This is a genomic window from Sphingomonas sp. GCM10030256, from assembly GCF_042666415.1.
Taxonomy (GTDB): Bacteria; Pseudomonadota; Alphaproteobacteria; order Sphingomonadales; family Sphingomonadaceae; genus Sphingomicrobium.
Map to the genome: position 1 here is coordinate 110,383 of NZ_JBHTDI010000003.1, position 54,639 is coordinate 165,021.

Annotated in this window: 56 protein-coding genes, 1 tRNA gene and 1 pseudogene (2 of these 58 cut by a window edge); 28 read left to right on the top strand and 30 right to left on the bottom strand. The window is 66.6% G+C overall.

All coding sequences use genetic code 11. The features are described 5' to 3' along the window. Positions 1-168, bottom strand: partial view of a hydrogen peroxide-inducible genes activator gene (locus ACFQPG_RS11625; protein ID WP_380813435.1) — the 5' portion only. 756 nt of this gene lie to the left of the window's left edge; only the first 168 of its 924 coding nucleotides appear in the window; the start codon lies at positions 166-168; the stop codon falls past the left edge of the window. 119 nt (positions 169-287) lie between these two features. Here ACFQPG_RS11625 and ACFQPG_RS11630 point away from each other — a divergent pair, with 119 nt between their 5' ends. After that, on the top strand, positions 288-830 hold the full coding sequence (locus ACFQPG_RS11630; RefSeq protein ID WP_380813775.1) for a peroxiredoxin: 543 nt from the start codon (positions 288-290) through the stop codon (positions 828-830). A gap of 198 nt (positions 831-1,028) precedes the next feature. Continuing rightward, positions 1,029-1,547, top strand: a complete 519-nt coding sequence (locus tag ACFQPG_RS11635) for a carboxymuconolactone decarboxylase family protein (protein WP_380813437.1) — start codon at positions 1,029-1,031, stop codon at positions 1,545-1,547. Between the two features lie 19 nt (positions 1,548-1,566). Here ACFQPG_RS11635 and ACFQPG_RS11640 read toward each other — a convergent pair whose 3' ends face one another. Further along, complete coding sequence (locus ACFQPG_RS11640; RefSeq protein WP_380813440.1) at positions 1,567-2,130, bottom strand: TetR family transcriptional regulator; 564 nt, start codon at positions 2,128-2,130, stop codon at positions 1,567-1,569. A gap of 80 nt (positions 2,131-2,210) precedes the next feature. Between ACFQPG_RS11640 and ACFQPG_RS11645 the strand changes: the two genes are divergently transcribed. Continuing rightward, on the top strand, positions 2,211-3,098 hold the full coding sequence (locus ACFQPG_RS11645) for a metal-dependent hydrolase (protein WP_380813443.1): 888 nt from the start codon (positions 2,211-2,213) through the stop codon (positions 3,096-3,098). A 66-nt stretch (positions 3,099-3,164) separates the two neighbouring features. On the opposite strand, the gene ACFQPG_RS11650 is transcribed toward ACFQPG_RS11645, so the two are convergent. From ACFQPG_RS11650 to hspQ, 4 genes and pseudogenes are all read right to left on the bottom strand, one after another. Next, entirely contained in the window at positions 3,165-3,704 is a 540-nt protein-coding gene (locus ACFQPG_RS11650; protein WP_380813446.1) for a GNAT family N-acetyltransferase, read from the bottom strand. Positions 3,705-3,889: 185 nt separating this feature from the next. After that, positions 3,890-4,168, bottom strand: coding sequence for a 50S ribosomal protein L27 (rpmA, locus tag ACFQPG_RS11655; protein ID WP_380813449.1), 279 nt, complete (start codon positions 4,166-4,168; stop codon positions 3,890-3,892). 156 nt (positions 4,169-4,324) lie between these two features. After that, positions 4,325-4,693: pseudogene (rplU, locus tag ACFQPG_RS11660) on the bottom strand (50S ribosomal protein L21); the annotation flags it as partial. Between the two features lie 123 nt (positions 4,694-4,816). After that, positions 4,817-5,191 (bottom strand): heat shock protein HspQ, encoded by a 375-nt coding sequence (hspQ, locus tag ACFQPG_RS11665; RefSeq protein ID WP_380813452.1) that lies wholly within the window; start codon positions 5,189-5,191, stop codon positions 4,817-4,819. Between the two features lie 141 nt (positions 5,192-5,332). Between hspQ and ACFQPG_RS11670 the strand changes: the two genes are divergently transcribed. Together ACFQPG_RS11670 and ACFQPG_RS11675 are read left to right on the top strand one after the other, a co-directional pair. After that, positions 5,333-5,422, top strand: a tRNA-Ser gene (locus tag ACFQPG_RS11670). Positions 5,423-5,648: 226 nt separating this feature from the next. Then, a complete protein-coding gene (locus ACFQPG_RS11675) occupies positions 5,649-8,072 on the top strand; it encodes a metallophosphoesterase (protein ID WP_380813454.1) in 2,424 nt (807 codons plus the stop codon). A gap of 69 nt (positions 8,073-8,141) precedes the next feature. On the opposite strand, the gene ACFQPG_RS11680 is transcribed toward ACFQPG_RS11675, so the two are convergent. Continuing rightward, positions 8,142-11,486, bottom strand: coding sequence for an amidohydrolase family protein (locus tag ACFQPG_RS11680; protein ID WP_380813457.1), 3,345 nt, complete (start codon positions 11,484-11,486; stop codon positions 8,142-8,144). A 165-nt stretch (positions 11,487-11,651) separates the two neighbouring features. Here ACFQPG_RS11680 and ACFQPG_RS11685 point away from each other — a divergent pair, with 165 nt between their 5' ends. The 5 genes from ACFQPG_RS11685 to ACFQPG_RS11705 all read left to right on the top strand — a co-directional run bounded on the left by ACFQPG_RS11685 (position 11,652) and on the right by ACFQPG_RS11705 (position 16,139). Next, a complete protein-coding gene (locus tag ACFQPG_RS11685; protein WP_380813459.1) occupies positions 11,652-12,029 on the top strand; it encodes a BlaI/MecI/CopY family transcriptional regulator in 378 nt (125 codons plus the stop codon). Between the two features lies 1 nt (position 12,030). After that, positions 12,031-13,794: a M56 family metallopeptidase gene (locus ACFQPG_RS11690; RefSeq protein WP_380813462.1), complete on the top strand. Its 1,764-nt coding sequence runs from the start codon at positions 12,031-12,033 to the stop codon at positions 13,792-13,794. Positions 13,795-13,886: 92 nt separating this feature from the next. Beyond that, positions 13,887-14,090: a hypothetical protein gene (locus ACFQPG_RS11695; RefSeq protein WP_380813465.1), complete on the top strand. Its 204-nt coding sequence runs from the start codon at positions 13,887-13,889 to the stop codon at positions 14,088-14,090. An 82-nt stretch (positions 14,091-14,172) separates the two neighbouring features. Continuing rightward, a complete protein-coding gene (locus ACFQPG_RS11700; RefSeq protein WP_380813468.1) occupies positions 14,173-15,153 on the top strand; it encodes a zinc-binding dehydrogenase in 981 nt (326 codons plus the stop codon). Further along, on the top strand, positions 15,150-16,139 hold the full coding sequence (locus tag ACFQPG_RS11705; protein WP_380813470.1) for a Gfo/Idh/MocA family protein: 990 nt from the start codon (positions 15,150-15,152) through the stop codon (positions 16,137-16,139). Before ACFQPG_RS11700 ends, ACFQPG_RS11705 begins: the two co-directional genes overlap by 4 nt. Here ACFQPG_RS11705 and ACFQPG_RS11710 read toward each other — a convergent pair. Genes ACFQPG_RS11710 through ACFQPG_RS11745 form a run of 8 tightly spaced genes read right to left on the bottom strand, consistent with a single transcriptional unit; the run spans position 16,107 to position 25,399 of the window. Further along, positions 16,107-17,777 carry a hypothetical protein gene (locus tag ACFQPG_RS11710; RefSeq protein ID WP_380813473.1) on the bottom strand — a complete coding sequence of 557 codons (1,671 nt, stop codon included), beginning with the start codon at positions 17,775-17,777 and terminating at the stop codon, positions 16,107-16,109. The genes ACFQPG_RS11705 and ACFQPG_RS11710 overlap by 33 nt on opposite strands. 12 nt (positions 17,778-17,789) lie before the next feature. Next, entirely contained in the window at positions 17,790-18,803 is a 1,014-nt protein-coding gene (locus ACFQPG_RS11715; protein WP_380813476.1) for a UDP-glucuronic acid decarboxylase family protein, read from the bottom strand. Positions 18,804-18,816: 13 nt separating this feature from the next. Then, positions 18,817-19,911 carry a glycosyltransferase gene (locus tag ACFQPG_RS11720; protein ID WP_380813479.1) on the bottom strand — a complete coding sequence of 365 codons (1,095 nt, stop codon included), beginning with the start codon at positions 19,909-19,911 and terminating at the stop codon, positions 18,817-18,819. Further along, positions 19,908-21,002: a glycosyltransferase gene (locus ACFQPG_RS11725; protein ID WP_380813482.1), complete on the bottom strand. Its 1,095-nt coding sequence runs from the start codon at positions 21,000-21,002 to the stop codon at positions 19,908-19,910. Before ACFQPG_RS11725 ends, ACFQPG_RS11720 begins: the two co-directional genes overlap by 4 nt. After that, entirely contained in the window at positions 20,999-22,120 is a 1,122-nt protein-coding gene (locus ACFQPG_RS11730) for a glycosyltransferase (protein WP_380813484.1), read from the bottom strand. Before ACFQPG_RS11730 ends, ACFQPG_RS11725 begins: the two co-directional genes overlap by 4 nt. Then, on the bottom strand, positions 22,117-23,199 hold the full coding sequence (locus ACFQPG_RS11735; protein WP_380813486.1) for a glycosyltransferase family 4 protein: 1,083 nt from the start codon (positions 23,197-23,199) through the stop codon (positions 22,117-22,119). Before ACFQPG_RS11735 ends, ACFQPG_RS11730 begins: the two co-directional genes overlap by 4 nt. Beyond that, positions 23,196-24,287: an SDR family NAD(P)-dependent oxidoreductase gene (locus ACFQPG_RS11740; RefSeq protein ID WP_380813489.1), complete on the bottom strand. Its 1,092-nt coding sequence runs from the start codon at positions 24,285-24,287 to the stop codon at positions 23,196-23,198. The genes ACFQPG_RS11735 and ACFQPG_RS11740 overlap by 4 nt, the downstream gene beginning before the upstream one ends. Next, positions 24,284-25,399, bottom strand: coding sequence for an SDR family NAD(P)-dependent oxidoreductase (locus tag ACFQPG_RS11745; RefSeq protein ID WP_380813492.1), 1,116 nt, complete (start codon positions 25,397-25,399; stop codon positions 24,284-24,286). Before ACFQPG_RS11745 ends, ACFQPG_RS11740 begins: the two co-directional genes overlap by 4 nt. A 215-nt stretch (positions 25,400-25,614) precedes the next feature. On the opposite strand from ACFQPG_RS11745, the gene ACFQPG_RS11750 reads away from it, so the two are divergent. The 5 genes from ACFQPG_RS11750 (at position 25,615) to ACFQPG_RS11770 (ending at position 30,225) form a co-directional block, all read left to right on the top strand. After that, positions 25,615-26,454 (top strand): TIGR04290 family methyltransferase, encoded by an 840-nt coding sequence (locus ACFQPG_RS11750; protein WP_380813495.1) that lies wholly within the window; start codon positions 25,615-25,617, stop codon positions 26,452-26,454. Further along, positions 26,451-27,380: a beta-xylosidase gene (locus ACFQPG_RS11755; RefSeq protein WP_380813498.1), complete on the top strand. Its 930-nt coding sequence runs from the start codon at positions 26,451-26,453 to the stop codon at positions 27,378-27,380. Before ACFQPG_RS11750 ends, ACFQPG_RS11755 begins: the two co-directional genes overlap by 4 nt. Positions 27,381-27,394: 14 nt before the next feature. Then, positions 27,395-28,510, top strand: coding sequence for an inositol-3-phosphate synthase (locus ACFQPG_RS11760; protein WP_380813501.1), 1,116 nt, complete (start codon positions 27,395-27,397; stop codon positions 28,508-28,510). Further along, on the top strand, positions 28,485-29,069 hold the full coding sequence (locus ACFQPG_RS11765) for a DUF1003 domain-containing protein (protein ID WP_380813504.1): 585 nt from the start codon (positions 28,485-28,487) through the stop codon (positions 29,067-29,069). The genes ACFQPG_RS11760 and ACFQPG_RS11765 overlap by 26 nt, the downstream gene beginning before the upstream one ends. Positions 29,070-29,181: 112 nt before the next feature. After that, on the top strand, positions 29,182-30,225 hold the full coding sequence (locus tag ACFQPG_RS11770) for a glycoside hydrolase family 43 protein (RefSeq protein ID WP_380813507.1): 1,044 nt from the start codon (positions 29,182-29,184) through the stop codon (positions 30,223-30,225). On the opposite strand, the gene ACFQPG_RS11775 is transcribed toward ACFQPG_RS11770, so the two are convergent. The 3 genes from ACFQPG_RS11775 to ACFQPG_RS11785 are packed head-to-tail and all read right to left on the bottom strand — an operon-like array spanning position 30,215 to position 32,669. Beyond that, entirely contained in the window at positions 30,215-31,144 is a 930-nt protein-coding gene (locus tag ACFQPG_RS11775; RefSeq protein WP_380813510.1) for a Gfo/Idh/MocA family protein, read from the bottom strand. The two genes, ACFQPG_RS11770 and ACFQPG_RS11775, sit on opposite strands and share 11 nt — an antisense overlap. Then, the gene (locus ACFQPG_RS11780) at positions 31,141-31,773 is read right to left on the bottom strand and encodes a 2-dehydro-3-deoxy-6-phosphogalactonate aldolase (protein ID WP_380813513.1); all 633 of its coding nucleotides are present in this window, start codon (positions 31,771-31,773) and stop codon (positions 31,141-31,143) included. The genes ACFQPG_RS11775 and ACFQPG_RS11780 overlap by 4 nt, the downstream gene beginning before the upstream one ends. Then, positions 31,770-32,669 carry a 2-dehydro-3-deoxygalactonokinase gene (locus ACFQPG_RS11785; protein WP_380813516.1) on the bottom strand — a complete coding sequence of 300 codons (900 nt, stop codon included), beginning with the start codon at positions 32,667-32,669 and terminating at the stop codon, positions 31,770-31,772. Before ACFQPG_RS11785 ends, ACFQPG_RS11780 begins: the two co-directional genes overlap by 4 nt. Positions 32,670-32,740: 71 nt before the next feature. Here ACFQPG_RS11785 and ACFQPG_RS11790 point away from each other — a divergent pair, with 71 nt between their 5' ends. The 3 genes from ACFQPG_RS11790 to dgoD are packed head-to-tail and all read left to right on the top strand — an operon-like array spanning position 32,741 to position 36,113. Beyond that, positions 32,741-33,613, top strand: coding sequence for an SMP-30/gluconolactonase/LRE family protein (locus tag ACFQPG_RS11790; protein ID WP_380813519.1), 873 nt, complete (start codon positions 32,741-32,743; stop codon positions 33,611-33,613). A gap of 56 nt (positions 33,614-33,669) precedes the next feature. Next, entirely contained in the window at positions 33,670-34,962 is a 1,293-nt protein-coding gene (locus tag ACFQPG_RS11795; protein WP_380813522.1) for a family 1 glycosylhydrolase, read from the top strand. 11 nt (positions 34,963-34,973) lie between these two features. After that, entirely contained in the window at positions 34,974-36,113 is a 1,140-nt protein-coding gene (dgoD, locus tag ACFQPG_RS11800; protein ID WP_380813778.1) for a galactonate dehydratase, read from the top strand. Positions 36,114-36,117: 4 nt separating this feature from the next. Here the strand turns inward: dgoD and ACFQPG_RS11805 are convergent, their stop codons facing one another. Beyond that, complete coding sequence (locus tag ACFQPG_RS11805) at positions 36,118-36,411, bottom strand: hypothetical protein (protein WP_380813525.1); 294 nt, start codon at positions 36,409-36,411, stop codon at positions 36,118-36,120. A gap of 134 nt (positions 36,412-36,545) precedes the next feature. On the opposite strand from ACFQPG_RS11805, the gene ACFQPG_RS11810 reads away from it, so the two are divergent. Together ACFQPG_RS11810 and ACFQPG_RS11815 are read left to right on the top strand one after the other, a co-directional pair. Beyond that, positions 36,546-37,433 (top strand): aldose 1-epimerase, encoded by an 888-nt coding sequence (locus tag ACFQPG_RS11810; RefSeq protein ID WP_380813528.1) that lies wholly within the window; start codon positions 36,546-36,548, stop codon positions 37,431-37,433. A gap of 38 nt (positions 37,434-37,471) precedes the next feature. Further along, positions 37,472-38,218: an energy transducer TonB gene (locus tag ACFQPG_RS11815; RefSeq protein ID WP_380813531.1), complete on the top strand. Its 747-nt coding sequence runs from the start codon at positions 37,472-37,474 to the stop codon at positions 38,216-38,218. Here ACFQPG_RS11815 and ACFQPG_RS11820 read toward each other — a convergent pair. From ACFQPG_RS11820 to ACFQPG_RS11845, 6 genes are all read right to left on the bottom strand, one after another. Next, positions 38,215-38,712: a DUF3833 family protein gene (locus ACFQPG_RS11820; protein ID WP_380813534.1), complete on the bottom strand. Its 498-nt coding sequence runs from the start codon at positions 38,710-38,712 to the stop codon at positions 38,215-38,217. The genes ACFQPG_RS11815 and ACFQPG_RS11820 overlap by 4 nt on opposite strands. A gap of 18 nt (positions 38,713-38,730) precedes the next feature. Next, a complete protein-coding gene (acs, locus tag ACFQPG_RS11825) occupies positions 38,731-40,662 on the bottom strand; it encodes an acetate--CoA ligase (RefSeq protein WP_380813537.1) in 1,932 nt (643 codons plus the stop codon). Continuing rightward, entirely contained in the window at positions 40,659-41,762 is a 1,104-nt protein-coding gene (locus ACFQPG_RS11830; RefSeq protein ID WP_380813540.1) for an NAD(P)-dependent alcohol dehydrogenase, read from the bottom strand. The genes acs and ACFQPG_RS11830 overlap by 4 nt, the downstream gene beginning before the upstream one ends. 9 nt (positions 41,763-41,771) lie before the next feature. Then, positions 41,772-42,602: an HpcH/HpaI aldolase/citrate lyase family protein gene (locus ACFQPG_RS11835; protein ID WP_380813543.1), complete on the bottom strand. Its 831-nt coding sequence runs from the start codon at positions 42,600-42,602 to the stop codon at positions 41,772-41,774. 2 nt (positions 42,603-42,604) lie between these two features. After that, positions 42,605-43,051 carry a MaoC family dehydratase gene (locus ACFQPG_RS11840; RefSeq protein ID WP_380813546.1) on the bottom strand — a complete coding sequence of 149 codons (447 nt, stop codon included), beginning with the start codon at positions 43,049-43,051 and terminating at the stop codon, positions 42,605-42,607. Positions 43,052-43,139: 88 nt separating this feature from the next. Next, a complete protein-coding gene (locus ACFQPG_RS11845) occupies positions 43,140-45,455 on the bottom strand; it encodes a transketolase (RefSeq protein WP_380813548.1) in 2,316 nt (771 codons plus the stop codon). 111 nt (positions 45,456-45,566) lie between these two features. Between ACFQPG_RS11845 and ACFQPG_RS11850 the strand changes: the two genes are divergently transcribed. Further along, positions 45,567-46,175, top strand: coding sequence for a DUF4142 domain-containing protein (locus ACFQPG_RS11850; protein ID WP_380813551.1), 609 nt, complete (start codon positions 45,567-45,569; stop codon positions 46,173-46,175). 27 nt (positions 46,176-46,202) lie between these two features. Here the strand turns inward: ACFQPG_RS11850 and ACFQPG_RS11855 are convergent, their stop codons facing one another. Further along, positions 46,203-46,607, bottom strand: coding sequence for a winged helix-turn-helix transcriptional regulator (locus ACFQPG_RS11855; protein WP_380813554.1), 405 nt, complete (start codon positions 46,605-46,607; stop codon positions 46,203-46,205). Between the two features lie 80 nt (positions 46,608-46,687). On the opposite strand from ACFQPG_RS11855, the gene ACFQPG_RS11860 reads away from it, so the two are divergent. After that, positions 46,688-47,230: an FMN-dependent NADH-azoreductase gene (locus tag ACFQPG_RS11860; RefSeq protein WP_380813557.1), complete on the top strand. Its 543-nt coding sequence runs from the start codon at positions 46,688-46,690 to the stop codon at positions 47,228-47,230. 79 nt (positions 47,231-47,309) lie between these two features. Here ACFQPG_RS11860 and ACFQPG_RS11865 read toward each other — a convergent pair whose 3' ends face one another. Genes ACFQPG_RS11865 through ACFQPG_RS11875 form a run of 3 tightly spaced genes read right to left on the bottom strand, consistent with a single transcriptional unit; the run spans position 47,310 to position 50,904 of the window. Then, entirely contained in the window at positions 47,310-48,626 is a 1,317-nt protein-coding gene (locus tag ACFQPG_RS11865) for a dihydrolipoamide acetyltransferase family protein (protein WP_380813560.1), read from the bottom strand. After that, positions 48,626-49,630, bottom strand: coding sequence for an alpha-ketoacid dehydrogenase subunit beta (locus tag ACFQPG_RS11870; RefSeq protein ID WP_380813781.1), 1,005 nt, complete (start codon positions 49,628-49,630; stop codon positions 48,626-48,628). The genes ACFQPG_RS11865 and ACFQPG_RS11870 overlap by 1 nt, the downstream gene beginning before the upstream one ends. Positions 49,631-49,638: 8 nt before the next feature. After that, entirely contained in the window at positions 49,639-50,904 is a 1,266-nt protein-coding gene (locus ACFQPG_RS11875) for a 3-methyl-2-oxobutanoate dehydrogenase (2-methylpropanoyl-transferring) subunit alpha (RefSeq protein ID WP_380813563.1), read from the bottom strand. Between the two features lie 84 nt (positions 50,905-50,988). Between ACFQPG_RS11875 and ACFQPG_RS11880 the strand changes: the two genes are divergently transcribed. Beyond that, complete coding sequence (locus ACFQPG_RS11880; protein ID WP_380813566.1) at positions 50,989-51,285, top strand: DUF3297 family protein; 297 nt, start codon at positions 50,989-50,991, stop codon at positions 51,283-51,285. A gap of 30 nt (positions 51,286-51,315) precedes the next feature. Here the strand turns inward: ACFQPG_RS11880 and ACFQPG_RS11885 are convergent, their stop codons facing one another. Continuing rightward, positions 51,316-51,567, bottom strand: a complete 252-nt coding sequence (locus tag ACFQPG_RS11885; protein ID WP_380813569.1) for a hypothetical protein — start codon at positions 51,565-51,567, stop codon at positions 51,316-51,318. A 227-nt stretch (positions 51,568-51,794) separates the two neighbouring features. Between ACFQPG_RS11885 and ACFQPG_RS11890 the strand changes: the two genes are divergently transcribed. The 5 genes from ACFQPG_RS11890 to ACFQPG_RS11910 all read left to right on the top strand — a co-directional run. Next, a complete protein-coding gene (locus ACFQPG_RS11890) occupies positions 51,795-51,917 on the top strand; it encodes a hypothetical protein (RefSeq protein WP_380813572.1) in 123 nt (40 codons plus the stop codon). Next, entirely contained in the window at positions 51,910-52,695 is a 786-nt protein-coding gene (locus ACFQPG_RS11895; RefSeq protein WP_380813575.1) for a PspA/IM30 family protein, read from the top strand. The genes ACFQPG_RS11890 and ACFQPG_RS11895 overlap by 8 nt, the downstream gene beginning before the upstream one ends. A gap of 14 nt (positions 52,696-52,709) precedes the next feature. Then, positions 52,710-53,117 (top strand): PspC domain-containing protein, encoded by a 408-nt coding sequence (locus ACFQPG_RS11900; protein ID WP_380813578.1) that lies wholly within the window; start codon positions 52,710-52,712, stop codon positions 53,115-53,117. Next, positions 53,117-53,356 carry a hypothetical protein gene (locus tag ACFQPG_RS11905; protein WP_380813581.1) on the top strand — a complete coding sequence of 80 codons (240 nt, stop codon included), beginning with the start codon at positions 53,117-53,119 and terminating at the stop codon, positions 53,354-53,356. The genes ACFQPG_RS11900 and ACFQPG_RS11905 overlap by 1 nt, the downstream gene beginning before the upstream one ends. Before the next feature lie 135 nt (positions 53,357-53,491). Continuing rightward, positions 53,492-54,639 carry the 5' portion of a TonB-dependent receptor gene (locus tag ACFQPG_RS11910; protein ID WP_380813583.1) on the top strand. It continues 1,012 nt past the right edge of the window, so the window shows 1,148 of its 2,160 coding nt (coding positions 1-1,148); its start codon is at positions 53,492-53,494; its stop codon lies beyond the right edge, outside the window.

A 54,639-nucleotide genomic window follows, 5' to 3' on the forward strand; every position in this document is an offset into this window, starting at 1 on the left:
CGTCCGCTCGACCAGCGTGCTGCCGAGCAGCGCCTCCAACTCGCGCAGGGAGGCGGACAGCGTGGACTGGGTGATGAAGCAGCTCTCGGCAGCGCGGCCGAAATGGCCGTGATCGTGAAGGGCCACGAGATATTGCAGCTGCTTCAGGGTCGGCAGGTACACAGTCATCGACAAATCCAATCAACGAAAGTGGATTTAAGCGACTTGAACGCTGAGCGCCAGACCCTAGATGCTGCATCGCACAAGCCGGGGATTCGCCCGCGCACCGCTGCTCAACAGGAGACATGATGCTTACCATTGGTGACAAGATTCCTTCGCTCGTCCTCCCCGTCCAGCAGGGCACCGCAGCGCTGCCCGCCGGTGAGACGATCGATCTCGGCGAGACCGAGGGCAAGTGGAAGGTGCTGTTCTACTGGCCGAAGGATTTCACCTTCGTCTGCCCGACGGAGATCGTCGGCTACGGTGAGTTGAAGAGCGACTTCGAGGACCGTGACGCGGTGCTGATCGGCGCGTCGACAGACACTGCGCACGTCCACTTCGCCTGGCGCAAGTCGGACGAGCAGCTGGGCACCGCGGACTTCCCGTGGATCGCCGACAACGGCATGCAGCTGGCGCAGGCGCTGGGCATCCTCGATCCGGAGGAGCATGTCGCCTATCGCGCGACCTTCATCATCGATCCGGACAATGTGATCCAGCACGTCACGGTCAACGGGCTGAACGTCGGACGCAATCCGCAGGAAACGCTGCGGGTGCTCGACGCCCTTCAGACCGACGAGCTGTGCCCGTGCAACTGGACGGCCGGCGAAGAGGTGCTCCGCCCGGCTGCATGAAAGCCAAAGCGTTAGCCGCTCCTCCTTTCCCCTGTTGGAGGGCGGCGAAATGCCCGGACGAGACGCGCGGCATGCCCCCGCCGCGTTGGCCGTCCGGGACGTGAGGGCGGCCCGTTTCCCTTGCGGGCCGCCTTCCAGTCTCCTCCCCGGCATCCCCTTGCCGGGGAGGAATGACCTCCTGTTCATCCGAGGACCTTCATGTCGCTCAAGGAATTCGCCGACACTTTGCCCGCCTATGCCAAGGATCTGCGGCTGAACCTCGGCTCCTTGCTCAACGACCAGTTGCTAGGCGATCAGCGCAAGTATGGCCTGCTGCTCGCTTGCGCCCATGGCAGCGGCTACCGGCCGCTCGTGGCCGCGGCCGAGGCCGAGTGCGTGCCCAAGTTGTCCCCTGAAGCGGCCGAAGCGGCACGCGCAGCGGCTGCGGTGATGGCGATGAACAATGTCTATTATCGCTTCGTGCACCTCGCCTCGAACCCGGTGTACGGAACGCTGCCGGCGAAGCTCCGGATGAACGTGATCGGCTCGCCGGGGATCGAAAAGGACGATTTCGAGCTGTTCAGCCTGGCGGTCAGTGCGATGAACGGCTGCGGCATGTGCATCGACAGCCATGAGCGGGTGCTCCAGCAGCACAACGTCAAGGCGGAGACGATCCAGGCGGCGGCGCGGATCGCCGCCGTGATGCAGGCGGTCGCGACGGTTCACGCGACCTTGTGATCTCCCGGCGGAAGGTCGCTCACTCCCGCAGCGCTTCTCCAGCCTGCGCCTCGATTTGCGTCACCGCCACCTCGCGCACCGTTTCGCGCGGCAGGGCGCAGGCGCGGGCGATCTCCTCGCCGACCAGGCTGTCGCCGATCGCCAGCAAGGTTAGCCCCAATGTCATCCGGTCCACAGGGCGAGTGTCGCCCAACACCCGCATCTGGCGGATGATCGCCGCAATGGTGGTGATCACCGGCTCGAGCGCCTCGCGCTGGCGGGTCAGCGCGATCCAGCCGATCAGTTCGCCGGCGCCTTCACGGCGGAACGCCTCGAACATGGCATCGACCACATGCCGCTCGGTCGCCTCACCGCGGCGGCGCTGCTCGATCGCGCCGGTGATCGAGGCGGAGACCGTCCGGGCGATCTCTTCGGCGATGGCCCGCTGCAGTCCGGCGGCCGAGCCAAAATGATGGAGCAGGTTGGCGTGGGTGCGGCCGATCTTGCGCGCGACCGCCTTCAGCGTCACGGCCGCTGCGCCTTCATCCATCAGCAGCTCGCGGGCCGCCACCACGGCTGCCGCCCGGCTTTCGTCCGGCGACATCCGCCGGCGTGAGTGCAAACTTATTGACATCACTGTAAGCAGACCCAATCTGGAGGCACAGCCTTGGTTGGAGGACGCACATGGGTGTTGCAAGTCTCGAGCGTGGTTCGGTGACTCCGACCGACCTGACGATCACGCCGCGCGATCGTCGCTTCGGGCGCGAAGACCGGACGCCGCGCTGGTGGCACGGCGGCAATCCCTATCGCAGCGCGCTCTACAACTGCCTGTCGGCGACCTTTCCGAAGGGCGAGGCCTTTTTCGTTGAGAGCGTCCGCCAGTTCCGTGAGGCGGCGGACGAGCGGCTGGCGGGGGAAATCCGGGCGTTCACCACGCAGGAAGTGATCCACAGCCGCGAGCATCTCGCCTTCAATGACCGTGCCGCCGATGCCGGGTACGATCTCGCCCCGCTCGAGAACAGGGTGGAGGAGCGGCTGGCATTGACCCGCTCCAAGCCGCCGATCGTCTCGCTGGCCGCGACCATGGCACTGGAGCATTTCACCGCCATCCTGGCCCATGAGTTGCTCAAGGAACCCAGGCATCTCGCTGGTGCGGACAAGGAGAGCGCCGACCTGTGGCGCTGGCATGCGGTCGAGGAGATCGAGCACAAGGGCGTGGCGTACGACACCTGGCTGGCGGCTACGCGGGACATGCCGCGGGCAAAGCGCTGGAAGATCAAGGCGCTTGTGATGCTCTACGTGACCCGCAACTTCGTGGTGGACCGCACGGCCGGCGCGCTGGAACTGCTGCGGCAGGACGGGATCACCGGGGTGCGCGCCTGGGCGCCGCTGCTGTGGGAGATGTGGGGCTCGCCCGGCGTGTTCCGCAAGATTTTCGGCGCGTGGGTCAGCTTCTTCCTGCCGCGGTTCCATCCATGGAACGAGGATGACCGTGCGCTGATCGCCGGCTGGGACAGCGAGTATGACTATCGCCAGGAGCCACCGGCCAGGCGGGTGCGGGCTGCGGGGTAGGGAAGCTCCTCCCCCAGAGTGGCGGAGCCGCCGCGGGGCCCACTTCGTGCCCGGGGGAGCAGCGGCTCACGCCGCCAGTACCTCGGGCTTTTCAGCCTTCAGCTGCAGCCGGAACAGCCGGGCGGGCACCTCCTCGCCGCGGGCGCAGCTGTGGCGCGGAGCGGTGAGGCCGGTGGGCTTGAAGCCGAGCTTTTCCAGCACTCGGCCGGACGCCGGGTTGTCGACGAAATGCGACGCCTCCAGCTGGGCGAGGCCGAGCGTGTCGGCGATCTCGATCAGCTGGCGGACGGCCTCGGTAGCATAGCCGCGGCCCCAATGGCCGCGGGCGATCCAGTAGCCGAGCTCGACCGCACCGGAGGGGAGCCGCGCGAGGCCGCAGGCGCCGACCAGCTCCGGCGCCGAGCCCGTGCGGGCGAAGATCAGGAAGGTCGGGAGGACCGGATCGGACGGCATCGCCAGGAAGGTCTGGGCGTCCGACAGTTGGTAGGGCCACGGCGCCTTGGCCAGGTTGCGGACGATCTGCTCGTCGGCGATCCCCTTCGCCAGTGCGGCCGCATCCTCGGCCCAGCCAGGCCGCAGCAGCAGTCGTTCGGTCCGTGCGAACATTGGCTCAACTCCCCTTCGCTCCCGACGCAGCGCCTACCGCCGGTCGGTTACAGTTTCGGGAGAAGACTTGGGCCCTTCCAAAACGACGAAAGGGAGAAGAGGGGGCTTCCCTCTTCTCCCTTTCAGACCTTGTGAGACCTGTCCTGGGCTGCCCCCTCTCGGGACGGCCCTTTAGCGACCGGTCCCTATTCTGCGGCTGCGTCCATTGCCGGCATCGTCTCAATGTGGACGTACTTGCGGCCCTGGCGCCCGTCGCGAAACGCAACGCGGCCATCACACAGCGCAAACAGGGTGTGGTCTTTGCCCAGGCCGACGTTGTCGCCCGGGTACCAGCGCGTGCCGCGCTGACGCACGATGATGTTTCCGCCGCGAACGGTTTCGCCGCCGAACTTCTTCACGCCGAGGCGCTTGCTCTCTGAATCGCGGCCGTTCCGGGAGGAGCCGCCTGCCTTCTTATGTGCCATGATCGATTACTCTGCGGTCGTGTTGGCGGCCGGAGCGGCCTTCTTGCCCTTGCCCTTAGCAGGTGCAGCATTCTGAGTCGAGACGTCCTGGGTCGCCTCCGTGCCGGCATCGGCGGGGGCCACGCCTTCGAAGCTGGCCGCTTGATCGGCCGAGGCAGCCGGAGCGGCAGCGGCCTTGCCGGCCTTCGCTGTCTTGGGCTTTGCGGCAGCCTGCTCGCCGCCCTTGTGATCGCCGATTGCGACGATCTTGAGGATGGTGTGCTGCTGGCGGTGGCCCTTCTTGCGGCGATAATTGTGGCGGCGGCGCTTCTTGAACACCGTCACCTTGTCGGCCTTGGCCTGCGCGATGATCTCGGCAGCGACCGTCAGGCCGTTGGTATCCTTGAGGTCGGAGCCTTCGCCCGCCATCAGCACTTCGCCCAGAGTGATGCTGTCGCCGGCATTGCCGTCCAGCTTCTCGACGACGATCTTGTCTCCTGGGGCGACGCGGTATTGCTTACCGCCCGTGCGCACGATTGCGAACATTGGCTCTTCTCTTTTGGTCTAGAATGTCTCGCTTCCGCGCTTGGCAGCACCCGGGACGCGAGGTCCCGCGCGGAAAGGCTGCCGCCTAAGGGAGGGGGCGGCGGGTGTCAACCAAGGAAGCCCTTAGTGCTTGTGCTCGCGCTTCAGTCGGTAGCGGCCGTCAACGAAGGCATCGAACAGGCCGTCAATCGCGGGATGGTCGATCGGCTCGTCATCCTCGTCGTGCACCAGGTTCTGCTGGCTGACGTAAGCGACGTAGCTCGATTCCGCATTCTCGGCGAGGAGGTGGTAGAAGGGCTGGTCCTTGGACGGGCGGATTTCCGGCGGGATGGCTTCATACCATTCGTCCGTGTTGGCAAAGACCGGATCCACGTCGAAGATCACGCCGCGAAAGTCGAGCAGGCGGTGGCGTACCACCTCCCCGATGCCGAAGCGGGCCTGCGAAACCGGAGGCGTGATCGCCGGGTCCATGACGGTGAAACGTTCAAGCGACTGCATGGGTGCAACTTAATGGCGTCGCCGTGCCGCACAAGGCATGATCGTGAACCCGGCGAACCGGGCTAGGCAAGTCGCCGGGGCGCTGCTAGAGGCGCGCCGTCCGACCGCCGGTGTTCCACCGGCCAGCGCCCGAAACCCTGCGGAGAGGTGGCTGAGTGGTCGAAAGCACCGCACTCGAAATGCGGCGTGCGGGCAACCGTACCGTGGGTTCGAATCCCACCCTCTCCGCCACCGCCTTGTAGAGCGCTTGCGCAACCGGGGACGCAGCGCACGGCGTCGGCGGCGCGGTTTCGTAAAGCTGCCGGAACGAAAAACCTTCGTTCACAAATAATTAGCAGCGCCGACGTTGTGCGCTTGCTATACAGGGCGAGTCGTTGAGCAGTGCGCAGACCTCAGCGTGAGGGGGGCTGACCGTCCCTCCCTGGCGTCCTTTCCAGCAATATCGCGGGAGTAGGAAATGCTGGCCACAGACCCCGTCCGCGGCGCAATCGCCGAAACCATCACGATCGGACCCGGCCTTACAATCGCCGACGCCGGAGCGACGGCGACAGTTGAACGGAGAATAGCGAGCGGGCCGGACGACGCCGAGCAGCGGAGTTACAGGACTTCCTTGTCGAGCACGGACCTCGAACTGGTCGACGACAATGGCTTGCTGCAGATCGTCGGGCTCCGGTTCACGGACATCGACGTTCCGCCGGGTGCGGTGATCACCCGCGCTTACATCCAGTTCCAGACGGACGAGCCAGGCTCCGCCGACACGTCGCTGCTGATCCGCGGGTTCGCCACGGACGATCTTTCGCCATTCACGGTGGCCCGGGACGATCTTTCTTCGCGCGCTGCGACCGAAGCCCTGACGAACTGGCAACCGGGGGCCTGGACGGTCATCGACGAAGCCGGCGAGGCGCAGCGGACGCCGGATCTGGCGGCAATCATCCAGGAAATCGTCGGCCGGGCGGGCTGGGTGGCGGGCAACGACCTTGGCGTGATGCTCGCCGGCAGCGGCGAACGCACCGCTCGGGCCTACGAAAGCAGTCCCGACAAGGCCGCGCTGCTGCATATCGAATATCGCTCCGCCGCCCTGGTCCTCGAGAAGCGGATCGAAAGCGGTTCGGACGATGCCGAGGAACGCAGCGGCGGAAGCATCTGGCTTGCGAGTTCCGACCTGGAGCTGACCACCGATAGGGATGTCGTTCAGACGGTCGGGCTCCGCTTCACCGACATCGCGATCCCGCCGGGCGCGGTGATCACCCGCGCCTATGTCCAGTTCCAGTCGGACGAGACGGACACGGTCGACACCTCGCTGCTCATCCGCGGGTTCGCCAGCGACGATCTTTCGACCTTCACTCATTCGCTCAACGACATCACCGGTCGGGCGACCACGGCCGCCGCGGCGACCTGGCAGCCGGAGGGCTGGACGATCCGCGACGAAGCGGGCCAAGCGCAACGGACTCCGGACCTGACGGCGATCGTCCAGGAGATCGTCGGGCGAGCCGGCTGGCAGTCGGGGAATGACCTTGGCTTCGCGCTCAGCGGCAGCGGCGCGCGCACCGCGCACGCATTCGACGGGGACGCCGCCAGGGCGCCGGTGCTGCACGTCGAGTATGTATTGGCGGCACCACCTCCGCCACCGCCGCCACCTCCGCCCCCGCCGCCACCACCACCCCCGCCACCACCACCGCCACCGCCACCGCCACCCCCTCCACCGCCGCCACCCCCGACCGCGGAGATGGACCTGGTGCTCGCTCCCGCTTCGTCGTTCCGCGAGAATGTAGCGGGAGCCGCCGTGGGAACGTTGAGCATCGCCAACGGCCCGGTGGGCGAGAGCTACGCCTTTTCGGTCGCGGATCCGCGCTTCCAGGTGGTGGGAAGCACCCTTCTGCTGAAAGACGGGGTGCGGCTCGACTTCGAGCGAACTCCGTCGGTGGACCTCAAGGTCACTGCGACCAGCAGCAGCGGAGCCCCGTTCGTCGATAGCGTGACCGCGCTTGTCGCTGACGTCGCCGAGACGAGGTTTGCCGCCTTTGGCGATTACGGCAACAGGGACGGCGCGGCGGATGTCGCGAAGCTCGTAGCCGCATTGGACGTCGACTTCATCGTCACGACCGGCGACAACGTCTACGGCTCAACCCCGATCGACGATCAGGTGGGGGTCAAATACAGCGAGTACATCGGCAATTATCGGGGAGACCATGGTCCGGGCAGCGAGACCAATCGGTTCTTCCCGTCCATTGGCAATCACGAATACAATGGGGAAGGCGGCGGCCCTTCCGCTTATTTCAACTATTTCACCTTGCCGGGCAACGAGCGTTATTACGAGTTCACCATCGGCCCGGTGCATTTCTTCGCGCTCAACAGCAATCCCGAAGAGCCCGATGGAATGGACAAGGACAGCAAGCAGGCGGATTGGCTCAAGGCGGAGCTTGCCGCGTCCGAAGCGCCCTTCAAGATCGTGTTCTTCCACCATCCGCCGTACAGTTCCGGGGAGAAGCACGGACCCGAAGAGGAGATGCGCTGGCCCTTCGAGGACTGGGGCGCGACCGCGGTCCTGAACGGCCACGAGCATCTGTACGAACGCATCCTGCGGGATGACAATCAGGACGGCGTCCTGTTGCCCTATCTGATCACCGGACTTGGCGGAGCGACGCGCTATGGCTTCGAGGCCCCGACCGGAGGGAGCGCGTTCCGCTACCATGACGATTATGGGGTCCTGCTGGTGCAGGCCAGCGATACCTCAATCACCTTCGACTTCGTTGCGGTGGGCGGTGGAGGAGAAGGGACTCTGATCGACAGCTACACGATCGACCGGTCGCAAAGCGCGGCGTTCGCGGTCGATCCGTGGCTGCAGTATGACCGGTCGGGGCTGGACTTCTTCCCCGGCTGAACCGCGTCGTCCTGACGGCGCTGCCCCGCCGCGAACGGCTCCGGCCTTTCAGCCGGAGCCGTGTCGCGCTCAATCGGCCTGGTGGCTGTGCGCGGAGGCGGATACCCGGCCAGCGCTGGGGTTCGTGCTGTTTTCCCACCAATAGGCCTGACGGACGCGGTTGCCCGTCACCCGCTCGTTGAGGGTCGCGGCGTCGTACAGGCGGCCGCCGAGCATCACCATGTTGACCTTGTCCGAGTTGCGGATGTTCTCGACGGGGTTGGCGTCGAGGATGACAAGGTCGGCCAGCTTGCCCTGCTCCAGCGTGCCGAGGTCGCGGTCCATGCCAAGGGTCCTGGCCGGCATGATCGTCGCCGCCTGCAGCGCCTGCAGCGGGGTCCAGCCGCCCTTGACGAAGCTCCACATCTCCCAGTGGGCGCCGATGCCGTCCTGCTGGCCATGGGCGCCGATGTTCACCTGGATGCCGCGGTCGGCGAGCTTGCGGGCTTCGCGGGCCGCCCAGGTGTCGGCATAATCCTCTTCCGGGGCGATCTCCCGGCGGGCGTTGTCGGCGGCGAGGGTGCCCGGCGGGATGTGCGCCTTGAGCAAAGGATGCTCCCACACGTTGGTGCGTGAGCGCCAGTAGGGATCGCCGCCCGGGCCGCCGTACGAGACGACCAAAGTGGGCGTGTAGTTGGTCTTCGTCTGCGACCAGAATTGCAGCACGTCGCCGTAGAAGGTGCTGCCCGGCACGTTGTGCTCGACGGTAGCGTTGCCGTCCTGGATCAGGCTCATGTCCATGTTGAACAGCGAGCCGCCTTCGGGGACGACCAGCATGTTCTCGGCCTGCGCCGCCGCGACGACCATCTGGCGCTGTTCGCGGCGCGGCTGGTTGTAGTTCTTCACGCTCCACGCGCCCTGCGCCTTGAGGCGGCGGACGTGGGCGAGGGCGTCGTCGAACTTGCCGATCTCGGCAAAGGCACCGGCGGCCTTCGCGCCGTAGATGATCTCGCCCGTGGAGAAGATGCGCGGGGCGAGGATCAGACCGGCGCGCTGCATCTCCGCGGCGGCGAAGATCTCCGACGCACGGTTGGACGGGTCGTGGATGGTGGTGGTGCCAAGCGCCAGGTTGGCCTGTGCCGACCAGTTCTGCTGCGGGGTCATCCCGTTCTCGCCCTGCGGGCCGTGGGCGTGGGCATCGATGAAGCCGGGGACAATGGTCTTGCCGGTGACATCGACGGTGCGTGCTCCCACCGGAACGGCGACGCTGCCGCTCGGCCCGACGGCGAGAATGCGGTCGCCTTGTACGACGATCGTGCCATTCTCGATGATGCCGCCGCCGTCACCGCGCATGGTGACGATGCGGGCGCCCGTCAGTGCGACGGTCCCCGCCGGCTTGTCGGCACGAACCGCGCGGGACAGGTTGAGGCCGGTCTTGGGCGCCGTATATCCGGGGTAGTAGGCGACGCGGGTGTCGGTGCCGAAAAGGGTCGGTCCGACGCTCCAGTGCACCTGGCTGCCACCCCGCGAGAAGTGGATGAAGTCACCGCCGCCCTGGCTCAAGCGGACGGAGGGCAAGGCGCCTTTCTCGGTCGCGGCTTCGACATTCTGCCCGCCCGGGAGGAGCGGCATCAGGAACGCTTCGTAATTTTGGCGAAAGGCGACCGAGCGGCCGTCGGGCGCGACCTGGAAGTCGCTGGTGAGATCGCCAGAGGCATGGATCCGTCGCGCCTCACCCTCGAGGTCGGTGCTGCGCAGCTGCAATTTGTCGTCGATCCGCGCGGTCATGAACAGGCGGTCGTTGGCGGCGCCATATTGGGGATTGGTGGCGTTGCGCTCGACCAGCTTGATCGCGCCGCCAGCCGCGGGAACGACATAGACGCCCTCGTCGCGGTTCCATTGGTCGGAGGTGAGGCCGCCGCCGGAACCCGCTTCGAAGGCGATGGTCCGCCCATCAGGCGAGAAGCGCGGGCTGGCATAATGACCGGCCTCACGCGTCACCGCCTTGGCCGAGCCGCCGCGCGCCGGAGCAACCATGATCCGGCCGAGGTCGCGGTCGTTCCAGCTGACAAAGGCGATCTGGCGGCCATCGCGGGACCAGCTCGGCCATGACTCGAAATTGCCTTCGCCGCGGGTCAGGCGGCGAGGTTCGCCGCCCCCGGCGGGACGCACCCACAGCTTGCCCAGAGATTCATAGACGAGCTGACTTCCGTCGGGCGACATCTGCGCCCAGCGGATCATCCTCGTTTCGAAACTGGCGGGGGCAACCTCGATGGTCGGATGAAGCGAGTTGGCGACGACGCGGTCGTCGGCGATGCGGAACGGGACTTCGCGGGCGTCGCCGCCGACAACGGGCAATCGGCGAATCCTGCCGCCGGCCCAGAACACCACGTCGCGGCTGTCGGCGGTCCAGTCCATGTTCGGGTAGACGCCGGTGACCGCCCAGGTCTCCTGCATGTCCTGGTCTGGCAGGTCGTACAGCTTGCGTTCGTTCCCGGTGGCGAGATCGCGGACGTAGAGCTTCGACTTGGCCCGCTCGCGGCGGACGAACGCGAGGTACTTGCCATCGGGGGAGGGGGTCGGGCGGACTGCTCCCCCATTGCCGCCGGTCAGGCGGTGGGTCTCGCCAGTTTCCAGCTCGTAGCGGTCGATCGCGAACAGCGCGCGGTTCGAATCCTGGGCATATTGGAAGGTGCCGCCGGGCGTGATGTTGCGGGTGAAGTAAATGCTCTTGCCGTCGGCGGCGAAGGTCGGCTCGCCGAGCTCCTTCTGATATTTCTCGTCGACCCGCTTGACCAGCTGGACGCCGCCGCCGCCATCAACATGGTACAGCCACACCTCACCGGTGCCGAGCGAGCGGGCGGTGGTGAAATGCTTCTTGGCGACAATGTAGCGGCCGTCCGGGCTCCAGCTCGGCTGGTTGAGGAGACGGAAATCCTCCTTGGTCAGCTGCTTCGCGTTCGCACCGTTGGCATCCATGATCCAGATGTTGTCGCCGCCAGCGCGATCGGAAACGAAGGCGATGCGGGTGCCGTCGGGCGACCAGCGCGGCTGCTGTTCGTACGCGAGGCCCGCCGCGATCCGCGTCGGCGTCCCGCCGGCCATCGGCATCACATAGATGTCACCGAGCATGTCGAAGGCGATGCGCGTGCCGTCCGGCGACACGTCGACGTTCATCCAGGTGCCCTCGTCGGTGCTGATCTGCACCTTGCGGGTGGTGAGGCCGCGCGGGTTCTGCACGTCCCACTTGGTCTCGTCCGACGCCTTCTGCGGTGTGGCGGGTGGAGTGGTCGCCTGCGGCGGTGTGTGCTGCGTCGCGGCTTCCGCGGGCGGCTGCGCTTCGCTGGGGGGCGGCGCGTCGGCGGGCGGCGCCGGCTGCTGGGCGATGGCGCTGGAGGCGAGCAGGAGGCAGGTCAGGGAAAGGCGAGCGAGCATGGGCGCAACCTGTGTTGGGAGGGTAATGCGGCCGCTGGATAGCGCCGCCTGTGACTTCGGCCAGACTGGATCGACAAACGGCTGGACGCAAGGCGTGAAAGAAGGTGCTTGCATCAACGCTACAATTGTAACACAAGCTACAAATGTAGCGAGAAGGGGTGAGTCGTGCTCAGCAAATTGCCGCCGAAAGAACGCCAGATCGTCGACCTTCTCTACCAGCGCGGCGACATGACCGCAGCGGAGGTCACCGACGCGCTGCCCCAACCGCTCAGCGGATCCGCTGTGCGGACCATGCTTCGCCGGCTGGAGGACAAGGGGGCAGTGCGGCGCAGCGAAAGCGAGCGCGGTTTCCTCTACAGTCCGGCCCTGTCCGACCAGAGCGCGCGCAAGTCGGCCCTGTCCGAAGTTGTGAGGGTATTCTTCAACGGATCGCCGACCAGCGCGGCGAGCGCCCTGCTCGGCATGTCCGATCGGATCGAGCCAGCGGAACTGGACGCGCTGGAAGAGATGATCGCGAAGGCCCGTCACGCAAAGGGGAAGTAAGATGGATCTGCTGATTCCCTTCGCTCTCAAGTCCCTGCTGATCGCTGGGGCGACGCTTGGCCTGCTGCACCTGCTCCGCGGGCGTTCGGCAGCGGAACGGAGCATGGTCGCGCATTTCGGCCTCCTGGCGCTCCTCCTTGTTCCGATCGGGGCGCTGGTCTTGCCTCAGCTGGTGTTCGAGTTGCCGCTGCTGAGTGCCGATGGGGCGCCTGTCGCTCCCTCCGCCGTGAACGACCCGAGCGCGGCTGTCTTCGAAGCGCCGTCGGTAGCGGCCGATGCCGGCGAGCTGGACGTGCTGCAGCTATGGCCGCTCGTCTATGGCTTTCCCGCCGCGATCCTTGTCGCCGTGACCCTGCTGGCCGTCCTCCGCCTGCTGGCGCTGCGGGCGCGAGCGTCGGTGCTGGTCGATCCGACCTGGCTGAGCGCGCTGGCGCATGCGCAGCATCGCATGAACTTCAAGCACGGCACCGCGCTGCTCAGCAGCAGCGACCTCAAGTCGCCGATCAGCTGGGGCGTGATGCGGCCGGTGATCCTGCTCAACGACGAAGCGATTGAAGCGCACGGCCAGGCGGAGGCGATCATTGCCCATGAGCTCGCTCATGTGCGTGGACTGGACTGGGCCAAGCTGCTTCTAGGGCGGATCGCAGTCGCCATCTTCTGGTTCAATCCGCTGGTCTGGATGCTGGCCCGCGAGGCCCACCAGCTGCGCGAGGAGACGGCCGACGATGCGGTGCTGGCTGCGGATGTCGCCGGGCCGGACTATGCCGAACTTCTGGTTGGGGTGGCGCGGCACGACTGCAAGGGCCTGCTGCTTGCCTCGCACGGAGTGGCGCCGGGCAAGGGTAGCCTGACGCGCCGGGTGCGCCGGGTGCTGGACGCCAGCCTGCCGCGGACCCCGGTCGCGCGCGGCTTCGGGGCGGGCGTCGCGCTGGGCGTGATCGCTACCGCGGCGCCGCTTGCGGCGGTCACCTTCACCGGCAAGGCTGCGAGCGCTGATCCCAGCCGCCCTTATTACGTGAGCGCTCCGCGTCCGACCGATTCACTGCCTTCAGTGGTGGCGGACTCCATGGCCGGAGCGACGGCGGTCACGACGGAGATGGTGAGTTCGCAGGTTGCGGCGGCGCTCACCGGCCGCGAGGTCGATTCTCCCGAATTCGAGAAAGCGGTCGAGAAACAAGCCGAGCGGCGGCTGGCCCTTGCGTCGGCTCACCCGTACGCCGCGGCGGAGCCGGCAGCCCCGGCCGTGTCGGTCGATCATTGGGTCGATGCGGTGGTCGAGCGCGCGGCCTCCATCCGGGCAACCGGCTTGTCGCCCGACTATGCCGCCCGCATTCGTGCCGCGGCGCCCCGGCTGAGCGCGGGCGAGGGCGAGCTGCTGGCGCTGAAGGCAGTGGGTGTCAGCCCGGAGTGGCTCAAGGAGATGGTTCGGGCCGGTTACGCCGCGAAGGATGTCGGCGATGTGGTCGGCGCACGAGCAGCAGGCGTCAGCCCGGCCTATGTCCGCGACCTTGCTGCCGCCGGCTATCGCAACGTGCCGCTGGACGATCTCGCCGGCTTGCGGGCGGCGGGCGTAAACGGAAACTACATCCGCAGACTGCGCGCGGCCGGGATGACCGGACTGAGCGTGGACAAGCTGATTGAGTTGCGCGCGCGCGGGATCAAGGCTCACCATCGCCCGTCGGGCGACTGGCCGGTGAGGCCACCGCATACTCCGGACGTGGATTACGACCCGCCCGAGCCTCCTGAGCCGCCCGAAGCAGACTGATCCGCTTCCCTGAACTGCCCCGGATGTCGCCAGCCCAGCGCCGCCTCGGCGAACGGGACCGGCTTGCCCCAACCCTTGCAAGGGAGTCGACCATGAACCGTCCGCTTTCGCTCCTGCTCGCAGTACTCCTGACCGGCGTCGGCGTGACCCCCACGGGTCTTGCCGCGGGTGCGGAGGCCGAATGCATGGGGTCAGCCCGGCGCGCAGGCGGCGCCCTGGCGGGTCAGCGGGGGAGTGGCCTAACCTTCTCGGCGGATGAGCTCGTCGGGCTTAAGATGCACGCGCTTATGCCGTAAGCAGGCACTTGCCGATCCTTCGATTGAACCTTCCGCCGCCCTTGTCGTTCTGCGGCAGGAACGAAGAAGATGGGGGGCAGGATTGGCCGACGTCGAAGCGGGTGAAACGATGCGCGCGGCAGTGCTTGCCGGGCCGGGCGAAATGCGGCTTGACCGGGTGCCGTGCCCGAACCCGGGTCCGGGCCAGGTCCGGGTAAAGCTGGAAGGCTGCGGAGTATGCGCCTCCAACCTGACGCCGTGGTCGGGGCCCGAGTGGATGACCTTTCCGGGCGAGCCGGGCGGCATGGGCCACGAAGGGTGGGGCGTGGTGGATGCGGTGGGGGCGGGCGTCGACGCGATCGCGCCGGGCGACCGGGTCGCAGCCTTGTCCTACCACAGCTATGCCGATTACGACCTCGCCGAGGCCTCGGCGGTGGTGAAGCTGCCGACGGGCCTGGACGGGCAGCCGTTTCCCGGAGAGCCGCTCGGCTGCGCCTTCAACATTTTCCGGCGCAGTGACATTCGCGCTGGGCAGACCGTTGCGATCGTCGGCATCGGCTTCCTGGGGGCGATCCTCACTCGGCTGGCGACCGATGCGGGGGCGCGGGTGATCGCCATCTCGCGCCGGCCATTTTCGCTCGACGTGGCGCGGCAATTCGGGGCCGCGGAGGCGATCCCGATGGACGATCACTCCCACATCATCGAACAGGTCAAGGGGCTCACCGGCGGCACATTCTGCGAGCGTGTTATCGAGGCCGTGGGCAAGCAATGGCCACTCGACCTCGCAGCGGAGCTGACCGCGGAGCGGGGCAAGCTGATCGTCGCCGGCTACCACCAGGACGGTTCGCGGCAAGTCAACATGTGGCTGTGGAACTGGCGCGGGATCGACGTGATCAACGCCCACGAGCGTGATCCGGCGGCCTATGTCGCCGGCATCCGCGAGGCGGTGGAAGCGGTAGCGAGCGGACGGCTGGACCCGTCTTCGCTCTACACCCATCGCTATCCGCTCGAGCGGCTCGGGGAAGCACTCGACGCGACGCGCGACCGTCCCGACGGCTTCCTCAAGGCGCTGGTGATTCCGTGAGCGGGCGGCCGCGTGTCGGGTTCCTCGGCGTCGGCTGGATCGGCCGCCACCGGATGGAGAAGATGCTGGAAACCGGCGTTGTCGAGGCGGCGGCAATCGCCGACCCGTCGCCCGAGATGCGCGAGGCTGCGCTGGCGCTCGCGCCGAACGCGGCGATGGTGGACGGGCTGGATGAGCTGCTGAACCAGGACCTGGACGGTCTGGTGATCGCCAGTCCGAGCGCGCTGCATGCCGAGCAGTCCATTCGCGCGCTGGAGGCGGGCGTGGCGGTGTTCTGCCAGAAGCCGCTCGGCCGGACGGCCGCGGAGGTGGACGGCGTCGTGGAAGCGGCGCGACGCAACGACCTGCTGCTGGGTGTCGATCTCAGCTACCGCTTCACGACCGGAATGCAGCGCATCCGCGAGTTGGTGCGGACGGGCGAGCTGGGGCGTGTCTTCGCCGCCGACCTGACGTTCCACAACGCTTATGGCCCGGACAAGCCCTGGTTCTACGATCCGGCCCAGTCGGGAGGCGGGTGCGTGATGGACCTTGGTGTGCACCTGGTCGACCTGGCGCTATGGGCGCTGGACTTCCCGGCGGTCGAGCGAGTGGAGTCTCAGCTGCTGACGGGCGGTGAGCCGCTTCGAGATCCCGGCTCGCAGTGTGAGGATTATGCGGTCGCGACCATCGTGCTGAAGGGCGGGACCGTGCTTCGGCTGGCCTGCTCGTGGCGTCTGCCGGCAGGGCAGGAGGCGGTGATCGCAGCGGACTTCTACGGAACCGCCGGTGCTGCCGCGCTGCGCAACGTCGACGGTTCGTTCTACGCGTTCGATGCGGTTCGGCTGGACGGCACGCACACTCGCCCGCTTGCCGAGCGGGAGGAGGATTGGGGTGGCCGGGCGGCCGCGGATTGGGCGCAGCGGCTTGGGGCCGGCGCGGGGTTCGATCGTGAGGCCGAGCGGCTGGTCGAGGTGTCACGCGTGCTCGATGCAATTTACCAGCGCTGACAGGCGCCGTTCGTAGCGCTCGGCGTCCGCGATGTTGCGGGCCGCTTCGGCCGGCCAATGGCCGAGCATGGCGGCGCCCAGTCGTCGCGCGCCGATGCGGAAGGCAAGGTAGCAGCGCTGGTGGAAGTCAAGCAGGTCGGGGCTCACGCCCAGGCGCCGGGACAACAGTTCCGTGTCCTCAGACCCGAGGTCGAGCTCGACGATCGCACCAGCAACGTCCCAGGCGATGTCCTGGCAGCCGATCAGCTCGTGGCCGGCATGGTGGTCCAGCGCATCGGCCTTGAGCAGCTGTCCGGACCGTCGGCGCAGCCATTCGTGCGCCTCCATCCGACCGTCGATTGCGACCGGGCGCTGGGCTGCGGCTATGCGGTCGGCGTCGGGTGACCAGTCGCCGAGCCATTCAGGCGCGTTGCGGTGGGCCATGACCAGCAGGCTGTGCGGGGTGGCTCCGACCGAGGGGGCAGGGAAGGACCGGCGCAGAGCCAGGTACGACGCCAGTTCGTCGAGGTTCGGGCGTGCGGGGCGCGCGTCGTCGTGCCATCGCTCAATCAGCCAGCCATGCGCGAGGCCGGCCGGCTCGGCACCGAAACCGGCGCGATGCAGGCGGGTCGACAGGTCTAGCTTTCGGGCGCCGATCCGCCCAAGTCCGGCGAACTTGACCAGCCAGCTACCGCAACCGGTATGCGCAAGGAATTTCCGCCGTTCCCACAGCGGGTTGACGGCGGGCCAGATCGTCTCATCCGTGCCCCGCAAGGACCGCCAGGCTCCGCCGCTGATGTCCTGAAGCGGGGCCGACAGGGCGCCAACCTGATGCACCACCCACTGCTGAAGCCGGTCCGCCAGCAATTCGTCCGGGGGGACGGCCGGCCGCTGCGCCTTGCTCCAGCGGGCGCGATGCGGGGCTGCGGCCTCCGGACCGAGCGGATTGGAGTGGCCGGGGAGGAAGGCGATCCGCTCGCGCGGCACGCCATGCTCTTCGAGCCAGTCGGCGACCGCGCCGAAGCTGCTGCCCGACAATCCCGGGCCTTCGTCGACGATCACATAGTGCGGGCTGCCGTCGAGCAACGCAGCAGCGAGCCTGGGCGCGATAGCAAGTGTGCGGGCGAACGGATCGCCATGCGGGCGAATGGTGACGGGTGGCGGGGCGTCGAGGGCTGCGGCGACCACCGCGGCGAGCCCGGTGCCGATGCTGCGCAGGCCAATCACGCGCGGCGGTGCGGACAGGTTCAGGCTGCGCGCCGCAGCGGCATAGGCCTCGGGGTAAAGGGCGTAGAAGGCGTAGCCCTCGGGTGTGCGTAGTTCGACCTCGCCGGGGAGAGGACCCAGTGCGGGAAGGCCGGGCAGTCGCGCAAGGCCGGCGAACTCGCTGTCCCAGCTGACGATCAGCGCTCGGCCGAGTTCGACCAGCCACCCCATCAATCGCCTGTCGACCGTACGAAGATCGTCGCAGCCGCCTTGCGCGAAAGCGGCGTCGGCGACTCCCTGGAGCAGCATGGCCCCGTCGACGAACAGCGTGGACAGAGCCGTGTGGCGGGCAAGGCCGGGCACCATGCCGAGCACGCCGTCCCGCTGCTCCCCTAGCCGGCGCAGCGCCTCCGCAGGATCGATCCGCTCGACCTGATCGCCGTAAACCAGCACGGCGCCTGGCGTCTATTCGGCGGCGGCGAGCGTGGGGCGCTGATCCGGGCGGCTGGCGCTCGCCCGCAATTCCTCGGCGAAGTAGGTGGCGGTCGCCTCCAGCCCTTCGGCGAGCGGGACCTTGGGCTCCCACCCGAGCAGCTTCTTGGCGAGGCTGATGTCGGGTTTGCGGCGGCGGGGATCGTCAACCGGCAGAGGGCGGTACGTGACCTGGCTGTTGGACCCAGTGAGCCGCAGGACATCCTCGACCAGGTCGGACACGGTCAGTTCGTTGGGGTTGCCGATGTTGACCGGGCCGGGCTGCGGGCCGTCATGGGCCATCAGCCGTTCGATGCCCTCCACCAGGTCGCTGACGTAGCAATAGCTGCGGGTCTGGCTGCCATCGCCGTAGACGGTGACCGGCTGGCCGGACAGCGCCTGGCAGAGAAGGTTGCTGACCACCCGACCGTCGTCCGGGTCCATCCGCGGACCGTAGGTATTGAAGATGCGCACCACGCGAACGTCGGCTCGACCCTGGCGGGCATAGTCGAAGGTCAGCGTCTCGGCGGCGCGCTTGCCTTCGTCATAGCAGGCGCGCGGACCGGTGCAGCTGACCCAGCCGCGATAGCCCTCGACCTGCGGATGCACCTCCGGGTCGCCGTAGACCTCGCTGGTGGAAGCGAGGAAGAAACGGGCATCATGCTGCTCGGCCAGGCGAAGCAGGTTGCGCGTGCCGAGCACGTTGGTCAGCATCGTATGCTCGGGATCGGCCTGGTAGTGCGGCGGCGAGGCTGCGCAGGCGAGGTTGTAGATGTGGGTGAAGCGGCCGGCGCGCACCTCCGACGGCAGTTCGTCGATGACGTCCGCCTCGACAAAGCGGAAGTCCCGTTCGCCAACCAGGTGGCGGAGGTTGGAGGCGCGGCCGGTCTGAAGGTTGTCGAGGCATACGACCTCCGCTCCTTCATCGATCAGCCGGTCGATCAGGTTCGAGCCGATGAAGCCGGCGCCGCCAGCCACCAAAACGCGTTTGTTCACATGACGTGCCATTGCAATCATCCTGTTAGCGGCCGGTGGCCGGCAGCGCGAGGGCCGACTTTCGCCGTCGCGCTTCTTCGAAATGACCGTCCAGCTCCGCGGCGCGGTGAACGGCGGTATGCTCGGCCAGGACGCGTTGGCGCGCTGCCCGGCCGATGGCGGAGGACTGGCTCTCGTCCAGACCTTCCAGTGCGGCGATCACATCTTCGGTGGTCCGGGCGAACAGGATCTCGCGCGGGGGCTGGAGCAGCTTCTCGAGCCCCGCCCATACGTCGGAGATGACCGGGGTGGCGCAGGCGGCCGCTTCGAACAAGCGCACGGACGGCGACCAGCCCGCCTTGATCATGTCGTCGCGGGTCACGTTCAGGGTGAAGCGGGACGCCGCGTAGAAGGCTGCGTGGTCAGCGGGCGGCACATGGTCGATCCGTTCGACATTGCCCGGCCAGTCGATGCCCGCCGGATATTGCGGACCAGCGACGCAGAAGCGACGGTGGGGAAGCGCGCGCGCAGCGGCGTTGAGGAGTTTCTCGACGGTCGGCTGGCGGTCGTCGCTGTAGGTGCCGAGGTAGGACAGGTCCCAGCGCGCCGGAACATCGAGCGGCCGGTACTTCTCCGCATCGACCGAGCAGTAGAGCGCGCGGGCTGCCGGTGAGCCGTAATGGTCTTCCAGGTGCCGCAGCGTCGGTCCGCCGGTGAAGCTGAGGTACAGGTTGTAGCCGGGGATCACGTCGGGCGAGAGATACTCGAAATCGCTGCGCTCCAGCTTGGCCAGGGTGACCGGCGTGTCGATGTCGTAAAAGGCGGTGACGCCGCCGGCGGTACGCTGGACGAAGCGGCCGACCTCCACGCCATCGGGAACGTAGGAGCCGACCATTACGGCGTCGGCCCCCGCGATCTCCCCGCTCCACTGCTGCAGGTCGCCGAGCGACTGGTAGAAGGACAGGCGACAGTAAGCGGGGTCTTCCAGGTCGCGATGCCCCCGGTACCAGGGCACGTCGCGTTCCAGGAACAGAATGTCGTGACCACGCTCGGCGTAGGCTTCGAGCAAGGCGCGGAAGGTGGTGGCGTGCCCGTTTCCCCACGCGGAGGACAGGCTGAGCCCGAGGACGACCAGCTTCATGCGGCTACCGTTTCGCGCTTGCCGGCTACGGCGGAGCGGAGGAGCCGGTCCGCTTCGGCGCCGCGGTGGGCATACGTATGCTCCGCCAGCACCCGGGCGAGTCCGGCCTGGCCGATCCCGTGCGCGCGCTCGGGCGTCAGCGAGCGGACATGCTCCGCGACATCCTGGCCGTCCCGCGCGACCAGCACTTCCGTGTCGGGCGTCAGGAACAGCTCGATGCCCTCCCAAGCGTCGGTGATCAGGCAGGCCGCCGCACCGGCGGCTTCGAACACCCGGGTAGCCGGCGAAAAGCCGACATTGGCCATGCTGTCGCGGGCGACGTTGAGGACGGCGGACGGCGTGCAGTTGAAGGCGTTGTGATCGCGCGTCCCGACATGACCGAGGAGGCGGACGTTGGCGGGCATGGCCTTCGTCTCCCAGCCATTGCCGCCAAGCAGAAAGGAGCGGTCGGGCAAGGCCGCCGCGGCGCGGAGGAAGAATTCTTCGACCCGGGCCTCGCGGTCGGGGAGCCGGTTGGCGAGAAACGAGAGGTCGGCGGAAAAGCGTGGGTCCGGTGCGACCGGATGATGAGTTGCCGGGTCCAGCGCGTTATAGATCGGCACGCAGCGGCGGGCGCCGAGCTGCTCGTAGTGCGACACCACCGGCGGTCCACCCCCATAGGTGAGCACCAGGTCGAACTCGGGCAGGCGGCGGCGCAGCGGATGGTCGGGGGTGCCGGCGATTTCCTCCAGCGTCGCGGCCGCATCCACGTCCCAATAGATGCGCAGGGCGTCCGGCGCGGCACGATCGAGCACGCCCTCGACCAGCTCATCGTCGAAAACTCCGACGCCGCTCGCCTTCACAACGATGTCGGCGTTGCCTGCCTGGTCGAGGACGGAGCGGAGGCCTTCCGGAGTGGCCTGATAGACGGTGACTCTGGCCCATTCGGGCGGGTCGATATCGCGGTGCTGCTGGCGTTCGAACGCATCGGGTTCGTAGAAGTGAATTTGATGACCGCGCTGCGCCAGCTGGCTGAGAATGCCGCGATAATAGGTCGCGGCGCCGTTCCAGTAGGACGACAGCAGGCTGGATCCGTAGAATGTGATCTTCATGCAGCAACCTCTGCTGGAGCGTTGTTCGGCGAGGCCCGGAGACCTCCGACGATTGCGAGCAGCTCATCCACGCGGTGCGCGCACGTATGGCGCGCGCGGATGGTAGCCAAGCCATGGTCGGTGAGCGAGCGGCGCAGGTCCGGGTCGCCGGCAAGGGCGCGCAAGTGGCGGGTCATGGCCGGCCCGTCCGGAGCAACGAGGTAATCCTTCCCAGGCGTGAACAGCCCCTCACAATCGTCCCATGGCGCTGAGATGAGGGGGATGCCGCAGGCAAGCGCTTCGAACACGCGGATGGTCGGGATGCCCGGCAGGACCGTGGTGTAGAAGCGCCGCGGCACATGCACGGTGGCAAGGTGGCGGGCGAACACGTCGGGGGCGCGCGCATTGGGCAGCCATCCGCGGAAGGACACGCCGTAGCGGTCCAACAGCGCGCGAGCATCGGGCGGATAGCGGACACCGTAAATGTCGAGCGGCAGGTCGGCATCCCGTGCAGGGCGAAGCAGGAAGTCCTCCAGCTCGGCGGTTCGCTCACCGTCGCCCCAATTGCCGATCCAGACGAGGCCGTGGCGCTCGGCGTCAGCCTGCGGGGGGTGGAACAGGCGAGTGTCGGCGGCCTCGTGCCAAACCCACACGCGGCCGTCCCAACCCCAGCGGCGGTAGACCTCCGCCAGCGTTTCGCCGAACGCGAGGACTCCGTCGTAGCCCGACAGGTCGAAGGCCCGGATCGCGTCCGGATCGCTGACGGCACGGTGATGCGTATCGTGGAACAGCAAGGTGAAGCGACCGCCGTTCGCGCGCACCTTGCCGACACTGGCGACCAGTGCGGGGTCGTTCCACTCGTGCACGACAACCAGGTCGGCGCCGTCCACCAGCTCGGCAGGATCGGCGTCCGGCTGGAAGAGGGTGGAGCCCAGGTCCGGATAGGCGCTTCGCCAGGCATCGAGGCCTGCGTCGCCATGGTCGGTGAGCAGATTGTCGAGGCTCCAGGCCCCAGCCGGCTCGAGCGCTTCAACCTGGTGGCCGCGCGCCTGGAGATCACGGAGAACGCCTCGGAGGAAATGGGCGTTGCCGTGGTTCCAGCAGCTCTGCAGCGAGTGGGTGAAATAGACGATCTTCACGCCGCACGCCTCCGCTGATCGAGGCCGCGATACAGGTCGAGCATCGCGGCGGCGGTGGCTTGCGGCGTGTAGCGAGACGCACGATCGCGGGCCTTGGCGCCCAGACGCTCGCGCTGCTCCCGATCGGCGATCAGCTGGTCCACCGCCGCCGCGATGTCCTCGTCGCGCACGAACAAGGCAACGCCGTCCCACAGTTCGCGGAAGGTCAGAATGTCCGATAGCACCAGGGTGCAGCCGGCCTGTGCGGCCTCCAGCACGGCAAGGCCGAACGGCTCGTAGCGTGCGGTCGATACGAAGATCGGGCGTTCGTCGAGGGCCGCAGCGAGCTCCGCTTCGGGCAGGTTGCCGAGCGCGGTGGCATGGCGCAGCTGGACGCCGGCGCCATTCGGTCCTTGTGTCGGTCCGGCAGCGCGGAACGGGACCTTGCTGCCCTGCGCGGCGCGATCAAAGGCAAGGACGTTCTTGCCTTCGTCCCACAGCCGTCCCGCGGTGAACGCCGCTTCGGCCGGTTCGCTGCCGGATGCCGGGCGGACGAAGCGACCATTGTGCACCGCGATCGGAGCATGCCTGAGGCCGTAGGCGTCCTGCACGGCGCGGCCGAACGCCGCCGTTGGCGTCACGAGCAGGTCGCAGCACGTCATACCCTCGCCGAGGAGGTCGGTGCGCCACCGGAAGTCGGCCGGCAATGCGCCGCCCCGGACTGCTGCCCACCATGTGGCCACGCAGCTGTGAACGACGCCGACCACCGGAGCAGGAAATTTGCCAAGTGCGAGTGCGGGCGAATGCAATTGGACGACATCGGGGCAATGCTCGTCGGCCAGGCGCGCAAGGGCTTCGGCGGCGATACGGAGCTGGGTCGCGTCGCTTGCCAGCCAGTCGAGGGGCAAGCCGGTTTCAACCAGTTGAAGGCCGGGGACCCGCGCCGCTTCGGCTCGCTGGCCTCCGGACGGAGGCGGGCCGAGTGTCGCCAGCACCGTCTCGACGCCATGCTGGACGAGCGCCGAAGCCAGCTCGAGCGAGTAGGTCCACACGCCCCCCACCGCGTCGGTCGTCAGGAACAGGCGCGTTCGCTCGGTCATGCGCTGACGCGGAGCGTTGGCCGGTCAAGGGTGCCGAGCTCCAGGCCACGTTCCTCGGCCAGCCAGCGGGCGAGGTCGGCGACTCCGCTTTGCCAATCGCGCGCAGGGGAGAGGCCGAGCGTTTCGCGCACCCGGCGTGTGTCAGCGACGAAATAGCGCTGGTCGCCCGCCCGCCAATCCTCGAAGCGCACGTCCGGCTCGCGGCCGAGGAGCTCGCCGATATAGGCCATCAGCCGGCGCAGCGAGATGCCGTTGGCGCTGCCGCCGCCGAGGTTGAACGCCTGCCCCGCGACTTGGTCGATCTGCCTCCAGGCGGCCATGTAGGCGTCCACTGCGTCGGACACGTCCATGATGTCGCGAACCTGGTAGCCATCCCCGTAGAGCGTGATGGTCTTGCCTTCGAGCGCACGGATCAGGAAATGGGCGACCCAACCCTGGTCCTCGGTACCCATCTGGCGTTCGCCGTAGATGCAGCTCATCCGCAGCACGGCCGTGGGAACGCCGTAGCTGCGGGCATAGTCGAGCACATACTGATCGGCCGCGCCCTTGGAGCAGCCATAAGGGGTGTGGAAGTCGAGCGGCCGGGCTTCGGAGATGCCGTGGCTACGTATCCCCGGTTCGGTCGGCTGGTAGCAATCGCCGGCAAGCTCGAACTCGAGGTCGGCAAGGTCGCCATAGACCTTGTTGGTCGAGGCGAAGATCAGCGGCGTGCCGCGTCCGCGGGTGCGGAGCGCATCGAGCAGGTGCAGGGTGCCCCGGACGTTGATGTCGAAATCCTCGCGCGGCTCCACCAGCGAGGTGGTCACCGCGACCTGTGCCGCCATGTGGAATACGGCTTCGGCCTCGCGCGCGGCGGACGCGACGCCGGTCTCGTCGCGGATGTCGCCCTGGGTGAAGCTGATGCGCTTGCCGTGACGGCGTTTCAGCCAGTCGAGGTTGCGTTCCACGCCGGGGCGGCTGAGCGCGTCGTAGACATGGACGTCATGGCCTTCGCCAGCCAGCCGGTTGGCTATGTTGCTGCCGATGAAACCGGCGCCGCCTGTGACCAGCACCGGCTGACGGCCGACAAGGGCAGGCCCGCCGCTCACGCGACCAGCCCCCGGGCTTCGAGCTCCTGCTTAGCCTGGTCGACCCGATCCACCGCTTCCTGGTCCGCGACCCATTCCGCCAGTTCGGCCAGGCCCTCCTCGAAGTCCTTGTCGGCGCGGAAGCCGAGGCGCTCGGCAGCAAGCGTGGTATCGCAGAAGCAGTGGCGAATGTCGCCGATCCGGGTCTTGCCGACGATCTCCGGCTGGATGCCGCCGCAGTTCATGGCCCGCGCCAGCGATTGCGCCACTTGGGTCACCGAGCGATCGTTCCCCGAGCCGATGTTAAACACCCCGCCCGCGGCCTGCGGCAATTCGAGCGCATCGGCGAAGGCGCGAGCGACATCGCCGACATAGACAAAGTCGCGGCGCTGCTCCCCATCCTCGAAAATCACCGGCTTCTGGCCGTTAAGCAGGCGCGACGAGAAGATCGCCAGCACGCCCGTATAGGGATTGGAAAGCGCCTGGCCCGGCCCATAAACGTTGAACAGGCGCAGGCACACGCCCTCCATGCCATAGGCCTGGGTCATGATCAGCGTGGTCCGCTCCTGAACATATTTGTTCAGGGCGTAGATCGAAGACAGGCTCGGCTTCTTCCACTCAGGGGTGGCGATCGGCTTCAGTGGGCGGCCCTGCGTGTCGACCGGATCCCAGCTGGCACTCTCGCCGACCCGCGGCACGCGGACCGCATCCTCGACGGAATCGCCGTCGGCGTCGAGGTACAGGCCTTCGCCATAGATGCTCATGGACGATGCGGTGACGACCCGACGGACCGGCTGTTCGATCAGCTTCTCCGTCAGAACAGCGGTGCCGACGTCGTTGACGGAGGTGTAGCGTTCCACCGCATACATCGACTGGCCGACCCCGACTTCGGCAGCGAGGTGGATCACGGAGTCGACGCCCTTGAGCGCCTGCTCGACAACGCTGCCGTCGCGAACGTCGCCGCGGATCAGTTCCGCCTCCGGGTCGAGCATCTGCGAACCGTCCACCTCGCCGTGGACCTGCTCGATCAGGCTGTCGAGGACTCGAACCTTGTGCCCGCGCCTCAAAAGCTCGGAGGTGACGAACCGGCCGATGAAGCCGGCGCCGCCGGTGACCAGAACTGTTTCGCTCATTGACGCCCCTGTTTGAACTCACCGGAAAGCGCCGCCATCATGGTTCCGGCGGCGAGTTCCTTCCGGTGGCTCAATGATCCTTCTTCATCTTCGTTCCTCGCGTTCGTTCGATTCAGCTAACGAAAGTTGTAGCTGTTTGTTTCGTGTCCGCACCGAAGCGAAGGGAACAAAGCTTCTTTCCCCCTGTTGAGGTGCCGAAACAACAGGGAGCTCGAGTGACCGATTCACTCCTCAACGGGCAGCAGCAGGCGAATGATGCGGAGCTGGGAGGGGTCACCAATCCTTCCGGTCTGGACGACCGTGAGTTCATTTCGCGCCGGATCGCCGAGCTCGGCCCGTGGTTTCACGACATGGAGCTTGCGGGAGTTCGGACCGCGCCCGACCACTTCCTGTACAATTATCCGGCGAGCAAATTTGCCCGCTTCGCGCATGTTCTGCCGGACGACCTGACGGGCAAGAGCGTGCTCGACATCGGCTGCAATGCCGGCTTCTACAGCTTCGAGATGAAGCGCCGCGGGGCCGACCGGGTGCTCGGCATCGATCACGACCAGCGCTACCTCCAACAGGCGCGGTTCGCAGGCGAAGTGCTCGGCTTCCCGGATGTCGAGTTCCGGCTTGGCGAGGTGTGGGACGTCGGCGCGCTGGGCGAGCGGTTCGACCTCGTGATCTTCATGGGGGTGCTGTATCACCTTCGCCATCCTTTGCTGGCGCTGGACCTGATCCGGGAGCATGTCGCCGACGACCTGATGCTGTTCCAGTCGATGCAGGCCGGATCGAATGAGGTGGTCGAGCCGCAGCCCGACTATGACTTCTTCGAAGGTAAGGGCGAGTTCGACCGTCCGGGCTGGCCAAAAATGCACTTCATCGAAAAGCGCTATGCGGGCGACCCGACGAACTGGTGGGCGCCGAATGAGGCTTGCAGCGCGGCGATGTTGCGGTCAGCAGGTTTCGACATCGTCGCCCATCCGGAGAGCGAAGTGTTCCTCTGCCGGACGAGTGACCCGGCGTGCGACCATGGCGGCGCGGTCTATCCAGCAGGGGGAACGAAGCGTTGATCGAAGCGGCGATGATCTGGAACGAGCCCAACAACAAGTCACATTGGGATCCGGAGATCGACCCCGACTGGTCGAAATTCTCGGAGATGACAATTGCCGCGGGGAAGGCGATCGCAGCGGTCAACCCGGCGGTGAAGCGCGTGCTTGGCGGCATTTCGCCGATCGACCCGAGCTATATCACGCGCCTCGAGAACCATGGCGTCCTGGACGAGATCGATGTCGTTGCGGTGCACGGCTTTCCGCTCGACTGGAACCTGTGGAACATCAACGAGTGGCCAACCAGGATCGACGAGATCGCAGCGGTGGCGCCGAACCACGAGCTGTGGGTGACAGAGGTCGGGGTCGGCTCATTCGGGGCCGAAGAGGTGCAGGAGTTCGGCGTGAAGCGGACCGCCGAGCTGCTGATCGGGAAGGTGCCGCGAATCTTCTGGTACTCGCTCTACGACCTGCCGCAGGCGTGGGGCGCCACCACCCGGCACCGCGAGGCGGAGGGATCAAGCTACTACCGCCACTTCTACATGGGCCTTCTGAAGGAGGACGGCACGCCAAAGCTCGGCCTAAAGACGTTTGAGCCGTTCGCCGGCGACCTCGGGCTCATGCAATGGTTCCACTACCACGATCATCGCCTGGACGACGCGGTTGCCTGGCTGAAGCGGCTGGGCGTGACCAGGCTGCGCACCGGCCTGTCCTGGGCCGATAGCTTCCGCCCCGACGCGATCGGCTGGTTCGACCGCCAGATGGAAGCGCTGGAGGAATTCGACGTCACCGTCACCTTCTGCTTCACGCCGGAGCATCTCGGAATAGCCCCCCACCATACCAGCCCGCCCACGGACCCGAACCAGTTCGCTGACTTCTGCGCGCAGATGATCGACCGCTATGCGCCTGCCGCTGCCGCTGCCGTGCCGTCGCGCGCGGCGGTCGCCTGAGGAGAGACACGAGAATGGACCCCCAGATCAACATCGCCCTGGCCGGGGTCGGCAATTGCGCGTCGAGCCTGGTCCAGGGCATCGCCCATTACCAGAACGGCGGCGCCAACGAGCAGATCGGGCTGATGCATTGGGATCTTGGCGGCTACCGTCCCAAGGACCTGAACGTCGTCGCGGCGTGGGACGTGGACGCGCGCAAGGTCGGGCGCGATGTCAACGAGGCCATCTTCGCCAAACCCAATTGCACGCAGGTCTTTTGCGACCATGTGCCGCCGACCGGCGCGGTGGTGCGGATGGGCCGCAAGCTGGACGGGGTCGCCGACCACATGGCCGATTATCATGACGAGCGAACGTTCGTCGTGGCGAGCGATCCGGAGCCTGACCAGGCGGAGGTTGTGCGCGTGCTGAAGGACAGCGGTGCGCATGTGCTGATGAACTACCTGCCGGTCGGCAGCCAGGAAGCCACGGAGTTCTATGCGGAGTGTGCGCTGGAGGCGGGGGTCGCCTTCGTGAACTGCATCCCCGTGTTCATCGCCAGCAACGACGGTTGGGCGCGCCGGTTCAAGGAGCGGGGCATCCCGATCATCGGGGACGACATCAAGGCGCAGCTCGGCGCGACCATTGTCCACCGCGTACTGACCGATTTGTTCGCCAAGCGCGGCGTCCGGCTCGACCGCACCTACCAGCTTAACACCGGCGGCAATACCGACTTCCTCAACATGCTCAACCGGTCGCGGCTGGCATCCAAGAAGGAAAGCAAGACGGAGGCGGTGCAGTCGGTCGCCGAACGGCGGCTGGACGACGAGAACATCCACGTCGGGCCGTCGGACTATGTCGCGTGGCAGAACGACAACAAGGTCTGTTTCCTGCGGATGGAAGGGCGGATGTTCGGCGGCGTGCCCATGAATTTGGAGATGCGCCTGTCGGTGGAGGATTCGCCCAACAGCGCCGGCGTGGCGATCGACATGATCCGCTGCGCCAAGCTGGCCCTGGACCGCGGGATCGGGGGGCCGGTCATCGCGCCGGCGGCCTATTTCTGCAAGCATCCGCCGGAGCAGATGACGGACGATGAGGCGCTTCATGCCACCGAAGCGTTCATTCGCGATGAGACAATCACCACCCGCCACTGACGTGCCGTTTCCGCACGTCCACACTGGCCCCACGGTTCCGGACCCGCACCCGCATGACCTCGCTTCGGCGCTGGAGCGCAATATCGAGGCCCTGGCCGAGCGGCGGCGGCGCGATCAGGCGGAGGCGAGCGCGCAGGACCGGCTGGCGGAACTCATCACCCGTTTCGCGGGCTCCATGTTGTTCGTCTACCTGCACCTGGCGATGGTTGCGGGCTGGGTGGCGGTCAACGCAGGCCTGGTCCCCGGGGTGCGGCCGTTTGATTCAAGCTTCGTCATCCTAGCGACGGTCGCGTCGGTGGAGGCGATCTTCCTGTCCACCTTTGTGCTGATCAGCCAGAATCGGGCCGCCGCGGCGGCGGATCGACGGGCGGATCTCGACCTTCAGGTCGGGCTGCTCGCCGAGCATGAGGTGACGCATCTCGTCCAGCTCACCACCCAGATCGCGCGCAAGCTGGGGATCGAAGAGGCGGACAACCCGGAGCTGCAGGAGCTTCAGCGAAGCGTTGCGCCCGAAGCCGTTCTCGAGCGAATCGAGGAATCGGCCGAGCAGACCGGCTGAGCCACCATCGCCTATCGTGAGTTGTGCCTGCGATGTCACGGAGCCGACACATCGTGCGCGCCGCCTCGCAAGCCGATTGCGCAACGCGGCGGCGCACCTATGACGAAGCTCCATGCGAAATCTTACTGCCGTGCCGGCGATCTCCGGCTCCCACGCCGCAGCGCCGCAAAGCCGCACGGCGCTCCACTACTGCAATCCGGTAATCGACCGGGATTTCCCGGATCCCGCCATCATTCGCGCCGACGACGGTCTGTTCTACGTCTACGCTACGCAGAGCGGGGAACCATGGGTCAACATCCAGGTTGCGCGCTCAATTGATCTGGTGACTTGGGAGCTGCTTGGCGACGCCTTGCCGAGCAAGCCCGCCTGGGCCAGCCGGACGCAGGATTTCTGGGCTCCCGCCGTGTTCCAGGCCGACGGCACCTACTATCTTTATTATTCCGCCAAGCCCGACATCGCGCTCGATGATCCGGCGCATGGCTTGTGCCTGGCGGTGGCGACGTCGTCATCTCCGGCGGGCCCCTTCGTGGACAGCGGGCGGCCGCTGATGGCCGGCGGGGGCTTCGTCAACATCGACCCCTGCGCGTTCGACGATCCGGAGAGCGGCAAGCGACTGCTCTACTGGGGCTCCGGCTTCGGGGCGATCAAGGTGCAGGAACTGGCCGAGGACCGCATTTCCTTCATGGCCGGCAGCAGCCCGACCGACCTCATCGAGCCGATCCCGACCGACGATCTCACCGAATATCAGCGGCTCGTCGAAGGCGTCTGGGTCGTTCGCCGCAACGGTTTCTACTACCTGTTCTATTCGGGCGCGAACTGCTGCGGGCCGGACGCCCATTATGCCGTAATGGTCGCGCGCTCGACCCGGGCGACTGGACCGTTCGAACTGCGCCCGCGGCCGCTTCACCTCGTGGTCGAAGCGAGCGAGCGCTGGCTCGCACCCGGGCATAATACCGTAATCCAGGACGATGCCGGTGACGACTGGATCGTCTATCACGCGATTGACCGGTTGCGCCCGCAGGAGAGCGACGCCCACCACGTCAACAGCCGCCGGGTGCTGCTGATGGACCGGCTCGAATGGCGCGACGGCTGGCCGGAAGTTGCGGGCAAGGTGCCGTCCGCAACCCCTCAGACGGCGCCGGTGGTCAACTTCTGATCGCTTCGACCTGCTTTCGGCTCGCCACGAGCAGGGTGTCTGCGACCAGCCGCAACGGTTCGACATCGACCAGGCTTCGGCGTTCGTCGATGAGGTCGGCGAAGGTGCGGTAAAGGTCGGGATACTCGCCGTCGCCTGCGGCGTCCCGCGGCTCGCCGTTGACGAACAGCAGCGCCCCGCCGTTGCGAAGATCGACTCTGTCTCCGTCGGAGGTGCGGACGGCGATCGTCCATTCCTCGTCTTGCTCGCGGCGCCAGTCGAGGCTGCAGTGCAGCGGGCCGTCGGCGGCCGGGCTGTCGAAGACGATCTCCGCCGCGATTGGAGTCTCGGCGTTGGCGGGGAAGCTCAACTCCGCCTCACGCACGAACAGCGCGCCCGGCAAGATCCGGGTGGCAATGGAAAATGCGTTGATGCCGGGGTCGAACACGCCGAACCCGCCCGCGTCCCAGATCCAGCGCTGGCCGGGGTGCCACTTGTGCACATCCTCGTGCCAGGTGATGCGCATCTCGGCGATCCGCTTGCCCTGGAGGAGCGAGGCGGCGGCGGCCACGGCGGGATTGTGCTGCGCATGCCAGGTGGTGAACAGGGTCGTGCCCCTGGCCACTGCCAGTCGGCGCAACTCCTCGATTTCGCCAAGCGTCGTAGCGGGCGGCTTCTCGAGCAGCAGGTGGAGCCCGGCAGCGATGCAATCGCCGGCGATGGCGAAGCGCGGACCGGGGGGCGTGGTGATCGCCGCGGCGTCGAGGCCTGAGAGGGCGGCCAGCATCTCCTGGTGACTGGTGAATTGCGGCGCTGGGCCCTGGCCCGAGCGGCTGACGCTGGCGGCGAGCTCGAACCGCGGATTGCCTGCGATGGCAGGCACATGCTGGTCGGCCGCGATCTTGCCGAAGCCGATGATGGCGGTGCGCAGCGGAGTCATGCGGGCCGGACGCCGGCGACATAGGCGCGCGCCTTGGCGCCCGTGTCCTCCGCCGACTGGCCGGGACGGTAAAGGCCGGAGCCGAGGCCGAACGCGTCCGCCCCCGCATCACGCCATCCCGCCATGTCGTCGGGCTGCACGCCGCCTACGACGATCACCGGAACCTCCTTGGGAAGCACCGCCTTGTGCGCCTTGAGCACCTTGGCGCTGAGGCCTTCCGCGGGAAACATCTTCAGCGCGTGGGCGCCGTTGTCGATCGCGATAAAGGCTTCCGATGGGGTGAAATAGCCAGGACTGGAAACCAATCCGGCTGCGACCGAAGCGCGGATCACAGCGGGATTCGTGCTCGGCGACACGATCAACCGCCCGCCGGCATCGTCGACCTCCTGGACCTGCGCCTCGTTCAGCACCGTCCCGGCCCCGATCACGCAGCGATCGCCCAGGAGTGCGGCCAGGCGCCGGATGCTGGCAAGCGGGTCGGGCGAGTTGAGCGGGACTTCGATGATCCGGATCCCGGCGTCGAAGATGGCTTGGCCGACCGCTTCAACCTCGTCCGGAGTCACTCCCCGGATGATCGCCACCAGCGGGCATTCGGCGAGGTGGCGGCGGAAGTCTTCAATAGCGGTCATCGGATATTCCCTGCGATTTGGCGGATGCCAGCGATGAAGGCGCGCTCGCCGTCCACCTCACGGGCGGAGCGGCCGCAGCGCTCAAGTCCTGCGGCGTACAGGTGGGTCAGTTCGGGCCGACCCATGACAATGATCTCAGTGCCGCTTGTCGCATCCGAAAGTCCGGTGCGAAGATCCGCGCCGATGAGCAGCCCGCTGGTGAAGCTGGCTGCGTGGGCCTGTTCCAACCGCCCCAGCAGGACGCCGGCGCGAACACCGAACAGCTCGGCCGTCAGCGCATCCCCGCGCAAGCCCTGGGCGACGCCTTTGTCGAACGCTTCGCCAGGCTCCACCGGCGTGTCGAGCCAGTCAGCGAGGATGCTCCGGTTCTGCAGCAGGCTGAACAGCTCGCCGGTCATGATCGTGCGGAAGCGCGTGACCCGGCCGCCCTTCAGCATCGCCCATTTGTTGTGGGTGCCCGGGTGGCAGACCAGGCAGTCGGGCGGGACCAGCCCGGCCGCGACGGCCCCGAACAGCTGCACTTCTTCGCCCCGCATGACGTCCGCGCGGTTCTCGCCGAGGAAGGAAAGGCCGGGAACGATCGCGGCGCGTTCCTCTTCGATGAAGATGAGGTGGCCCGCGAGGTCGTCGGCGCCGGCGGGGCAATGGACGTAGGGGACCTCGACCCACCCGCGATTGGAGCCGATCATTCCGGCCATCAGGAGCGGATGATCGCCAAGCCGATCGCGAATTTCGGCGATCGCAGCGGGAAAGGCGCCCGCCTCAACCCCGGTGATTCCCTTGGCGTCCTCGAACTCCGCCTCGCACCTGCCGTCCGGATTGAGCCGATAGGCCCGCCGGTTGGTGGTGCCCCAGTCGACCGCGATGATGGTGTCCGTCCACATTGTCCCGCTCATGCCAAGCAAAAGCGACGAGGCGGCACAAGGGTCCGTTGTCCTTGCCGCCGCTTCCCGGCTATTTGCCGGCAATGAGCCACGAAACCCGCGCCCGGCTGGTCGCCGACGTGCATGCCGTCCTCGGCGAAGGACCGGTGTGGGTCGAACGTGAGCAAGCGCTTTATTGGGTCGACATCAAGGGGCGCGAGCTGTTCCGGTTGCGGGATAGCCGGGTCGAGCGATGGCCCACTAATGTCCGGGTGGGCTCGCTGGCTCCACGAACCAGCGGCGGGTTCATCGCCGGCACCGACGCCGGTTTTGTCGCCATCGACCCGGAAGAAGGACAGTGCGAGCTGCTGTTCGATCCCGAGGAGGACCGGCCGACCAACCGCTTCAACGACGGCAAGGTCGACCGGGACGGCCGCTTCTGGGCCGGAACCATGGACGATACGGAACGGGCCGCCGGCGGCGCGCTTTACCGGCTCTCGCACGACCTGACGTGCGAGCGGATCGACGATGGCTTCCGAGTCACCAACGGCCCGGCGTTCAGCCCGGACGGCCGAAGGATGTACGCCAATGATTCGGCACTGCAGGTCACGTATGCTTACGACCTGTCGCCCGATGGGACGCCGTCCAACCGCTGCGAGTTCGCCCGGTTTGGGGACGGGCAAGGCTACCCCGACGGGATGACGGTGGACCGCGAGGGCTGCCTGTGGATCGCTTTCTGGGATGGCTGGTGCCTGCGCCGCCTTTCGCCTGAAGGCGAGACGCTGGCGGAGGAGCGAATGCCGGTCGCGCGGCCGACAAGTTGCGCCTTCGGCGGACCGGCACTGGATCGGCTTTACGTAACATCCGCCAGCATCGGCCTTTCGGAAAACGAGCGTTCCATGCAACCGAATGCCGGCGCGCTGTTTATGCTGGACGTTGGGGTTCGTGGGATTGCGGATCGGCCGTTCGGCGGCTGACAACAAGGGATTCAGCAAAGCATCGGCGCATCGGGAGAGTAGCCATCGCCAATTTCATGTTTGCCACCGGGATCGAGAACAGCATTCCGACCATCAACAATGGCCGCACGCGGGTCGATCAGATGGAGGCCAGCGATCATTACAACCGCTGGCGGGAGGACTTCGATTGCGTCGAGGAGATCGGGATCCAGTATCTTCGCTTCGGCCCGCCGCTGCACCGGACGTTCCTGGGGCCTGGCAAATATGACTGGGAATTCTCGGACCTGACGCTCGAGGACCTGCGGCGCAGGGAGATCACGCCGATCATCGACCTTTGCCACTTCGGGGTCCCCGACTGGATCGGCGATTTTCAGAACCCCGACTTCAGCCAGCAGTTCGCCAACTATGCCGCGGCCTTTGCCGATCGCTACCCCTGGATCCAGCTCTACACGCCCGTGAACGAGATGTTCATCTGCGCGGTCTTCTCGGCCAAATATGGCTGGTGGAATGAGCAGCTGCGCAGCGATCGCGGGTTCGTCACGGCCTTGAAGCACCTCGTCAAAGGCAATGTCCTGGCGATGACGGAAATCCTGAAGCGCCGCCCCGATGCCATCTTTATCCAGTCGGAGTCCTCGGAATATTTCCACGCCGATTCCCCCGCGGCGATCGGCCCGGCCGAGATGCTCAACAGCCGCCGCTTCCTCAGCCTTGATCTCAACTACGGCCGACGGGTCGACAGCGAGATGTACGAATATCTGCTGGATAACGGGATGACCCGTGAGGAATATCACTTCTTCCTGCACAACCGGCTGAAGCAGCACTGCATCCTGGGCAACGATTATTACCGCACCAACGAGCACCGGGTGCATGCGGACGGACGGACGGAGGCCGCTGGCGAGGTGTTCGGCTATTCGGAGATCACGCGCCAATATCACAACCGCTACCGGCTGCCGATCATGCACACCGAGACCAATCTGCGCGAAGGGCCGACTGGCCAGGAGGCGGTGCAGTGGCTGTGGAAGGAATGGGCCAACGTGCTGCGGCTGCGCAACGTCGGCATCCCGACCGTCGGCTTCACCTGGTATTCGCTGACGGACCAGGTCGATTGGGACACGGCGCTGCGCGAGCAGAACGGCAACGTCAACCCGCTCGGCCTGTATGACCTCGACCGCAACATCCGCAATGTCGGCCGCGCCTACAAGCAGCTGATCAAGGATTGGCGCGACGTGCTTCCGGCGTCGTCGGTGTGCCTGGCCGTGCCGGTGGTGCCGCCCGGTCAGGCGTGCTGGCCCCCGCGTGTCGGCGGTGAGGTGACTGATCGCGGACTGGCGCTCGGGGCGCAGCAGGCCGCCAATCCGGAGGCGGCATGATGCGGCCCGCGCTGACGATCGACCGGATCGAAACCTTCCTCGTTCCACCGCGCTGGCTGTTCGTCCGGGTCGAGACGAAGGATGGTGCGATCGGGTGGGGCGAGGCGAGCCTGGAGGGCCATGGCGAGGCGGTAACCGGCGCGTTCGAGCCGCTGCGCGATCGCTTCATCGGCCATGATGCCCGCCGGATCGAGGATATCTGGCAGATCGCCTATCGCGGCGGCTTCTACCGCGGCGGACCGGTGCTGATGAGCGCGCTCGCCGGGTTCGAACAAGCGCTTTGGGATTTGAAGGGGCGGGCCTTCGGCCTGCCCGCGTGGGAGATGCTCGGCGGCCAGGTGCGCGACAAGGTGCGCGCCTACGCATGGATCGGCGGGGACCGTCCCGACGAGATCGCTGAGGCCGCTCAGGGCCGTAAGGGCCAGGGCTTCTCCGCGGTAAAGATGAACGCCACTGCCGAACTGGACTGGATCGGCACGCCCCGGCTGTTCGACGAGGTGGTGAAGCGAGTCGAGGCCGCGCAGGCCGCGGACATGGACGTCGGGCTCGATTTTCACGGGCGGGTGCACCGGCCGATGGCCAAGCAGCTGGCGAAGGCGCTCGAGCCGCTCGGGCTGCTGTTCATCGAGGAACCGTTGCTGTCGGAGAACCCGGAAGGGCTGCGTCAGATCGCGGAGCTGACCGCAACGCCCATCGCGCTTGGCGAGCGGCTGTATTCGCGTTGGGACTTCAAGCCGTTCTTCGAGGCCGGCGCGGTGGACATCATCCAGCCGGACCTAAGCCATGCAGGAGGCTTGTCGGAATGCCGCCGGATCGCGGCGATGGCCGAGGCCTACGACGTTGCGGTTGCGCCGCATTGCCCGCTCGGGCCGCTCGCCCTAGCCGCCTGCCTGCAACTCGCGGCCTGCACGCCGAACGTCGCGATCCAGGAGATGAGCCTCGGTATCCACTACAATGTCGGGCACGACCTGCTGAACTTCATCACCGATCCGGACGTGCTGACGCCGACCGACGGTTACCTCGCCATTCCGCAGAAGCCTGGTTTGGGCGTGACCATCGACGAGGCCGCGGTGCGCGACGCGGCGAAAGACGGGCACCGCTGGCGCAACCCGGTGTGGCGCCAGCACGACGGCAGTTTCGCCGAATGGTGAAGGGCTAGGCCGCTTTCCTTCGGCGGGTGAAATCGACGCCTTTGAGCTCTTCGCTGAGGCGCTCGATCTCGCGATCACGCGGCTGGGCGTAGCGGGCGTCCTGGGCCAACTCCTCCGCCGTCAATGCGCGCAGATAGCTGATCGAAAAGCGCCGTCCGAACACATCGTCGCCGCGCATCTTCAACTCCGGCTCGGCGTCGGCCGGAAGGCTGTCGCGGATGGCGGTCAGCGTGGTGATGAGACGATCGAGCGACGTGAAGTCGCCGATGTCGATAAAGTCCTTCACATGAGTACGCATTGACGAGTTCCTCCCCAGACCCTCGGCTGAGCAGAGATTGCGCTCAGCCGATTCCCGGCGCAACTGAGAATTTGGAGCTAGCCCGCGCGGTGTTGCGATCTACTGAACATGGCTGAAGTTTGAGGTTCATAATCATGGTTTCGGACGGTCTGCCGACACTTCGCGCTGGTTCTCTGGAGGTGCAGCTAAATCCTTCGATTGGCGGGTCAATCCAGGGCATGTGGCAGATCGGGAACGATGGTTCTCGGCACCCGATATTGCGCGAATGCCACAGTGCCGAACCTTCTGTGCTGGACATGGCCAGCTTCCCGCTGGTGCCGTTCGTCAACCGCATCCGAGGCGGCCGGTTCACCTTTCGGGGGCGCGAGGTGCGGCTCCAGCCGAACATGGTGGGCGACGTCAGTCCGCTGCATGGGCAGGGGTGGCTTGGCCGCTGGACCCTCGAGTCCTGCGGCAACCAGGATGCGGAACTGCGCTTCGTGCATGAGCCGGGTGAGTGGCCATGGCGGTATGATGCGCTTCAGGTGTTCGCGCTCGACGAGAGCGGACTGTCGGTGCGGCTGATGTGCCGCAACCTGTCCCACGAGCCGATGCCGTGCGGGCTTGGCCAGCATCCCTACTTTCCCTGCAACGAGCGGACGGTGATCGACACCACGGTCGGTTGTGCGTGGGAGATCGATGAGCATGTCCTGCCGATCGCCAAGGTGCCTGCCGCTGGTCGGTTCGACCTGCGCAACCGTAAGGTCTGTGGGCAGGGCCTCGACCATGGGTTCGGTGCGTGGAGCGGAAGTGCTTCGATTAGCGAGAGCGGTCGGCGGGAAATCGTCCTGTCCTCGCCGGACGCAGACTTCTTCCAGCTCTACTCGCCTCCGGAGGGCGGCATCTTCGTCGCCGAGCCGGTCACCCACGCCAACGCGGCGCTGAATGCAGCGGAGAGCGAGTGGGCTGAACTCGGCGTCCGGGTGCTAGGACCTGGGGAGGAGATGGCCCTGACCATGGAGTTGCGGGTCGGTCCGGTCTGAGCGCAACCCGCTCGCGCGGCGAGGCGTTTCTTCCGTCGATGCAACGAACGCTGCTCAGTCCCCGCGATCGTGCCGGCTCGATTGCCGCTGTGCTGGCGGTGCACGCCGGTATCCTGCTGGCCCTGCTGAACGCGCAGGGGCGAACCGCTCCGTTGCGGGACGAAGCGCCGCCAATCGAGACGTTCGACGTACTCCCGCCGGAGCCCCCGCCACCTCCCGTGGTCGAGGAGAAGCCGCGGCCGCGCCAGGACCGCGAAGAGGGCGCCGCCGCGCCGCCCAACAAGATCAGCCAGGCGACCCCGGTCGAAGCGCCCAAGCCGATTGTCGTGCTGCCGGCCATCCCGCCGATCACCACCTCCCCGACCCCGCGCGAGGGGACAGACGCGACCCAGGGCGCGGCGGTGCCGGGGCCGGGCACCGGTGCGGGAGGCTCCGGTACGGGGACGGGAAGCGGCGGCTCGGGCAGCGGCACCGGTGGGGGCGGCGGCGGGCAGGTGCCGACCCGTCCTACGGTGGTGGAAAGCACCAAGCTCACCAGCCGCGACTATCCGCGCGAAGTGATCCGGGCTTGGCCGCGGCGCGGCGCGGTGTTCACGGCGGTGCGGGTCCAGCTCGACGGGCGTGCGACCGACTGCAAGGTCAATCGGTCGAGCGGCAATCCAGTCGTCGACCAATGGACCTGCCGGCTGATCGAGGAGCGGGTGCGGTTTCGTCCGGCAACCGACGATCGCGGGCAGCCATATGTCAGCTGGTACGGCTACATCCAGTCGGCGGTAAACTTCTAGCCTGCCTTGCGGATGGTCTCGCGGAGCCGAGCGACACGGACCCCATATTTGCTGATCGTCATGTGGTTGAGCAGGGTGCGCCCGTCCTTCTGCAGGGCGAGTTGCTGGCGCACCGCAAGGCCGTCCTTCATTGCATAGGCAATGAAGGCGCGCGGGCCCTGAATGCTAATGCTGACCGGCCCGGTGGCTTCGGTCAGCGTGCCAGAATAGCGACCTGGACCGGCCGGGCGCATGATCCAGCGGCGGGTGCGTTCCGGCTTGTCGCCCTCGCGGATTGCTTGATCGAGGATCAGTCCGCCGGCGCCATCACGGCGACCGACACTTCGAACCGTGATCGTGACGGGGCTCGCCATGACGACCTTGAGCTCGCCAATGCCGCGGCTCGGGCCGGTGAAGAAGGCGACCGGGTCGAGCGTTGCGCCTTCGTCTGCCGGCAAGCGGACGCTGGCGCAGGAGGCGAGGGTGAGGGCGAGCAGCAGAACAGGGACGCGCATGTTCGCGCAACGCACGGGCTATGCGCTTCGGCCCGCCACCAGCTGATCGACGACCGAGGGATCAGCCAAGGTCGAGGTGTCGCCCAATGCGCCGAGCTCCCCTTCGGCGATCTTGCGGAGGATGCGACGCATGATCTTGCCCGAGCGGGTCTTGGGCAGGGCCGGCGCGAACTGGATTCGGTCCGGTGCGGCGAGTGGGCCGATGTGCTTGCGGACCTCAGCGTTGAGCTCGCCGCGGATGGAGTCGTCGCCGCTGCTTCCGGCGGTCAGGGTGATAAAGGCATAGATTGCCTGACCCTTGATGTCGTGCGAGATCGGTACGACCGCTGCTTCGGCGACAAGTGGGTGCTCGACCAGCGCGCTCTCCACTTCGGCGGTGCCGATGCGGTGGCCGGAGACGTTGATCACGTCGTCGACCCGGCCGGTGATCCAGTAATAGCCGTCCTCGTCGCGGCGGCAGCCGTCGCCGGTGAAATACAGGCCGGGGTAGGCGGTGAAGTAGGTCTGGAAGAAGCGCTCCTCGTCGCCCCAAACGGTGCGCATCTGCCCGGGCCACGAGGTGGCGAGGCAGAGATTGCCGGACGCCGGGCCGTCCAGCACCTGATGCTCCGCATCGACCAGCACCGGCACGATGCCGGGCAGCGGGTGTGTCGCCGAGCCGGGTTTCAGGGGTGTCGCACCGGGAAGCGGCGATATGAGGATGCCGCCGGTCTCGGTCTGCCACCAGGTGTCGACAACCGGGCAGCGCTCGTCGCCCACGACGCGCCAGTACCATTCCCAGGCCTCGGGGTTGATCGGCTCGCCGACGGTGCCAAGCAGGCGCAGCGAGCGGCGGCTGTGGCGCTTCACCGGCTCGTCGCCTTCCCGCATCAGGGCGCGGATCGCGGTCGGCGCGGTGTAGAAGATGGTCACACCCAGCCGGTCGACTGTCTCCCAGAAGCGGCCGAAGTCGGGATAGTTGGGAACGCCGTCGAACATCACGCTGGTCGCCCGGTTCATGAGCGGGCCGTAGACGACGTAGCTGTGGCCGGTGATCCACCCAACGTCGGCGGTGCACCAGAAGATGTCCTGCTCGTCCGGATCAAAGACCCACCGGAAGGTCGTCGCGGCCCAGACTGCATATCCGCCGGTGGTATGGACCACGCCCTTGGGCTTTCCCGTCGAGCCCGACGTGTAGAGGATGAACAGCGGGTCCTCCGCGTTCATCACTTCGGAATCGCATTTCGTCGGCAAGCCGTCCCGCAGTGCGGAGTAGGACAGGTCGCGGCCTTCGAGCAGCGGTACGTCGGCGCCGGTGCGGGTCACGACAACGACCGTCTCGATGCCGCTGCTCATCGCCAGCGCCGCGTCGACATTCGCCTTGAGCGGGATCAACTTCCCGCCGCGAACGCCCTCGTCGGCAGTGATCACGGCGCGCGCGCCGCAGTCGTCGATGCGCCCGGCAAGGCTCTCGGGCGAGAAGCCGCCGAACACGACCGAGTGAACGGCTCCGATCCGGGCGCACGCGAGCATTGCCGCGGCGGCTTCGGGGATCATCGGCATGTAGATCATTACGCGGTCGCCGCGCCCGACACCGCGCTGCTTCAGAAGATTGGCGAACCGGCAGGTTTCGTCCAGCAGCTCGCGATAGGTGAGCGTCCGGCCTTGGCCAGGCTCGTCGGGCTCGAAGATCAGCGCCGGACGAGCGCCGTGTCCTGCCGCAACATGGCGGTCGAGGCAGTTGACGGACAGATTGAGCTGCCCGTCAGCGTACCAGCGGATGCCGAAGTCATGCTTGTCGAATGACCAGTCGCCGGCCTGCGTAGGCTCGCGGACCCAGTCGAGAATGCGCGCGCAATCCAGCCAAAAGGCGTCGGGATCCTCGTCAAAGGCGCGCCGCAGCCTGACCAGTTCATCCGGGCCGAACGATGTTTGGAAGTCGCTCGACACCGGATGGACGGCGTGGCTCATTCGGCAGGCTCCATGCTCGCCATGTCAATCACGAATCGGTAGCGAACGTCGTTCTTGAGCAACCGGCCGTAGGCCTCGTTGACCTGATCCATGCGGATCATCTCGATTTCGGGATAGATGTCCTTGGCAGCGCAGAACTCCAGCATTTCCTGCGTTTCCGGGATGCCGCCAATCGCCGACCCACCGACGGCGCGGTTCCACCAGATGAGGTTCATGCCGACGAAGCCCGGCATCGGCGTCAGCGCCCCGACGATCACCATGCGTCCGCCGCGGCCGAGCAGCTGGAGATAGCCGTCGATCTCGTGGCTGACCGGGATCGTGTTGAGGATGAAGTCGAAACGGGTCGCGGCCGCCCGCATCTGCTCTGCATCGGTTGAGATGATGACGTCGTGGGCGCCAAGCTCGCGGGCGTCATCGCCCTTGCTCGGTGTGGTCGTGATCATCGTGACGTGGGCACCCAGCGCGGCGCCGAGCTTCACGCCCATGTGGCCAAGTCCGCCGAGCCCGACCACCGCCATCTTCGTGCCAGGACCGACGCCATATTGCCGAAGCGGCGAGTAGGTGGTGATTCCGGCGCACAGCAGCGGCGCGACCCGGGTCACGTCCATGCCGTCAGGCACCTTGCACACGAAGTGATCCCGGACGACGATATGGTCGGTGTAGCCGCCCTTGCTTACCGTTCCGTCGTGATAATCCTTGCTGTTGTAGGTCTGGACGCAGCCCTTGCGGCAGAAGACTTCCCAGCCTTCCAGGCACTGGTCGCATTCCATGCAGCTGTCGACCATGCAGCCGACTGCGACAGTATCGCCCACGCGGTGACGGGTGACCTCGTCGCCGATCGCTGTCACCGTTCCGACGATCTCGTGACCGGGGATGACCGGATAGCGTGATCCGCCCCAGTCGTTGCGGCAGGTGTGAAGATCGCTGTGGCAGATGCCGGAGTAGGTGATCTTGATGGCGACATCGTTGGGCCGCAGCGCGCGGCGCTCGAACTCCATTGGCCGAAGCGGCTGGTCCGGCGCGTCCGTGCCCCAACCCCTCGCTTTCGTCGGGCCGGTAGCCTGCGAAGTCGTCGGTCTGGGTTCAGCGGTCGTAGCCATGGCAGCCTCCTATCGTACTCGTTCCAATACGCGTCTGGCCTGTAGAAGATGCGGGCGGTCGACCATTTTGCCACCGACCGCGAGGACGCCTGCGCCGGGCTGTGCATCAAAGGCGTCGACGATGGCCCGGGCATGGGCGATTTCGTCCGGCCCCGGCGTGAAGGCGGCGTTGATCGGATCAACCTGGGCGGGGTGGATGGCGAGCTTGCCGGTGAAGCCTTCGCGGGCAGCAGCGCGCGCTTCAGCTGTGAGGCCAGCCTCGTCGCGGAAGTCGGCGAAGACGCCGTCAACCGGCTGCACCCCCGCGGCGACGGCACCGGCAAGGCATAGTGAACGGGCCAGCTTGTAGGTGAAGCTCAGCTCTCCGCTTTCGTCAGATTTGGATGAGGCGCCGAGCGCCGCGGACAGGTCCTCGGCGCCCCAGCTCATCGCGGCGAGTGAGGATTTGGGATCGCGATAGGAGAGCAGGCCGAACAGGCTCGCGGCAGTTTCCGTGACGATGGCGTGGACCGGGATGTTGCCGGTGCGGTGCGCCAGCTCCGCGATGTCTGCGCCGCTTTCGGCCTTGGGCAAGACAATGCCGTAGATGTCGGGGGTGCCAAGCAGTTCCAGGTCAAGACGATGGTCGTCGGTTCGCAGGGGATTGATCCGGACCCACCATTGCGGACCGCCGCTGCGGCTGCCGAGCCCCTTCATCACTTCACGGGCGCGAACCTTGCCGTCCGGAGCCACACTGTCCTCCAGATCGAAGATGATCGCGTCCGCGGCGCTGTCCAGCGCCTTGCCGATCTTCTTCTCGCTGTCGGCGGGGACGAACAGCCAGGAGCGGGGTTCAGTCATGCCTACGCCTTGTGGAGGAGGGCGGAGCGCTTCATCGTGCAGACGGTTTCCCCGCGTTGGTTGAGGGCGCGATGTTCCCAGGTGACGATGCCGGCGGTCGGGCGCGACTTGCTCGCCCGCAGGTCGGTGACCTCGCTTTCGATGCGCAGCGTGTCGCCGATAAACACCGGCTTGGGAAAGCGCACTTCGTCGAAGCCGAGGTTGGCGATCAAGGTGCCGAGCGTGGTGTCAGCGACGGACACGCCGACCGTGAGGCTAAAGGTGAAGCAGCTGTTGACCAGGATCTGGCCGAACTCGCTTTCCTTCGCAGCCTCCGCGTCGAGGTGCAGCGGCTGCGGATTGTGGGTGAGGGTGGAGAGCAGGAGATTGTCGGTCTCGGTGACCGTACGGGTAATGGCGTGTGCGATCGTATCGCCGACCTGCCATTCGTCGAAGAAGCGTCCGGGCATGGCAAGGCTCTAGGACCAAACTTCCGTTCCTGTCGAGCGCAGTCGAGGCACTTGCGCAACGTCCCTCGACTGCGCTCGGAACGAACGGTCAAGCGGACAGCAACACTTCCGCGACCGCCCCGGTGATCGCCTCTCCATCCAGCCGGTACGCGGCGTAGAGGTCCGGCAGAGTGCCGGTCTGGCCGAACCGATCGACCCCGAGCGGGGCAACGCGCTGGCCGCGAACTCCGCCGAGCCAGCTCAGCGAGGCAGGGGCGGCATCGCACAGGGTGACGAGGCCGGCGCCGGGTGCGAGACGATCCAGGAGCCGCTCGACATGGCTCGGCTCGCGCTGTCCGTCCCAGCGCGCCGCTTGTGCCGCCGACCAGCCGCGATGCAGGAGGTCAGGGGAGGTGACGGCAAGCAGGCCGAGGCCTGGAATATCAGCGCTGAGCTCTTCATGCGCGGCTAGCGCCTCCGGCATCACCGCACCCATGGCGACGATTGCAGCCTCGCCGCCGGGAGCGGGTTCCCGCAACCAATAGCCGCCGGCAAGCGCGTCGGCCTTCCAGGCGTCGCCGGAGCGCTCCATCTGGCGGAGGTTGCGGGTGGAGAGGCGCAGATAGGTACTCTCGCCGTCCGGCGAGTCGATCAGGCGGAAGGCCTCTTCCATCATGACCGCGAGTTCGTCGGCGAACGCGGGCTCGTAATGGCGCAGCCCCGGCTGCCCCAGGGCAATCAGCGGCGGATTGATCGACTGGTGAGCGCCGCCCTCCGGGCCCAGCGTGATGCCGCTGGGAGTCGCCACGAGCAGGAAGCGGGCGTCCTGGTAGCAGGCGTAGTTCAGTGCATCGAGCCCGCGCGCAATGAACGGGTCGTACAGGGTGCCGATCGGAACCAGCCGCTCGCCGAACAGGTCGCCGGCAAGGCCCGCCGCGGCGAGCATCAGGAACAGGTTGTTCTCGGCAATGCCAAGCTCGATGTGCTGGCCGGTGTCGACGGCCGTCCACTTCTGCGCGGACGGGATCTTCGCCTGTGCGAACACGTCCGGACGGGCATCGCGACGGAACAAGCCGCGCTGGTTCACCCAGGCACCGAGATTGGTGGACACGGTCACGTCGGGTGAGGTGGTCACGATCCGATCCGCCAGCCGCCCGCCGGCCTTGCTGAGGTCGAGCAGGATGCGCCCGAAGGCGGCCTGGGTGGACTGTTCGTCGCCGGCCGGCGCGGCGATTGCCGGGACAGGGTAGCTGCCGAATTTGCGCGGGCGCTTCTCGCGCGCGACCCGGGTCTGATCGATCAGGGCTTGCACCCCACCCCGGGCATTGTCGCCAATGCCCGCGAGCGGGTCCCATTCCCTTCCTTCCGGAACACCCATGGCTTCACGGAGCGCGTTGAGCTGCGTCGGGTTCATCAGCCCGGCATGATTGTCCTTGTGGCCGGCAAACGGCAGGCCGTGACCCTTGACGGTCCAGGCGATGAAGAGTGTCGGAAGGTCGTCCTGGGCCGCGTCGAACGCCTCGACCAGCGCGTCCATGTCGTGGCCGCCCATGTCGCTCATCAGTGTTGCGAGTTGATCGTCGTCGTGCTGGCCGAGGAACGCGTCCGCAGCGCTTCCAAGATCGTCGGCGATGCGCTTCCGCCACGCGGTTCCGCCCTGGTAGAGCAGAGCACTGTGGTCCGCGTTCGGAAGGCGCTCCAGCCAGTCCGCGACCGGGGGATGCTCGTCCAGCACCGCCGCGAGCCGCTTGCCATGGCGCAGCTCGACCACCCGCCATCCACAGGAACGGAACATCTCGTCGAACCGCTCGAACATCCGGTCGGTGCTGGTCGCGTCGAGGCTCTGGCGGTTGTAGTCGACGATCCACCACAGGTTGCGGACGTCGTGCTTGTGGCCCTCGATCAGAGCTTCGTAGATGTTGCCTTCGTCGAGCTCCGCATCGCCGATCAGCGCGACGAAGCGGCCACGGTCCTCCTGCGGAAGCATGCCGTGCGCGGTGAGATAGTCCTGGATCAGGCTGGCGAAACTGGTCACCGCGACGCCCAGGCCAACCGAGCCGGTCGAGAAATCTACCGGGATCTGGTCCTTGGTCCGGCTCGGGTAGCTCTGCATTCCGCCGAACCCGCGGAAATTCTCCAGTTGCCCGCGCGTCTGGCTGCCGAGGAGGTAATGGATCGCGTGGAGCACCGGCCCGGCGTGCGGCTTCACCGCAACCCGATCGTTGGCTCCCAAGACGTGGAAATAGAGCGCCGCCATGATGCTGGTCATCGACGCGCAGCTGGCCTGGTGCCCGCCGACCTTCAGGCCGTCGGGAGAGGGACGGATGTGGTTGGCGTGGTGGATCGTCCACGCGCTGAGCCAGCGCAAGCGATCGTCCAGCAACTTGAGGGATGCAATATCGGGCGCGGCGGCGGGCTTCAGCATGCCCATCGCCTATCGCGCGATGGCTGCCTCGTCACCCCTTTGCGTGCCAAGCGAGGAGGAACTTGAGGAGGGCTGCGGGGTTCCACCAAGTCTCAACAGGAGAAACTAACCATGCGTGGCTTTTCGCTAATCCTCGCCGGCTCCTGCGCGCTGGCCGCATGTGCCAGCAACCCAGCCCCGGTGGACACCGCCGCTCCGGTGGCTCCCATGGCGGCCGATCCGAACAACCCGATGATGGCGCCAGGCTACATGGCCATGGCGGCAAGCAGCGACCAGTTCGAGATCCAGTCGAGCCAGCTTGCGCTGCAAGCGTCGCAGAACCCGGCCATCCAGGGCTTTGCGCGGATGATGATCGCTCATCACCAGGCGACCACTTCCAACCTCGCGGCAGCAGCGCAGTCCGCAGGTATGGCGCCGCCGGCTCCTACCCTGATGCCCGCCGAGCAGGCGCTGCTCGATCAGGTTCGTGCGGCTGGCAGCGGTCCGGCGTTCGACGAGGCCTACAAGGCGGCGCAGGTCCAGGGCCACCAATCGGCGCTACAACTGCATCAGGGCTATGCTGGTGGGGGTGACGTTGCTGCACTTCGACAGGTCGCCGGTGCGGCGGTGCCGATCGTGCAGCAGCATCTGACGACCGCTCAGAACCTCAACGTCATGGCGATGCCGCCGATGCAGCAGCCGACGAACACTGCCCCGGTTCGCAGCGGCGAGCGCGGATAGCCTCGAACGGGGGACTGGGCCCGCGGCTCAGCTCTCCCGCGAGTCGAAGCGCTGCTGCGCAGCGCGGATGCACGCGATGTGGGCAATGGCCCAGTCGCCGAGCGCCCTTACGGGTTCGCGCAGGGAGACACCAAGCTCCGTGAGCGCATAGGTCACCTTGGGCGGGATGCTCGCCTCCACCGAGCGGCTGACGAGCCCGTCGCGCTCCAGGCCGCGAAGAGCCAGGGTAAGCATCCGCTGTGAAATCCCGTCGATCTCCCGCTTCAGTTCGTTGAACCGCCGCGGGCCGTTCGCGAGGATCATGACGATCAGCATGCTCCACTTGTCTCCAACGCGGTTCAGGACCGGCGTGACGTTGCGGCAGCCGGCCTGGGCCAATTCCGTGGGAGCCGTTGCGGCGGAAGCGGTATCAGCAATGTGCTCGTGCAACATGGATGTGCCTTCTTGTGGGGCGGTCGGCTGTAGTTACATCAGGTGCCTAGGTTACAAAACAATACCTGAAAGGCACGGCCATGACCATCCTTCACCTCGACAGCTCGATCACCGGCGAGAATAGCGTCAGCCGTGTTCTGACGAAGCACATCGTCGAGCAACTTGCGGAGAACGAGGTGGTGCACCGCGATCTGGTCGCGGCGCCGCTCGACCATCTCACGCTCGGCGCTTTTACCGACAGCAGCGTGCTCGACGAGTTCCTCGCCGCGGACACAGTGGTAATCGGCGCGCCGATGTACAACTTCACGGTGCCGAGCCAGCTCAAGGCATGGCTGGACCGCATTCTCGTTGCGGGCAGGACGTTCCGCTATCGCGAGGATGGATCGGTCGAGGGGCTTGCAAGCGGCAAGCGCGTGATCGTCGCGCTGAGCCGCGGCGGCTTTTACGGCGAGGGCTCGCCTGCCGCAGGACTGGAGCATCTCGAGACCTACCTGCGCGGCGTGTTCGGCTTCATCGGCATCACACCAGAGTTCGTTGCGGCGGACGGGATCGCGGTTGGGCCCGAGGTTCGGGAGCGGGCCGTGGCGAATGCGCTGGGCGAGGTGGAGCGCTTGGCGGCTTGATCGTCATTGCGAGCGCAGCGTTGCAATCCAGTTCACTTCAAGAATGACTGGATTGCTTCGCCTGCGGCTCGCAATGACGTTAGGCCAAGAGGCGCAGCGGATTCTCGATCAGCGGCTTCATCGCCTGGAGGAAGCTGGCGGCGTCCCAGCCGTCGACCACTCGATGGTCGCATGACAGCGAGAGGTTCATCCGCTTGCGGATCTCGAGTTCGCCGTTCACCGGGACGACCTTTTCCTCGACCTTGTTGACCGCGATGATTGCAACCTGGGGCGGGGCTATGACGGGGGTGGAGGTGATGCCACCCATGGGGCCGAGCGACGAGATGGTGATCGTCGCGCCGCTGAGTTCCTCTCGCGCTGCCTTGCCGGTCTTTGCGGCGTCGGACAAGCGCAGGACCTCGCTGGCGAGCTGCCACGGTGACTTGGATTCGGCGTTGCGGATGACCGGGACCATCAGACCGTTCGGGGTCTGCGCGGCGATCCCCATGTGCACCGCGCCGTGCCGGGTGATGACGTTTGCGTCGTCGTCATAGGTCGCGTTGAGCATCGGCCAGTCGGCGAGCGCACGCGTCATGGCGGTGATCAGGAAGGGGAGCAGCGTCAGCTTGGGGTTGGAGCCGCGGTCGCGGTTCATCATCGCGCGGGCTTCCTCCAGCGCGGTGACGTCAAACTCCTCGACCAAAGTGAAGTGCGGGATGCGGCGTTTCGCCTCCTGCATATTCTCCGCGATCTTGCGGCGAAGGCCCACGACCTTGATCTGCTCGTCCGTGCGTCGGGCAGAGCCGCGCTGCGAGACGCTGCCGCCGTTGTAGAGCAAGTATGAGTCGAGGTCCGAATGGCGGACGCGGTCGCTGCTTGTCTTTACATTGGTCAGGTCGATGCCGAGATCGCGGGCGCGCTGGCGGACCGCGGGGGAGGCGAGGGCTTGCGACCTAGGTATTACGGCGCTTTCATCTCCGCTCGTCCCGAGCGAAGTCGAGGGGCGTTCTTGAGAGGGTGGCTGGGGTTGACGCCCCTCGATTTGAGGCTGCGCCTTCCGCTCGGGACGAGCGGGTTGTTCGACAACCTCAACAGTCGGGATTGCCTCTTCTTGAGCCTCGGTCGGCGTCACCGCGCCATCGGCCAGCGGCACCTCCGCTATCGACGCATCCGCACCCTCGGTCTCGATCTCCACCAGCACGGAGCCGATGGCGATCTGGTCGCCGACCTCGCCGGCAAGGCTTTTCACCGTACCCGCGACCGGGGATTCCATCTCCACCGTCGCCTTGTCGGTCATCATGTCGGCAAGCTGCTGATCTTCCTCGACCCGGTCGCCGACCTTGATATGCCAGGCGACGATCTCGGCCTCGGCGATGCCTTCGCCGATGTCGGGGAGCTTGAACTGATACGTTGCCATCAGTCGGCCATCACTTTCTCGAGTGCGAACTTCATGCGCTTGGGGCCGGGGAAATAGGCCCATTCGTAAGCGTGCGGATAAGGCGTGTCCCAGCCGGTGACTCGCTCGACCGGCGCTTCAAGGTGATAGAAGCAGCGCTCCTGCACCTGCGCGACCAGCTCGGAGGCGAAGCCCGAGGTGCGGGTCGCTTCCATCGCGATCATGCAGCGGCCGGTTTTCTTCACCGACGCCTCGATGGTCGCCATGTCGAGCGGAACCAAGGTGCGGAGGTCGATGACCTCCGCGTCGACGCCATTCTCTTCCGCCGCGGCGAGCGCGACGTGGACCATCGTGCCGTAGGTAAGGACGGTCAGCTCGGCGCCCTCGCGCACAACCTTCGCCTTGCCCAGCGGCACGGAGTAATGGCCGTCGGGCACCTCGGCCTCTGAGCGCTTGGCCCAAGGGGTGACGGGGCGGTCGTGGTGGCCGTCGAACGGACCGTTGTAGATGCGCTTGGGCTCGAAGAAGACGACCGGGTCGGGGTCCTCGATCGCGGCGATCAGCAGGCCCTTGGCGTCGTACGGGTTGGACGGAATGACGACCTTCAGGCCCGCGACATGGGTGAACAACGCTTCGGGCGACTGGCTGTGCGTCTGCCCGCCGAAGATGCCGCCGCCGTAGGGCGAACGGATCACCATCGGCATGGTCCACTCGCCGGCGGTGCGATAGCGCATCTTGGCGACTTCGCTGACGATCTGGTCGTAGCCGGGGTAGATGTAGTCGGCGAACTGGATTTCGATCACCGGCTTCAGGCCATAGGCCGCCATGCCGACGGCGGTGCCGACGATGCCGCCTTCGCTGATCGGCGCGTCGAAGCAGCGGGTCTTGCCGAACTCGCGCTGCAGGCCCTCGGTCGCGCGGAACACCCCGCCGAAATAGCCGACGTCCTCGCCGAACACGACCACGTCGGGATCGCGCGCCATCATCACCTTGTGGGCCGAATTGATGGCCTGGATCATGTTCATGACGGCCATTACTTCGACTCCCGCAGCGCCTGATCACGCTGTTCGGCGATGTGCCACGGGATTTCGGCGTAGACATCCTCGAACATGCTCTCGATGTTCGTCCGGCCCTGCTCGGACAGGATGCCGAGCTTTTCGGCTTCCTTTTGCGCGGCGCGGACTTCGGTGTCGGCGCTCTTTTGCAGCTCGGCGTGGCGCTCCTCGTCCCACTCGCCCAACGCAATCAGGTGCGCCTTCAGCCGCTCGATCGGGTCGCCGAGCGGCCATGCTTGCGCCTCGCCGGCAGGGCGATAGCCGGTCGGGTCGTCCGAGGTGGAGTGTCCCTCGGCGCGGTAGGTGAAGAATTCGATCAACGTCGGGCCATTGTTGCCTCGCGCCCGTTCCGACGCCCACTGAACCGCGGCATGCACCGCCAGCGCGTCATTGCCGTCGACGCGCAGCCCAGCCATGCCATAGCCGACCGCACGCGCGGCAAAGGTCGCGCGCTCGCCGCCAGCAATCCCGCTGAAGCTGGAGATCGCCCACTGGTTGTTGACCACAGCCAGGATCACCGGGGCGTTATAGACGGTGGCGAAGGTCATGGCGGAGTGGAAGTCGCCCTCTGCCGTCGCGCCATCGCCGATCCAGCCCATCGCGATCCGGCTGTCACCCTTGATCGCCGATGCCATCGCCCAGCCGACCGCCTGTGGGTATTGGGTGCCCAAGTTGCCGCTGATCGAGAAGAATCCGTGCGCCTTGTCCGAATACATGATCGGCAGTTGGCGGCCCTTCATGTGGTCGCCGGCGTTAGAATAGATCTGGCACATCATCTTCACCAGCGGATAGCCGCGCGAAACGAGCAGGCCCTGCTGGCGATAGGTTGGGAAGTGCATGTCGTCGCGGTGCATGGCGGCGGCAGTGGCGACGGCGATCGCCTCCTCGCCGGTGCACTTCATGTAGAAGCTCGTCTTCCCCTGCCGCTGGGCGCGGTACATGCGGTCGTCGAACACCCGCACGGTGACCATGTCGCGCAGCATCTTGCGCAACGTGTCCGGATCGAGTTTCGGGTCCCATGGGCCGACCGCGCGGCCGCTCTCGTCGAGCACTCGTACCAGCGTGTCGACCAGCGGAAATGTCTCACGCGCAGCAGCCGTGGTGTCCGGACGCGGCGTGCTGCCCGCCGGGGGAACCTCTACCGAGGAGAAATCGGGAGTGTCGCCGGGGCGAAAGGGCGGCTCCGGCACATGCAGCTTCAGCGCCGGGGCGTTGCGGCGGGTATGGGGCTGGGCATCATTCATCGGACAAGGCGCTTAGTGCGGAGCGGCGGGTGGGGCAACTGCGCCGGTTGACCGAAGCGAGGGCAGGGGGGTAGGGCCTCGCCCATGTCCGACACGCCCCCCGATCGCCTCAGCCTCGACCCGCGCAGCCCGCATTTCCAGGCCGAACTGCTGCAGCGTGGAGTGGGCATCCGCTTCAATGGCGTCGAGAAGACCAACGTTGAGGAATATAGCGTGTCGGAGGGGTGGATCCGCGTCGCCGCCGGTCGCAGCCGGGATCGGTTCGGCAACCCCATGACCGTCAAGCTGAAGGGCACTGTGGAGCCCTACTACGAGCGTCCGGCGCAGGATGATGCGGCACAGGAGGCCCCGAGCGAAGCAGGCACGCCAGACCAGGGCTGACGCGCTCCGCCCCGCCGGGTCATTATTGCCTTACAGCCCGTGGGAACGGGTGCTGCCGCCGGCCGGGGTCGCCGAGGCGGGGTAGCGCGGGCTGGCGCCGCGCGTGCGGTTCCAGTCGTACAGCTTCTTCGCGCCATATCCGACGAGCGCGAGCGTACCCAGCCGGCCAAGTCCGCCACGGGCAATCCGCGCGCCGGCAACGCCGAGCAGCGCCCCCTTCAGACCATCGTTGCGACCGGCCATCTTCGAACCGAGGAAGGCTCCAGCGATCTTTCCAAGCATTGTTGCGTCTCCGTTTCATCTTCTCCAGCTAAGCGCGCGGATGGTCCGGCCGGTTCCGCGTTCATGTTGGTGAAAGGCGCCAACGTTGGAGTGGTGGAATTTCCCAAGTTGCCATGCCTGGGCAGAAGTGCTGGTTCTTTTTCGGCGAAAAATTAAGATTGGCACAGCCCTTGAATAGATGATCCCGAGCCCGCCACGATCCTGGCGGGCCACAGGGAGAAGCTGAAATGAACGCCAAGTCCACCATCATCGCCGCCATTGCCGCGCTGCTGATGAGCTCGGTCGCGGTCGGGTCCGCAGTCGCCCCGGCGCAGGTCGCCGGCATTGCCAAGGTCGCCGTCAATGCTTGAACCCCTGGAAGCCAAGGTCCCGACGCGAGCGATCCGACTTGAGTCGGTCGCCCCGGCGCCGCAGCCGGCGTCCGAGACGCGCTTCGCTCCGATCGCGGCCTTCTTCGCCGCTCCGGTGTTCAGCCGACTCGGTGACATCATGGCGTCGAACGTGGGTGCCATGCTCGACCGCGCCGAGGACCCGGCCCGGATGGTCCGCATGATCATCCTCGAGATGGAAGAAACCCTCGTGGAGGTGCGCGCCTCCGCCGCCCGCTCGATCGCCGACGCCAAGGAGCTGCGCCAGTCGCTACGCCGTCTCGATGCGGTGCAGGCCGGTTGGACGGAGAAAGCCGAACTGGCGCTTAGCCGGGACCGTGAGGACCTGGCACGGGCAGCGCTCGTGGAGCGCGCCAAGACGGCCGAAGTCGCCGTTTCGCTGGGCGGGGAACTGTCGGCGGTCGAGGAGAGCCTCAAGGCCTATGAAGCCGACATTGCGCGACTTCAGGCGAAGCTTCGCGAAGCCCGCCGGCGGCAGCACGCCATTGCGACCCGTATGGAAAGTGCGCTGACCCGGGCCAAAGCGCGCGAAGTGCTGCACGGCAGCCGGACAGAGGACGCCTTCTCCCGCTTCGAGTTGCTCGAGCGCGAAGCAGACTTCGCCGAGGCGCGCGCCGAAGCGCTCGCCCTCGCCGGGCCGGCCAGCCTTGAAGAAGAGATTTCCGCGCAGCGCGCCGCATCGGCGGTCGATGCTGAGCTTGACGCGATGAAGGCCGCCCTGGCTGGGCGCCTCAATTGAAGGACGGGATCACCATGGCACGCAAGATACCCTTCGTACTCGACAGCCGGGAAAAGAAGATCCTCGGTGTCTGCTCCGGCATCGGCAACTCGCTTGGCGTCGATCCGACCTTCGTGAGGATCGCCTGGGTCGCGGTTCCGTTGCTGACCTTTGTCACCGTCTGGCACGCGATCATCGCCTACATCATCTGCGGGATCATCGGCGCGATGAGCAAGAAGCGGCTTCAGGAGCGAGGCAGCCGGAGCGAGTTCGACCGCATGGAGGACAGCGGCCGCTCGCGTACCTCGATCCACGACCTGCGCACCAAGATGGACGAGAATGACCGCCGGATGATGGCGATCGATCATCATCTCAACAGCAACCACAACCATGACCTCGCTCGCGAGATCGAGGCTCTGAGGAAGGAAGAGGAGGCCAAGTGATGGGCGCTGAGACCATCTTTTCGATTGGGGCGGTCTCCATTGTCGCGCTGGTGATCGCCGCCGTGTCCGCGCTGAAGGGCTGGCAGGGCTGGCTGGAGCTTCGCAAGATGGAAGTGGCCAACCAGCTGCATCATGGCGCCGACTATCCGGCGCCCGCGACCGGCGGCCGGATCGAGCTGGCGGACCTCAAGGAACGCGTCCGCAAGCTGGAAGCGATCGCCAGCGGGATCGAATATTGAGAGGCGCGCGGGAGCAATTTTGACGGCCGCGCGCACTTTCGACGAAGCGGCGGATCACCACGCCGAACCGACAGCATGAAGTTGTGATGATGTAATGTATCGGCTAAGCGCACGGCGAAATCAGGAGGTCTTCCCGTGCGTTTTCCTATTGCTCTGTTCGCGACCACCATGCTGGCGGCTAGCCCGGCCGTCGCCCAAGACTCGTCGGTGCAGCAGCCGACCGGAACTGCCGGCCAGGTTCCTCATGGGGCACAGGGCCATGATCATCACAGCGAGGGCGCCGACATCGTCGTTACCGCGCCGTTCGTCCGCGAGCTCGATCTGCTCGCCGGTAAGTCGGTCCTCTCAGGAACCGAGCTGCAGCGCGACCTGCGTCCGCAGCTTGGGGAAACGCTGGCGCGCCAGCCGGGCGTGTCCGCAACCTCCTTCACCCCAGGCGCGTCCCGGCCGGTGCTGCGCGGGTTCCAGGGCGAGCGCATCCGGGTCTTGACCGACGGCATCGGTTCGATCGACGTGTCCAACACCTCTGCCGACCATGCCGTCACGATTGATCCGCTGACCGCCGAGCGGATTGAGGTGCTTCGCGGGCCCGCCGTGCTGTTGTTCGGAGGACAAGCGATTGGTGGCGCGGTCAACGTGCTGGACCGGAGGATTCCCCGCGCAGTGCCTGAGAAAGGCATCCACATCGACATGATCGGGGCGCTGGGTTCGGCGAACGACGAGCGTTCGATCGGCGCTGCTGGCGACGTGGCGATCGGCCGCAGCGGGCTTGTTGCCCATCTCGATGGCAGCTTCCGCAAGACGGGTGACCTAGACGTGGGCGGTTACGTCCTGTCACCGGCGCTTCGGGCGGAGCAACGCGACATCGCGGCGGAAGAGCTTGCGGAGGGTCATGCGGAGGAAGCCGAGGAGGCACTCGCGCTGGCCGACCTGCGCGGCAAGGTGCCGAACAGCGCTACCGAGCAGAAGACGCTTGGAGCGGGGCTGGCGTTCATCCGCGGGCCGGTGAACATCGGCGCATCGGTCAGCCTGTTCGACAGCGATTATGGTGTGCCGATGCGGCCCGGTGCGGGGCATCACCATGGCGAAGAAGGCGAAGAGGAGGCCGAGGAAGGGCACGGCGCGGAGGCGGTTCGGATCGGCCTGCGACAGAAGCGTTTTGACCTGCGGGGCTCCTATGCGCTTGATGGTGGCTTCATCGAGAAGGTCGGCCTGCGCGTCGGGGCCTCCGATTACAAGCATACCGAATTTGAAGGCGATGAGGTCGGTACCGTGTTCCGGTC

Coding starts and splice junctions, on each gene's coding strand:
- ACFQPG_RS11630 (WP_380813775.1), top strand. CDS start 288: ATGCTTACCATTGGTGACAAGATTCCTTCGCTCGTCCTCCCCGTCCAG.
- ACFQPG_RS11635 (WP_380813437.1), top strand. CDS start 1,029: ATGTCGCTCAAGGAATTCGCCGACACTTTGCCCGCCTATGCCAAGGAT.
- ACFQPG_RS11640 (WP_380813440.1), bottom strand. CDS start 2,130: ATGTCGCCGGACGAAAGCCGGGCGGCAGCCGTGGTGGCGGCCCGCGAG.
- ACFQPG_RS11645 (WP_380813443.1), top strand. CDS start 2,211: ATGGGTGTTGCAAGTCTCGAGCGTGGTTCGGTGACTCCGACCGACCTG.
- ACFQPG_RS11650 (WP_380813446.1), bottom strand. CDS start 3,704: ATGTTCGCACGGACCGAACGACTGCTGCTGCGGCCTGGCTGGGCCGAG.
- rpmA (WP_380813449.1), bottom strand. CDS start 4,168: ATGGCACATAAGAAGGCAGGCGGCTCCTCCCGGAACGGCCGCGATTCA.
- hspQ (WP_380813452.1), bottom strand. CDS start 5,191: ATGCAGTCGCTTGAACGTTTCACCGTCATGGACCCGGCGATCACGCCT.
- ACFQPG_RS11675 (WP_380813454.1), top strand. CDS start 5,649: ATGCTGGCCACAGACCCCGTCCGCGGCGCAATCGCCGAAACCATCACG.
- ACFQPG_RS11680 (WP_380813457.1), bottom strand. CDS start 11,486: ATGCTCGCTCGCCTTTCCCTGACCTGCCTCCTGCTCGCCTCCAGCGCC.
- ACFQPG_RS11690 (WP_380813462.1), top strand. CDS start 12,031: ATGGATCTGCTGATTCCCTTCGCTCTCAAGTCCCTGCTGATCGCTGGG.
- ACFQPG_RS11695 (WP_380813465.1), top strand. CDS start 13,887: ATGAACCGTCCGCTTTCGCTCCTGCTCGCAGTACTCCTGACCGGCGTC.
- ACFQPG_RS11715 (WP_380813476.1), bottom strand. CDS start 18,803: ATGGCACGTCATGTGAACAAACGCGTTTTGGTGGCTGGCGGCGCCGGC.
- ACFQPG_RS11720 (WP_380813479.1), bottom strand. CDS start 19,911: ATGAAGCTGGTCGTCCTCGGGCTCAGCCTGTCCTCCGCGTGGGGAAAC.
- ACFQPG_RS11725 (WP_380813482.1), bottom strand. CDS start 21,002: ATGAAGATCACATTCTACGGATCCAGCCTGCTGTCGTCCTACTGGAAC.
- ACFQPG_RS11735 (WP_380813486.1), bottom strand. CDS start 23,199: ATGACCGAGCGAACGCGCCTGTTCCTGACGACCGACGCGGTGGGGGGC.
- ACFQPG_RS11745 (WP_380813492.1), bottom strand. CDS start 25,399: ATGAGCGAAACAGTTCTGGTCACCGGCGGCGCCGGCTTCATCGGCCGG.
- ACFQPG_RS11760 (WP_380813501.1), top strand. CDS start 27,395: ATGGACCCCCAGATCAACATCGCCCTGGCCGGGGTCGGCAATTGCGCG.
- ACFQPG_RS11765 (WP_380813504.1), top strand. CDS start 28,485: ATGAGACAATCACCACCCGCCACTGACGTGCCGTTTCCGCACGTCCAC.
- ACFQPG_RS11770 (WP_380813507.1), top strand. CDS start 29,182: ATGCGAAATCTTACTGCCGTGCCGGCGATCTCCGGCTCCCACGCCGCA.
- ACFQPG_RS11775 (WP_380813510.1), bottom strand. CDS start 31,144: ATGACTCCGCTGCGCACCGCCATCATCGGCTTCGGCAAGATCGCGGCC.
- ACFQPG_RS11780 (WP_380813513.1), bottom strand. CDS start 31,773: ATGACCGCTATTGAAGACTTCCGCCGCCACCTCGCCGAATGCCCGCTG.
- ACFQPG_RS11785 (WP_380813516.1), bottom strand. CDS start 32,669: ATGAGCGGGACAATGTGGACGGACACCATCATCGCGGTCGACTGGGGC.
- ACFQPG_RS11790 (WP_380813519.1), top strand. CDS start 32,741: ATGAGCCACGAAACCCGCGCCCGGCTGGTCGCCGACGTGCATGCCGTC.
- ACFQPG_RS11795 (WP_380813522.1), top strand. CDS start 33,670: ATGTTTGCCACCGGGATCGAGAACAGCATTCCGACCATCAACAATGGC.
- ACFQPG_RS11805 (WP_380813525.1), bottom strand. CDS start 36,411: ATGCGTACTCATGTGAAGGACTTTATCGACATCGGCGACTTCACGTCG.
- ACFQPG_RS11810 (WP_380813528.1), top strand. CDS start 36,546: ATGGTTTCGGACGGTCTGCCGACACTTCGCGCTGGTTCTCTGGAGGTG.
- ACFQPG_RS11815 (WP_380813531.1), top strand. CDS start 37,472: ATGCAACGAACGCTGCTCAGTCCCCGCGATCGTGCCGGCTCGATTGCC.
- ACFQPG_RS11820 (WP_380813534.1), bottom strand. CDS start 38,712: ATGCGCGTCCCTGTTCTGCTGCTCGCCCTCACCCTCGCCTCCTGCGCC.
- acs (WP_380813537.1), bottom strand. CDS start 40,662: ATGAGCCACGCCGTCCATCCGGTGTCGAGCGACTTCCAAACATCGTTC.
- ACFQPG_RS11830 (WP_380813540.1), bottom strand. CDS start 41,762: ATGGCTACGACCGCTGAACCCAGACCGACGACTTCGCAGGCTACCGGC.
- ACFQPG_RS11835 (WP_380813543.1), bottom strand. CDS start 42,602: ATGACTGAACCCCGCTCCTGGCTGTTCGTCCCCGCCGACAGCGAGAAG.
- ACFQPG_RS11840 (WP_380813546.1), bottom strand. CDS start 43,051: ATGCCCGGACGCTTCTTCGACGAATGGCAGGTCGGCGATACGATCGCA.
- ACFQPG_RS11845 (WP_380813548.1), bottom strand. CDS start 45,455: ATGCTGAAGCCCGCCGCCGCGCCCGATATTGCATCCCTCAAGTTGCTG.
- ACFQPG_RS11850 (WP_380813551.1), top strand. CDS start 45,567: ATGCGTGGCTTTTCGCTAATCCTCGCCGGCTCCTGCGCGCTGGCCGCA.
- ACFQPG_RS11855 (WP_380813554.1), bottom strand. CDS start 46,607: ATGTTGCACGAGCACATTGCTGATACCGCTTCCGCCGCAACGGCTCCC.
- ACFQPG_RS11860 (WP_380813557.1), top strand. CDS start 46,688: ATGACCATCCTTCACCTCGACAGCTCGATCACCGGCGAGAATAGCGTC.
- ACFQPG_RS11865 (WP_380813560.1), bottom strand. CDS start 48,626: ATGGCAACGTATCAGTTCAAGCTCCCCGACATCGGCGAAGGCATCGCC.
- ACFQPG_RS11870 (WP_380813781.1), bottom strand. CDS start 49,630: ATGAACATGATCCAGGCCATCAATTCGGCCCACAAGGTGATGATGGCG.
- ACFQPG_RS11875 (WP_380813563.1), bottom strand. CDS start 50,904: ATGAATGATGCCCAGCCCCATACCCGCCGCAACGCCCCGGCGCTGAAG.
- ACFQPG_RS11880 (WP_380813566.1), top strand. CDS start 50,989: ATGTCCGACACGCCCCCCGATCGCCTCAGCCTCGACCCGCGCAGCCCG.
- ACFQPG_RS11885 (WP_380813569.1), bottom strand. CDS start 51,567: ATGCTTGGAAAGATCGCTGGAGCCTTCCTCGGTTCGAAGATGGCCGGT.
- ACFQPG_RS11890 (WP_380813572.1), top strand. CDS start 51,795: ATGAACGCCAAGTCCACCATCATCGCCGCCATTGCCGCGCTGCTGATG.
- ACFQPG_RS11895 (WP_380813575.1), top strand. CDS start 51,910: ATGCTTGAACCCCTGGAAGCCAAGGTCCCGACGCGAGCGATCCGACTT.
- ACFQPG_RS11900 (WP_380813578.1), top strand. CDS start 52,710: ATGGCACGCAAGATACCCTTCGTACTCGACAGCCGGGAAAAGAAGATC.
- ACFQPG_RS11905 (WP_380813581.1), top strand. CDS start 53,117: ATGGGCGCTGAGACCATCTTTTCGATTGGGGCGGTCTCCATTGTCGCG.